Origin of the sequence: Streptomyces sp. NRRL S-1813 (genome assembly GCF_000719605.1) — a bacterium.
Lineage (GTDB): Bacteria > Actinomycetota > Actinomycetes > Streptomycetales > Streptomycetaceae > Streptomyces > Streptomyces decoyicus.
Genome location: NZ_JOHB01000027.1, coordinates 57,672 through 113,706, shown reverse-complemented (window position 1 = coordinate 113,706; position 56,035 = coordinate 57,672). Strand labels below are relative to the sequence as shown.

Annotated in this window: 53 protein-coding genes (2 of these 53 only partly in view); 29 read left to right on the top strand and 24 right to left on the bottom strand. The window is 71.3% G+C overall.

Annotated features, from left to right (window positions below; translation table 11 throughout):
* The 3 genes in view from IF67_RS0129610 to IF67_RS0129600 are tightly spaced (at most 38 nt apart) and all read left to right on the top strand, a layout consistent with a single transcriptional unit that may run on beyond the window.
* On the top strand, positions 1-364 hold the final stretch of the coding sequence (locus IF67_RS0129610; RefSeq protein WP_030990836.1) for a helix-turn-helix domain-containing protein. Its footprint begins 482 nt before the window's first position; the window shows 364 of its 846 coding nt (coding positions 483-846); its start codon lies off the left edge, out of view; the stop codon is at positions 362-364.
* Positions 343-546 (top strand): DUF397 domain-containing protein, encoded by a 204-nt coding sequence (locus IF67_RS0129605; RefSeq protein ID WP_030990835.1) that lies wholly within the window; start codon positions 343-345, stop codon positions 544-546. The genes IF67_RS0129610 and IF67_RS0129605 overlap by 22 nt, the downstream gene beginning before the upstream one ends.
* 38 nt (positions 547-584) lie before the next feature.
* On the top strand, positions 585-791 hold the full coding sequence (locus IF67_RS0129600) for a DUF397 domain-containing protein (protein ID WP_030990834.1): 207 nt from the start codon (positions 585-587) through the stop codon (positions 789-791).
* 44 nt (positions 792-835) lie between these two features.
* Here IF67_RS0129600 and IF67_RS0129595 read toward each other — a convergent pair whose 3' ends face one another.
* The 6 genes from IF67_RS0129595 to IF67_RS0129565 form a co-directional block, all read right to left on the bottom strand.
* Positions 836-1,921 carry a methyltransferase domain-containing protein gene (locus IF67_RS0129595; protein ID WP_030990833.1) on the bottom strand — a complete coding sequence of 362 codons (1,086 nt, stop codon included), beginning with the start codon at positions 1,919-1,921 and terminating at the stop codon, positions 836-838.
* A 280-nt stretch (positions 1,922-2,201) separates the two neighbouring features.
* The gene (locus IF67_RS0129585) at positions 2,202-5,369 is read right to left on the bottom strand and encodes an efflux RND transporter permease subunit (protein WP_030990832.1); all 3,168 of its coding nucleotides are present in this window, start codon (positions 5,367-5,369) and stop codon (positions 2,202-2,204) included.
* A gap of 151 nt (positions 5,370-5,520) precedes the next feature.
* Positions 5,521-6,207 carry a response regulator gene (locus IF67_RS0129580; RefSeq protein WP_030990831.1) on the bottom strand — a complete coding sequence of 229 codons (687 nt, stop codon included), beginning with the start codon at positions 6,205-6,207 and terminating at the stop codon, positions 5,521-5,523.
* Entirely contained in the window at positions 6,204-7,505 is a 1,302-nt protein-coding gene (locus IF67_RS0129575) for a sensor histidine kinase (RefSeq protein WP_030990829.1), read from the bottom strand. Before IF67_RS0129575 ends, IF67_RS0129580 begins: the two co-directional genes overlap by 4 nt.
* A gap of 87 nt (positions 7,506-7,592) precedes the next feature.
* Positions 7,593-7,871 (bottom strand): PspA-associated protein PspAA, encoded by a 279-nt coding sequence (pspAA, locus tag IF67_RS0129570; protein WP_030990826.1) that lies wholly within the window; start codon positions 7,869-7,871, stop codon positions 7,593-7,595.
* Between the two features lie 56 nt (positions 7,872-7,927).
* The gene (locus tag IF67_RS0129565; protein WP_078889702.1) at positions 7,928-8,725 is read right to left on the bottom strand and encodes a PspA/IM30 family protein; all 798 of its coding nucleotides are present in this window, start codon (positions 8,723-8,725) and stop codon (positions 7,928-7,930) included.
* Between the two features lie 315 nt (positions 8,726-9,040).
* Between IF67_RS0129565 and IF67_RS0129560 the strand changes: the two genes are divergently transcribed.
* Positions 9,041-9,637 (top strand): DUF3043 domain-containing protein, encoded by a 597-nt coding sequence (locus IF67_RS0129560; RefSeq protein WP_030990823.1) that lies wholly within the window; start codon positions 9,041-9,043, stop codon positions 9,635-9,637.
* Positions 9,638-9,796: 159 nt separating this feature from the next.
* Here the strand turns inward: IF67_RS0129560 and IF67_RS0129555 are convergent, their stop codons facing one another.
* Positions 9,797-10,012, bottom strand: a complete 216-nt coding sequence (locus tag IF67_RS0129555; protein ID WP_030990821.1) for a hypothetical protein — start codon at positions 10,010-10,012, stop codon at positions 9,797-9,799.
* Positions 10,013-10,173: 161 nt separating this feature from the next.
* Between IF67_RS0129555 and IF67_RS0129550 the strand changes: the two genes are divergently transcribed.
* From IF67_RS0129550 to IF67_RS43940, 5 genes are all read left to right on the top strand, one after another.
* A complete protein-coding gene (locus tag IF67_RS0129550) occupies positions 10,174-11,478 on the top strand; it encodes a bifunctional adenosylcobinamide kinase/adenosylcobinamide-phosphate guanylyltransferase (protein WP_030990819.1) in 1,305 nt (434 codons plus the stop codon).
* A gap of 105 nt (positions 11,479-11,583) precedes the next feature.
* Positions 11,584-12,330, top strand: coding sequence for a class I SAM-dependent methyltransferase (locus IF67_RS0129545; protein WP_030990817.1), 747 nt, complete (start codon positions 11,584-11,586; stop codon positions 12,328-12,330).
* Between the two features lie 16 nt (positions 12,331-12,346).
* Positions 12,347-13,393: a nicotinate-nucleotide--dimethylbenzimidazole phosphoribosyltransferase gene (cobT, locus tag IF67_RS0129540; protein ID WP_030990816.1), complete on the top strand. Its 1,047-nt coding sequence runs from the start codon at positions 12,347-12,349 to the stop codon at positions 13,391-13,393.
* A 139-nt stretch (positions 13,394-13,532) separates the two neighbouring features.
* Positions 13,533-15,299, top strand: coding sequence for a phosphatidylglycerol lysyltransferase domain-containing protein (locus tag IF67_RS0129535; protein ID WP_030990813.1), 1,767 nt, complete (start codon positions 13,533-13,535; stop codon positions 15,297-15,299).
* Complete coding sequence (locus IF67_RS43940; protein ID WP_030990811.1) at positions 15,296-16,063, top strand: hypothetical protein; 768 nt, start codon at positions 15,296-15,298, stop codon at positions 16,061-16,063. The genes IF67_RS0129535 and IF67_RS43940 overlap by 4 nt, the downstream gene beginning before the upstream one ends.
* On the opposite strand, the gene IF67_RS0129525 is transcribed toward IF67_RS43940, so the two are convergent.
* Complete coding sequence (locus tag IF67_RS0129525) at positions 16,038-16,775, bottom strand: hypothetical protein (protein WP_030990809.1); 738 nt, start codon at positions 16,773-16,775, stop codon at positions 16,038-16,040. The two genes, IF67_RS43940 and IF67_RS0129525, sit on opposite strands and share 26 nt — an antisense overlap.
* Positions 16,776-16,883: 108 nt before the next feature.
* Between IF67_RS0129525 and IF67_RS0129520 the strand changes: the two genes are divergently transcribed.
* The 7 genes from IF67_RS0129520 to IF67_RS0129490 all read left to right on the top strand — a co-directional run bounded on the left by IF67_RS0129520 (position 16,884) and on the right by IF67_RS0129490 (position 27,961).
* Entirely contained in the window at positions 16,884-17,678 is a 795-nt protein-coding gene (locus IF67_RS0129520) for an adenosylcobinamide-GDP ribazoletransferase (RefSeq protein ID WP_030990807.1), read from the top strand.
* 198 nt (positions 17,679-17,876) lie between these two features.
* Positions 17,877-19,421, top strand: coding sequence for a leucyl aminopeptidase (locus IF67_RS0129515; RefSeq protein WP_030990805.1), 1,545 nt, complete (start codon positions 17,877-17,879; stop codon positions 19,419-19,421).
* 324 nt (positions 19,422-19,745) lie between these two features.
* A complete protein-coding gene (lpdA, locus tag IF67_RS0129510; RefSeq protein ID WP_030990803.1) occupies positions 19,746-21,134 on the top strand; it encodes a dihydrolipoyl dehydrogenase in 1,389 nt (462 codons plus the stop codon).
* A gap of 90 nt (positions 21,135-21,224) precedes the next feature.
* On the top strand, positions 21,225-22,979 hold the full coding sequence (gene sucB / locus IF67_RS0129505; protein WP_030990801.1) for a 2-oxoglutarate dehydrogenase, E2 component, dihydrolipoamide succinyltransferase: 1,755 nt from the start codon (positions 21,225-21,227) through the stop codon (positions 22,977-22,979).
* A gap of 164 nt (positions 22,980-23,143) precedes the next feature.
* The gene (locus IF67_RS0129500) at positions 23,144-23,767 is read left to right on the top strand and encodes a GntR family transcriptional regulator (protein WP_030990799.1); all 624 of its coding nucleotides are present in this window, start codon (positions 23,144-23,146) and stop codon (positions 23,765-23,767) included.
* A gap of 288 nt (positions 23,768-24,055) precedes the next feature.
* A complete protein-coding gene (gene aceE / locus IF67_RS0129495) occupies positions 24,056-26,728 on the top strand; it encodes a pyruvate dehydrogenase (acetyl-transferring), homodimeric type (protein WP_030990798.1) in 2,673 nt (890 codons plus the stop codon).
* A 225-nt stretch (positions 26,729-26,953) separates the two neighbouring features.
* Entirely contained in the window at positions 26,954-27,961 is a 1,008-nt protein-coding gene (locus IF67_RS0129490) for a helix-turn-helix transcriptional regulator (protein ID WP_030990796.1), read from the top strand.
* A gap of 216 nt (positions 27,962-28,177) precedes the next feature.
* On the opposite strand, the gene IF67_RS0129485 is transcribed toward IF67_RS0129490, so the two are convergent.
* The gene (locus IF67_RS0129485; protein ID WP_078889701.1) at positions 28,178-29,131 is read right to left on the bottom strand and encodes an SDR family oxidoreductase; all 954 of its coding nucleotides are present in this window, start codon (positions 29,129-29,131) and stop codon (positions 28,178-28,180) included.
* Positions 29,132-29,257: 126 nt separating this feature from the next.
* Positions 29,258-31,168: a hypothetical protein gene (locus tag IF67_RS0129480; protein WP_030990793.1), complete on the bottom strand. Its 1,911-nt coding sequence runs from the start codon at positions 31,166-31,168 to the stop codon at positions 29,258-29,260.
* 237 nt (positions 31,169-31,405) lie between these two features.
* On the opposite strand from IF67_RS0129480, the gene IF67_RS0129475 reads away from it, so the two are divergent.
* The 3 genes from IF67_RS0129475 (at position 31,406) to IF67_RS0129465 (ending at position 34,523) form a co-directional block, all read left to right on the top strand.
* Entirely contained in the window at positions 31,406-31,924 is a 519-nt protein-coding gene (locus tag IF67_RS0129475) for a DUF4240 domain-containing protein (RefSeq protein ID WP_030990790.1), read from the top strand.
* A gap of 78 nt (positions 31,925-32,002) precedes the next feature.
* A complete protein-coding gene (locus IF67_RS0129470) occupies positions 32,003-32,887 on the top strand; it encodes a TIGR01777 family oxidoreductase (protein ID WP_030990789.1) in 885 nt (294 codons plus the stop codon).
* 247 nt (positions 32,888-33,134) lie between these two features.
* Positions 33,135-34,523, top strand: coding sequence for an FAD-dependent oxidoreductase (locus IF67_RS0129465; protein WP_030990786.1), 1,389 nt, complete (start codon positions 33,135-33,137; stop codon positions 34,521-34,523).
* A 21-nt stretch (positions 34,524-34,544) separates the two neighbouring features.
* Here the strand turns inward: IF67_RS0129465 and IF67_RS0129460 are convergent, their stop codons facing one another.
* Positions 34,545-35,999 (bottom strand): hypothetical protein, encoded by a 1,455-nt coding sequence (locus IF67_RS0129460; RefSeq protein WP_030990785.1) that lies wholly within the window; start codon positions 35,997-35,999, stop codon positions 34,545-34,547.
* A 274-nt stretch (positions 36,000-36,273) separates the two neighbouring features.
* On the opposite strand from IF67_RS0129460, the gene lipB reads away from it, so the two are divergent.
* From lipB to IF67_RS0129440, 4 genes are all read left to right on the top strand, one after another.
* Positions 36,274-37,098, top strand: coding sequence for a lipoyl(octanoyl) transferase LipB (gene lipB / locus IF67_RS0129455; RefSeq protein ID WP_051818707.1), 825 nt, complete (start codon positions 36,274-36,276; stop codon positions 37,096-37,098).
* 173 nt (positions 37,099-37,271) lie between these two features.
* Positions 37,272-38,222 carry a lipoyl synthase gene (gene lipA / locus IF67_RS0129450; protein WP_030990781.1) on the top strand — a complete coding sequence of 317 codons (951 nt, stop codon included), beginning with the start codon at positions 37,272-37,274 and terminating at the stop codon, positions 38,220-38,222.
* 211 nt (positions 38,223-38,433) lie between these two features.
* On the top strand, positions 38,434-38,652 hold the full coding sequence (locus tag IF67_RS0129445) for a hypothetical protein (protein WP_030990778.1): 219 nt from the start codon (positions 38,434-38,436) through the stop codon (positions 38,650-38,652).
* A 10-nt stretch (positions 38,653-38,662) separates the two neighbouring features.
* Complete coding sequence (locus IF67_RS0129440) at positions 38,663-39,373, top strand: DUF4191 domain-containing protein (RefSeq protein WP_030990776.1); 711 nt, start codon at positions 38,663-38,665, stop codon at positions 39,371-39,373.
* Positions 39,374-39,533: 160 nt separating this feature from the next.
* Here the strand turns inward: IF67_RS0129440 and IF67_RS0129435 are convergent, their stop codons facing one another.
* Positions 39,534-40,001, bottom strand: coding sequence for an RDD family protein (locus IF67_RS0129435; protein ID WP_234341411.1), 468 nt, complete (start codon positions 39,999-40,001; stop codon positions 39,534-39,536).
* Positions 40,002-40,340: 339 nt separating this feature from the next.
* Between IF67_RS0129435 and glnA the strand changes: the two genes are divergently transcribed.
* Entirely contained in the window at positions 40,341-41,750 is a 1,410-nt protein-coding gene (gene glnA, locus IF67_RS0129430) for a type I glutamate--ammonia ligase (RefSeq protein ID WP_030083669.1), read from the top strand.
* A 339-nt stretch (positions 41,751-42,089) separates the two neighbouring features.
* Here glnA and IF67_RS0129425 read toward each other — a convergent pair whose 3' ends face one another.
* The 3 genes from IF67_RS0129425 to IF67_RS0129415 are packed head-to-tail and all read right to left on the bottom strand — an operon-like array spanning position 42,090 to position 44,384.
* On the bottom strand, positions 42,090-42,524 hold the full coding sequence (locus IF67_RS0129425; protein WP_030990772.1) for an NUDIX hydrolase: 435 nt from the start codon (positions 42,522-42,524) through the stop codon (positions 42,090-42,092).
* The gene (locus IF67_RS0129420) at positions 42,521-43,585 is read right to left on the bottom strand and encodes a DegT/DnrJ/EryC1/StrS family aminotransferase (protein WP_199812799.1); all 1,065 of its coding nucleotides are present in this window, start codon (positions 43,583-43,585) and stop codon (positions 42,521-42,523) included. The genes IF67_RS0129425 and IF67_RS0129420 overlap by 4 nt, the downstream gene beginning before the upstream one ends.
* Positions 43,586-43,616: 31 nt before the next feature.
* Complete coding sequence (locus IF67_RS0129415; protein ID WP_051818705.1) at positions 43,617-44,384, bottom strand: Gfo/Idh/MocA family protein; 768 nt, start codon at positions 44,382-44,384, stop codon at positions 43,617-43,619.
* A gap of 155 nt (positions 44,385-44,539) precedes the next feature.
* Here IF67_RS0129415 and IF67_RS45275 point away from each other — a divergent pair, with 155 nt between their 5' ends.
* Both IF67_RS45275 and IF67_RS39595 read left to right on the top strand, forming a co-directional pair.
* On the top strand, positions 44,540-44,782 hold the full coding sequence (locus tag IF67_RS45275) for a helix-turn-helix transcriptional regulator (RefSeq protein WP_234341409.1): 243 nt from the start codon (positions 44,540-44,542) through the stop codon (positions 44,780-44,782).
* 87 nt (positions 44,783-44,869) lie between these two features.
* Positions 44,870-45,865, top strand: a complete 996-nt coding sequence (locus IF67_RS39595) for an XRE family transcriptional regulator (RefSeq protein WP_234341407.1) — start codon at positions 44,870-44,872, stop codon at positions 45,863-45,865.
* 391 nt (positions 45,866-46,256) lie between these two features.
* On the opposite strand, the gene IF67_RS42135 is transcribed toward IF67_RS39595, so the two are convergent.
* The 4 genes from IF67_RS42135 to IF67_RS0129400 all read right to left on the bottom strand — a co-directional run bounded on the left by IF67_RS42135 (position 46,257) and on the right by IF67_RS0129400 (position 49,338).
* Positions 46,257-46,466 carry a DUF3631 domain-containing protein gene (locus tag IF67_RS42135; RefSeq protein WP_078889707.1) on the bottom strand — a complete coding sequence of 70 codons (210 nt, stop codon included), beginning with the start codon at positions 46,464-46,466 and terminating at the stop codon, positions 46,257-46,259.
* Between the two features lie 259 nt (positions 46,467-46,725).
* Complete coding sequence (locus IF67_RS0129405; RefSeq protein WP_030990766.1) at positions 46,726-47,526, bottom strand: hypothetical protein; 801 nt, start codon at positions 47,524-47,526, stop codon at positions 46,726-46,728.
* A complete protein-coding gene (locus tag IF67_RS43935; protein WP_158713179.1) occupies positions 47,523-47,738 on the bottom strand; it encodes a hypothetical protein in 216 nt (71 codons plus the stop codon). Before IF67_RS43935 ends, IF67_RS0129405 begins: the two co-directional genes overlap by 4 nt.
* A gap of 760 nt (positions 47,739-48,498) precedes the next feature.
* Positions 48,499-49,338, bottom strand: a complete 840-nt coding sequence (locus tag IF67_RS0129400) for an SDR family oxidoreductase (protein WP_030990764.1) — start codon at positions 49,336-49,338, stop codon at positions 48,499-48,501.
* Positions 49,339-49,430: 92 nt separating this feature from the next.
* Here IF67_RS0129400 and IF67_RS0129395 point away from each other — a divergent pair, with 92 nt between their 5' ends.
* Both IF67_RS0129395 and IF67_RS0129390 read left to right on the top strand, forming a co-directional pair.
* Positions 49,431-49,802, top strand: a complete 372-nt coding sequence (locus IF67_RS0129395; protein ID WP_030990762.1) for a winged helix-turn-helix transcriptional regulator — start codon at positions 49,431-49,433, stop codon at positions 49,800-49,802.
* A gap of 163 nt (positions 49,803-49,965) precedes the next feature.
* Positions 49,966-50,346: a hypothetical protein gene (locus IF67_RS0129390; RefSeq protein ID WP_030990760.1), complete on the top strand. Its 381-nt coding sequence runs from the start codon at positions 49,966-49,968 to the stop codon at positions 50,344-50,346.
* A gap of 45 nt (positions 50,347-50,391) precedes the next feature.
* Here IF67_RS0129390 and IF67_RS0129385 read toward each other — a convergent pair whose 3' ends face one another.
* The 4 genes from IF67_RS0129385 to IF67_RS0129370 all read right to left on the bottom strand — a co-directional run bounded on the left by IF67_RS0129385 (position 50,392) and on the right by IF67_RS0129370 (position 53,166).
* Positions 50,392-50,844, bottom strand: coding sequence for a hypothetical protein (locus IF67_RS0129385; protein WP_030990758.1), 453 nt, complete (start codon positions 50,842-50,844; stop codon positions 50,392-50,394).
* Positions 50,845-50,936: 92 nt separating this feature from the next.
* Positions 50,937-51,398, bottom strand: a complete 462-nt coding sequence (locus tag IF67_RS0129380) for a peptide deformylase (RefSeq protein WP_078889699.1) — start codon at positions 51,396-51,398, stop codon at positions 50,937-50,939.
* 222 nt (positions 51,399-51,620) lie between these two features.
* Positions 51,621-52,244: a sigma-70 family RNA polymerase sigma factor gene (locus tag IF67_RS39590; RefSeq protein WP_030990753.1), complete on the bottom strand. Its 624-nt coding sequence runs from the start codon at positions 52,242-52,244 to the stop codon at positions 51,621-51,623.
* A gap of 250 nt (positions 52,245-52,494) precedes the next feature.
* Positions 52,495-53,166 (bottom strand): hypothetical protein, encoded by a 672-nt coding sequence (locus tag IF67_RS0129370; protein ID WP_051818704.1) that lies wholly within the window; start codon positions 53,164-53,166, stop codon positions 52,495-52,497.
* Positions 53,167-53,361: 195 nt separating this feature from the next.
* On the opposite strand from IF67_RS0129370, the gene IF67_RS0129365 reads away from it, so the two are divergent.
* Positions 53,362-54,231 (top strand): Fpg/Nei family DNA glycosylase, encoded by an 870-nt coding sequence (locus tag IF67_RS0129365; protein ID WP_030990749.1) that lies wholly within the window; start codon positions 53,362-53,364, stop codon positions 54,229-54,231.
* 73 nt (positions 54,232-54,304) lie between these two features.
* On the opposite strand, the gene IF67_RS0129360 is transcribed toward IF67_RS0129365, so the two are convergent.
* Positions 54,305-56,035 carry the 3' portion of a choline/carnitine O-acyltransferase gene (locus tag IF67_RS0129360; protein WP_030990748.1) on the bottom strand. The gene runs 84 nt beyond the window's last position, so only the last 1,731 of its 1,815 coding nucleotides appear in the window; its start codon lies beyond the right edge, outside the window — the gene reads right to left on this strand; its stop codon occupies positions 54,305-54,307.

Sequence of the window (56,035 nt, the reverse complement as noted above, 5' to 3'; positions counted from 1 at the left end):
GATCATCGACGAGGCTGTGCTCCGGCGGCATGCGGGCGGCAGGGACTGTATGCACAAACAACTGGCTCGGCTACTCGAACAGGTGGATACTCCCGACAGTAAGGTGCAGGTCATGCCGTTCAGCGCGGGTCCGTACCCGCTGATGGGCGGCGCCCTGAATCTGCTGACGCTGCCCGACGGCTCCACCGTGGCCTACGAAGAGGGCATCGAGACCGCGCATCTCCACGAAGGTCCGGAAGCCGTGAAGAAATGGCGGCGCCGGTACGAGGTGCTGCGTGCGAATGCCCTCTCACTGGCGGAGTCAGCGGACCTGATCCGGACGGCGATGGAGGACTACAAGCCATGCGACACACAACCGAGTTGAGCGCGGCTCGCTGGCGCAAGAGCAGCTATAGCAACACCAACGGCGGGAGCTGCGTCGAGGTCGCCGACGACTTCCCCGGCCTCGTCCCCGTACGTGACAGCAAGAACCCCCACGGCCCCGCGCTGCTCATCCCCGACGCGGCCTGGAGCACCTTCGTGGAATCCCTCAAGGGCCCGAGCTAGCAGCGGCGTTCGGCCAACACAAGGGAGGACCACCGGCCATGCGACACGCCCCGGTTGACCTGAGCACCGCCCGCTGGCGCAAGAGCAGCTACAGCAACTCCAATGGCGGCGAATGCGTGGAGGTCGCCGACGACTTCCCCGGCCTCGTCCCCGTACGTGACAGCAAGAACCCCCACGGCCCCGCGCTCCTCATCCCGGCGGCGGCTTGGACGGTGTTCGTCAGCTCACTCAAGGCCCGGAACTGATTGCGCAGTTCGGTCCGTCCCGGCCTGCCGCCGGGACGGGCCGGTCACAGTGACACGATCTGCCCGTCTTCGGTGACCGTGATCCGATAGCGGTCCCTGGCGGGGCTGCCTTCGGCGGTCCAGGCCCGGTAGGCGCACTCCACCTCGTCCCACAGGCGACGCGGGCCGTGCTGTTCGGTCTCGTACGCCGCGCGGCCGGGAACGTACTCGACGGTGGCCCAGGAGCTGCGGGCGTCGTCGAAGAGCCAGTACGTGGCTTCGTCGCTCCCGTCGTCGGCGGGGCACAGCAGCGGCCAGGCGTCCCGCACCCGCAGGCCCACGGCGAAGCGGGCGTGCAGGTCCTCCTCCAGCACCCGGGGGTCGAGCGTGGTCGTACCGGGCTCGCCCTCCTCGCCGTGGTACCAGTCCCTGATGCGGCCGTAGGAGCGGCGCTGCTGACGGGCCCACATGAAGGCCGGGCGGCCGGAGAAGCGGCCGGTGGCCCGCCCGTCGCGGACGGTCAGGGTGGCGAACGAGTAGGAGTGGAACGACGAGCCCCACGGGGTGAGGATCGTGCCGCCCGGGGCGGTCTGCTCCACCCAGGCGTACGGGATGTCGCGGACCGTGCACGTGGCGATGGTGCGGTCGAAGCGGGCCCGCCCGGGGACGCCCGCCAGGCCGTCGCCGCACTCCATGTGCGGATGCAGGCCCGCCCGCGCCAGGTTGTCCCTGGCGATGTCGTGGAGCGCCTTGTCGGTCTCGATCGTGGTCGTACGGTCCTCGCCGAGCCGGTGCGCGAGCCAGGCGGCGTGATAGCCGGTGCCGGTGCCGATCTCCAGTACGGCGTCGCCGTCCCGGACGACCGCGGCCATCGCCAGCATGAGGGAGGGCATGGACGTCGAGCAGGTGGGAACGGCGACCTCGCCCGCCGCGCGCCGGCCGTCGTTGTGCTGGGTGATGAGCGGCAGGTCGGCATAGACCATCCGGCGCCACTCCGCCTCGTCCGCGGAGCGGGAGACCGTGCGGTCGGCCACCTCGAAGGTGTCCGGGACGAAGTGCGCGCGGTCGACCGCGGCGACGGCCGGGGCCCATTCCGGCGCCAACGCACCCTTGTTGCGCAGGATTTCCACCAGCCGGCTCGGCGAGGACATGGCGGCCTCCCCTACTTCTTCGGCGGCTGGATCACCGGCTTGGTCCACCGGCCGTCGGACTCCTTCGGGCTCTGCTGCTTGTCGCCCGTCTCGCCGCCTTTGCCGTCACCGTGCTTTCCCATGGATATCCCCCTTCGTCGGTGGTGGGGCGGTCGCACCCCGCCACGGGCATGCCCAGCACGATGCCCCCGCAAGCACCGGCCTGCGGGGGCATCGTTTCTGCGCGCCCTCTTCGTTGCTGCGCTATCTCTTCGTTTTCTGCGCTGTTCCGTCGTCGGCGTCAGACGCCCGCCGGCTCCGGGGCGCGGTCGGTCTCCTCGGCCTGCGGACCGGCCTTCTTGGCGGCCTTCTTCTTCGCCCGGCGCTCCTTGCGGAGCTCGATCATCGCGTAGAGCGTCGGGACGAGGAGGAGGGTGAGCAGGGTGGAGGTGATCAGACCGCCGATCACGACCACGGCGAGCGGCTGGGAGATGAAGCCGCCGTCGCCCGTGATGGACAGTGCCATCGGGAGCAGCGCCATGATCGTGGCCAGGGCGGTCATGAGGATCGGGCGGAGGCGGTGGCGGCCGCCCTCGATGACCGCCTCCACGACGCCGTAGCCCTGCGCCCTGTACTGGTTGATCAGGTCGATCAGCACGATGGCGTTGGTGACCACGATGCCGATCAGCATCAGCATGCCGATCATCGCCGGGACGCCCAGCGGGGTACCGGTGGCGACCAGCAGGCCGATCGCACCGGTCGCCGCGAAGGGGATCGAGACGAGGAGGATCAGCGGCTGGATCAGCGAGCGGAAGGTGCCGACCAGGAGCATGAAGACGATGGCGATGGCCGCCAGCATCGCCAGGCCGAGCGAGGAGAACGCGTCGGTCTGGTCCTGGGAGACACCGCCGATCTCCGCGGTGGCACCGTCGGGCAGCTTCAGCTCGTTGATCTTGCTCTGGAGCGTGGCGCTGACCGCGCCGGTGTTGTCGCCGGTCGGCTTGGCGGTGATGGTCGCCGAACGGGCCCCGTCGATCCGGGTCATCTGGACCGGGCCGGGGACGGTCCGCACGGTGGCGAGCGTGCCGAGCTCGGCCGGTCCTGCCGGGGTCGGGATGGCCAGCTTCTTCAACTCGGCCACGGTGGTGGCCGGGTGGGCCGACTTGATCACGATGTCGCGCTCGGTGTCGTCCAGGACGGCCTTGCCGCTGGTGGTGCCGCGGACCGCCTGGGTGACCGCACCGCCGAGGGTGGTCTGGTTGTAACCGGCCGCGGCCGCCTTCTCGTTGGGCTTCACGGAGATCCGCGGCACGCTCTGGGCGAGGTCGCTCTGGACGTCGGTGACGTCGTCGAGACCGGCGACGGTCTTGCGGACCTGCTCACTGGCCTTCTTCAGGACGTCGCCGTCGGCGGCCTTGACGACCACGCTCAGGTCCTGGTTGCCGAAGCCGCCGCCCGCGGTGACGGTGGTGTCGCCGATGGACGGGCCGAGCTTGCCGAGAGCGGCCCGCAGGTCGTCGGTGACCTTGCCGGAGTCCGCGGCGTCCTTCAGCTTGAGCTGGTAGGAGGCCTGGTTGGCGCCGGTGCCGCCGCCGAAGGCCGCCATGAAGCCGGAGGAGCCGACGGTGACCTGGTAGTCGGCGATGTCGTCGTTGGCCGCGAGCAGCTTCTCGACCTTCTTGGCCTGCTTGTCGGCCGCGTCCAGGCTGGTGCCCGGCTCCAGCTCCTGCTTGACGGTGAGGGTGTCCTGGTCGCCCTGGTCGAAGACATTGGTCTTCAGGAGCGGGCCCATGCCGAAGGTGCCGATGAGGATGACGACGGCGATGACCAGGCTGGTGATCCGGCGGCGGGTCGCGAACCGCAGGACGGGGACGTAGAGGCGCTGTAGCGGGCTCTTGGCCTCCTTCTCCTCGGCCTCGCGGCGCAGGTCGTCCTGGGTCGTGCCCTCGGGGATCTCCGGGGCGCGCAGGAACCAGAACGAGAGGACCGGTACGACCGTCAGGGAGACGATCAGGGAGGAGAGCAGGGCGACGGTCACCGTCAGCGAGAAGGAGCCGAAGAGCGCACCGACCATGCCGCCGACCACGCCGATCGGCAGGAAGACCGCGACCGTGGTGAGGGTGGAGGAGGTGATCGCTCCGGAGACCTCCTTGACGGCGGAGAGGATGGCCTCGCGGCGCTCCTCGCCGTAGCCCAGGTGCCGCTTGATGTTCTCCAGGACGACGATCGAGTCGTCGACGACGCGGCCGATCGCGATGGTCAGCGCGCCGAGGGTGAGCATGTTCAGGGAGAGGTCCCCGGTCCACAGCACGATCAGCGTGATGACGACCGAGAGCGGGATGGAGACGGCGGTGACCAGCGTCGAGCGCAGGCTGAGCAGGAAGACGAGGATGACGATGACCGCCATGGCGAGGCCGAGCAGGCCCTCGGTGGTCAGCGACTCGATCGACTTGGAGACCGCCGGGCCCTGGTCGGAGGCGACCGTGACCTCGGTGCCCTTGCCCAGGTCCTGACGGATCTTGGTGAGCTTGTCCTTGACCGCGTCGGATATCGCGACCGCGCTGCCGTCCTGGTCCATCGTCACCATGACGGCGAGGCTGGGCCTGCCGTCGGTGCGGGTGATCGAGGTCGGGGTGGCCGACTGCTCCTTGACGGTGGCGACGTCGCCGAGGCGGACCGGCTCGGCCGGCCGGCCGGCGCCCGCGGCGGCGTCACCGGCTGCCGGGGACGGCGCGATCGTCAGGTCCCTGAGCTGCTTGACGGACGTGAAGCCCGCGCCGACCTGGACGGTCTTGCTCTGCCCGCCCTCGGCGAACGAACCGGCGGGCACGGACGTCCCGCCGGCCTCCAGCGCCTGGCCGAGCGCCTGGGAGTTCAGTCCGGCGGCGGCGAGCTTCTTCTCGTCGGGGGTGACCGCGACGATCCGGTCCTGGACGCCGTCCACCGTGACCTGGCTGACGCCGTCGATGTTCTTCAGGTCCGGGACGACGCTGCGCTTGAGCTGGTCGGCGAGCGTCTGCTGGTCCTTGTCCCGGGAGGAGACGGCGAGGACGACGGTGGGGATGTCGTCCGTCGAGCCGGCCACCACCTGCGGGTCGACGTCCTTGGGCAGCTTCGCGCGGGCGCGGTTCACGGCCTGCTGGACGTCGGCGACCAGGCGATCGGAGTCGTTGCCGTAGTCGAACTGCGCCATGATGACGCCCGAGCCCTCGCTCGACGTCGAGGTGACGCTCTTGATGCCGTCGACCGCCTGGACACCGTCCTCGAGCGGCTCGATCACCTGCTTCTCGACGACATCGGGCGAGGCGCCCTGGTACGGCGCCAGCACGGACACCATCGGGAGTTCAATGGACGGCAGGAGCTGCTGCTTGAGCTGTGGGATCGCGATGGCGCCGAAGGCGATCGCCACGATCGACATCAGCGCTATCAGGCCCCGTTGTACGAGGCTGAGTCGGGACAGCCAGGACATGGGTGGGGTCTCTCTTCTGTTCTGAAACGGACGGCGGGGCCTTTCACGGGCCCACTTACACCTTCCGCCATGCCCTGGCCGGTTTTCCTCGCTCGCAGGTCGGTTTCCGGCCGGTGCCCGTACCGCGTTGGGAGTACGGGAGGCTCCACCCTCACTGCACCCGTGGGCGTACGAGTCCCGACTCGTAGGCGATGACCACCAGCTGGGAGCGGTCCCGGGCGCCCAGCTTGGCCATCGCGCGGTTGACATGCGTCTTGACCGTGAGCGGGCTGACCGCGAGCTGCTCGCCGATCTCGTCGTTGGACAGCCCGCCGGCCACCAGGGTCAGCACCTCGCGCTCGCGGCCGGTCAGCGTCGCCAGCCGTTCGGCACCCCGGCCGCCGGGCCCGCCGTCCCCGGAACTGCCGCCCTGCGCGAGGAACTTCGCGATCAGGCCCTTGGTCGCGACCGGCGAGAGCAGCGCCTCCCCGGCCGCCGCGATCCGGATCGCGTTCAGCATCTCGTCCGGTTCGGCGCCCTTGCCGAGGAATCCGCTGGCACCGGCCCGCAGCGACTGCACCACGTAGTCGTCGACCTCGAAGGTGGTCAGGATGACCACCCGGACGTCGATGAGCTCCGGGTCCTCGCTGATCATGCGGGTGGCCGCCAGGCCGTCCACCCCGGGCATCCGGATGTCCATCAGGACGACGTCGGGGCGCTGGGCCCGGGTCAGCTCGTACGCCTGGGCGCCGTCGGAGGCCTCCCCCACCACCCGCATGTCCGGCTCGGAGTCGACCAGCACCCGGAACGCGCTGCGCAGCAGCGCCTGGTCATCGGCGAGCAGCACCTTGATCGTCATACCGACTCCCCCGTACGGACGGCCTGAAGCGGAAGGGTGACCCGGACCTGGAAGCCGCCGGCCGCCCGCGGTCCTGTCACGACCGTGCCGCGCAGGGCGAAGACCCGCTCGCGCATCCCGATCAGGCCGTGGCCGCCGCCGCTGTCCTCCGGCTCACCGGGCCCGCCGGGCACCACGGGCGGCCGGTCGCCGCCCTTCTGCCGCGGGACGCCGGCCCGGCCCGCGCCGTCGTCCAGGACGGTCACGGTCAGCGCGGTGTCGGCGTGGACGATCCGCACCGTGGCGCGGGCCCCCTCACCGGCGTGCTTGTGGACATTGGTCAGCGCCTCCTGGACCACGCGGTAGGCGGTGAGGTCGACGGAGGCGGGCAGCGGCCGGGGCGAGTGCGGGACCTCCAGATCGACCGGGATGCCGGCCCGGACGAACCCGTCGACGAGCTGGTCGAGGACGCCGAGACCCGGAGCCGGCTCGGTCGGCGCCCTGGGGTCGTCGGACTGCCGCAACAGGCCGACGGTGGCGCGGAGTTCCTCCAGCGCCGAGCGGGACGCCTCACGGACGTGCGCCAGCGCCTGCTTGGCCTGGTCGGGGCGGTTGTCCATGACGTGCGAGGCGACGCCCGCCTGGACGTTGACCAGGGCGATGTGATGGGCGACGACATCGTGCAGCTCACGGGCGATCCGCAGGCGCTCCTCGGCGACCCGGCGCCGGGCCTCCTCCTCACGGGTGCGCTCGGCACGTTCGGCGCGCTCCCGGATGGCGCTGACGAAGGCGCGGCGGCTGCGGACCGCGTCGCCGGCGGCCGCGGCCATGCCCGTCCAGGCGAAGATGGCGATGTTCTCCTGCGCGTACCAGGGGCGGGGCCCGTAGAGCATCGCCGCGGCGGTCAGGACGACCACGGTCAGGGCGCCGACCCGCCCGGTCGTGGGCCGGTCGGTGCGCGAGGCCAGGCTGTAGAGCGCTATCACGGCGGAGGCGGCCACGGGGGCGCGCGGATCGCTGGAGCGGGCGAGCAGCTCGACGATGGTGAGCGAGCCGGTGACAGCCAGGACCGTACGGGGCAGCCGGCGGCGCAGGACCAGGGCGGCGCAGGCCAGCGCGGCGAGCACCACGGTCGTGGCGGTCAGGTGGTGGCCGGCGAACCGCGGGCCGTGCGGACCGTGCGGGTCGGCCACCGCACCGCACAGGATGCACGCGAAGACGGCCACGGCCAGGGCGGCGTCGAAGGCGAGCGGATGCGTCCGGTGCCACCGGAAGCGGCCGGCACGGGGTGCGTCCGGGCGGGGGTCGAGGAGACTCACAAGAGCAAACGGTAGCGCCCCGGTCCACCGAGGGGCCGGGGCGCTGTGCGCTGGAGTGGAGCGGTCGGGCCGGGAGCGGCCCAGGACTCAGCCCGGGATGAGGCCGTCGTCGCTGAGCATCTCCCGGACCTCGTCGAGCGAGGCGTCCGGGGACGGCAGGATGAGTTCGGAGGGTTCGAGGGCGTCGTCGGGAAGCGGCGTGCCGAGCCGGCGCACCTCGTCCAGCAGGGCCCCGAGAGTGCGCTGGAAGCCTGCTTCGTCGTTGCTCTCCATCTCGGCGAGCAGCTCATCGTCCAGCTTGTTGAGCTCGGCGAAGTGGGCATCGTCCAGCTTCACCTGGCCCTCCCCCATGATCCGTACGATCACGACGGTCTCCCTTGGTCCGGTCCGACGATCCCTGCGAGGCTATCCGCCGCCGGCCGTCACTGCTTGTCGAAACGCGGCCGGTCCTGCTGCGGGGCGGACTGCCCCTCGCCGTTCCGACCGCCCTCGATGGCCTGCTGGCCGGACGAGCCTCCCGCGAGCTCGGCCTTCATCCGCTGTAGCTCCAGTTCGACATCGCTGCCGCCGGAGAGACGGTCCAGCTCGGCCGTGATGTCGTCCTTGGCCATGCCGGTCGGGTCGTCCAGCGCGCCGGAGGCCATCAGCTCGTCGAGCGCACCGGCCCTGGCCTGGAGCTGTGCGGTCTTGTCCTCCGCACGCTGAATGGCCATGCCGACGTCGCCCATCTCCTCGGAGATGCCGGAGAAGGCCTCGCCGATCCGGGTCTGCGCCTGGGCGGCCGTGTACGTGGCCTTGATCGTCTCCTTCTTCGTACGGAAGGCGTCGACCTTGGCCTGGAGCCGCTGCGCGGCCAGCGTCAGCTTCTCCTCCTCGCCCTGGAGCGTCTGATGCTGCGTCTCCAGGTCCGTGACCTGCTGTTGCAGCGCGCTGCGCCGGCTCAGCGCCTCGCGGGCCAGGTCCTCGCGGCCGAGCGCCAGCGCCTTGCGGCCCTGGTCCTCCAGCTTGGAAGACTGGCCCTGGAGCTGGTTGAGCTGAAGCTCCAGGCGCTTGCGGGAGGTCGCCACGTCGGCGACTCCGCGGCGCACCTTCTGAAGCAGCTCCAGCTGCTTCTGGTACGAGTAGTCGAGGGTTTCGCGCGGGTCTTCGGCCCGGTCCAGGGCCTTGTTGGCCTTCGCGCGGAAGATCATCCCCATCCGCTTCATGACACCATCGCTCATGGGCCTCGCGCGCCCCCTTCTGGCCGAGTCACCTCGGGCTTAGGCTCCAGCACATCTACAGACCCCACAGTACGGGCCCTGGTTCCATTACCGCACTGTTCGCGCCCGGATGCGCTCCTCCTCCAGGACGATCGGGAGCGCGTCGTCTCCCGCGCAAGGAGTAGGGAGAGTCCGGACAAAGCCGCACGATGTCTGCTCTGTCCCGGTAGGACAGGGGTTCCGGCCCGGTCGGGTGCGGGTGAAGCGGGTGCCGTTGCCGGATCGTGCCCCGTCGGACCATGGTTCAGCCGCGGCGAGCACGTACCCTTGGGCCTTGTGTTCCGAAGCCGTTCGAAGGATGAGCAGGCCGCGACCGCCAAGGTGACCGCGGACCAGCCCCAGCAGCCCCGCGATCCGCAGGCCCCCAAGGGCCGCCCGACGCCCAAACGCAGCGATTCCCAGTCGCAGCGCCGCTCCCGTGCGCATACGCCGACCAACCGCAAGGACGCGACGAAGGCCCAGCGTGAGGCCCGCCGCGCCGACATGGCCCGCCAGCGCGAGGCCATGGCCAGCGGTGACGAGCGGTATCTGCCGGTGCGCGACAAGGGACCGGTACGCCGGTTCGCGCGCGACTACGTCGACTCCCGCTGGGCCGTCGCCGAGTTCTTCCTGCCGATGGCCGTGGTGATCCTGGTGCTCACCATGATCCGGGTGCCGTCGATCCAGAGCATCGCGCTGCTGCTGTGGCTCGTGATCATCGTGCTGATCGTGATCGACTCGGCGCTGATCTGGGTCCGCCTGGGCAAGCTGCTCCAGGAGCGCTTCCCGAACGAGAACCTCAAGGGCGTGAAGCCGTACGCGGTCATGCGCACGTTGCAGATGCGGCGGCTGCGGCTGCCGAAGCCGCAGGTGAAGCGGGGCGAAAAGCCGTAGTCGTGCGTGGTGCCGGGGTCGTCCCCCGTGCCGCCGGACCCTCGCCGTCGTGGTTGCGCGCCGTCGCGGCGGGATGAAGTGCTTGACTGCTGGGCCGGGTCCGTACGGACCCGGCCCAGCAGTCGTCAGGGCTCGGCACCCGGGCCGGTCAGCCCCGGCTCAGGCCTCCGCGTCCGCGTGCAGGCTCATGGGGCCCGTGTAGATTTCGGTGCTGTCCTCGAAGAGCCTCACCTGGTCGACGCCGCCTTCGAGGAGGGCCTTCCACTCCTCGCCGATCCAGGACTCCGCGTCGCCCTGGGTGGTGAACTCCTCCGGTTGCACGGCCGGCGCCGTCTCCGAACCGTCGGCCTTCTCGAACCGCCACGTCCACGCCATGTGCGCCTCCTGGATCCCACCGAGTACGAATCTGTGCCACCGCGGAGCGCGTCCTGACGCACTCCGCCGTGCCGTGCTTCCGTGCTGATCGGCAGCCTAACGGCCGTGTCGAGTCCGCCCCCGCCGCGCCCGCCGGACGCGGACGCGAGAAACTCGGCGGTGTGGATGTGACTCTCCTCGGCACCGGCGCCCCTCAGGGGCTGCCGCGGCCCGGCTGCACGTGTGCCGCCTGCGCGACCGCCGTCGGCGACGAGGCGCGGGCGGCGACCGCGCTGCTCGTCGACGATGCGCTGATGATCGATCTGACGCCCGGACCGGCCTTCGCGGCCGCCCGCGCCGGGCAGTCGCTGACGGGCGTCCGCCAGGTGCTGCTCTCGCATCCGCACGACGGTCCTGTGATGGAGGTGCCGGCCGGGCTGCCGCAGCCGGGCCGGGTCGCGGACGGGCGGGAGCTGGCGCTGCTCGACGGACACCGGGTGCGGGCCGTCGCCGTGGACATCCCGGGTACCGGCTATGAGATCTCCGGCGCCGCGGGCGAGCGGCTGCTGTATCTGCCCCCGGGCGCCGCCCCGGCCGGACCGGTCAACGGGAACGGGCGGACGGCGGGCGGCGGGGGCACGGGCGGCACCGGCCCCTACGACCTGGTGCTGCTCGACGTGCTGGAACGGCCCGATGCGCTGGCCAAGCTGCGGGCGAGCGGGGCGGTCGACGCGGCGACGGATGTGGTCGCGGTGCACATCGGCCACGACGTGCCGCCGGGGCCCGAGCTGCACCGCCGGCTGGCGGCGGCGGGGGCCCGTGCGGTGCCCGACGGCAGCACGCTGGTGGTCGGCGAGTTCCACGCCGTACCGGATCTGCCGCGGCGGACCCTGGTGCTGGGCGGGGCGCGCAGCGGGAAGTCGGTGGAGGCGGAGCGGCGGCTCGCGGCCTTTCCCGACGTGGTGTACGTGGCCACCGGGGGGACCCGGGACGGCGACCAGGACTGGGCGCAGCGGGTCTCGCTGCACCGTGAGCGGCGCCCCGGCAGCTGGCGCACGGTCGAGACCTGCGGTCTGGTGCCGCTCCTGGAGGCCGGGAGGCCGGGTGCGGACGCCGAGGCGCCGGGCACGGAGGCCGAGGGGCCCGGCGCCGACCGGGCGGGCGAGACATCGCCGCTGCTCATCGACTGTCTGGCGCTGTGGCTGACGCATGTCATGGACGAGGTCGGGGCCTGGGACGACGCGACCTGGGAGGCCGGTGGCCGGCAGGCGCTGCGGGAGCGGACCGATGCGCTGGTGGCGGCGGTGCGGCAGACGCACCGGACCGTGGTGGCGGTGAGCAACGAGGTCGGATCCGGCGTCGTCCCCGCGACTGCAGCGGGCCGCCGGTTCCGGGACGAACTGGGGCGGCTGAACGCGGCGTTCGGCGCGGAGTGCGAGCAGCTGCTCCTGGTCGTCGCGGGCCAGGCGCTTGTGCTGCGTGGATGACGGAGGCCCTGCGGGGCCCGTGTCCGCTGCGCTGCGTGGATGACGGAGGCCCTGCAGGGCCCGTGTCCGCTTGCCCGGCGGCGCGGCACCGGGTGCTCTTGACCCGTGACCGAATCCGAGCGGACCGAATCCGAAGCGCCGGCCGGGTGGGAAGCCGGGCCCGCCCGGGAGCCGGGGGCGCGCGGGCGGCGTTTCGACGCGGCCGTACGCGCCTATCTGGAGCGGCGTCCGGAGGCGACGGTGGTCGCGCTCGGCGAGGGGCTCGGGACCGCCTTCTGGCGGCTGGACAACGGGCTGCTGAACTGGCTGACGGTGGTGCCGCCGGAGACCGCCGCGGTGCGCCGGATACTGCTGCCGGACAGCGCCCGGCGGCGTACCGTCGCCCGCGCGGTGACCGATCACGGCTGGCTGGACGCGGTACGGGAGCCGGAGCGCGGGGTCATCGTGACGGCGCCGGGGGTGCTGATGCGGCTGCCGCCGCCCGCGGTGCGCGCGCTGCTGGCGGCCTGTGCCGAGCGGTTTCCCGGTGGTGCGCTGGTCTTTGACGCACCACCACGGCGGGCGGCCGTGCGGGCCCGGTGGGCCGGTGGCCGGTGGCCGGCGCCGGTGCGCTGGGGGCTGGACCGTGCCCAACTGCCGCGGGTGGCCGGTGCGCACCCGGGCATCGTCGCGGTCCGCGAAGTCGGCCCGGCGCCGGCTTCGCCGCGGCGGACGGCGCCGGGCGGTCTGCCGGCCCGGCTCGTGTGGCCGGTGCGCCGCATCCCGGTGCTGGGCGCGCTGACGCCGCTGGTGTGCGAGGTGCGCTTCGCACCGGCCGGTTCCCCCCGGCGCGCCTCGTCAGCCGTGAGTTGACGGTAATCTGCGCCCAATGAGCGCCCTGAACCTCGATGACTTCGCCCACCTGATCGAGCGCCCCGACGGCGGTGTGCGCCGTGACGCCGAGGAGCGGCGGGCACGGCTGGCCGTGCCGCCGGGTGCGCTCGGCCGCCTCGACGAGCTGGGCGAGTGGCTGGCCGCCGCGCAGCAGCAGGTGCCGGTACGGCCCGTCGGGCGCCCGCGGGTGCTGCTGTTCGCGGGCGATCACGGGGTGGCGGAGCTGGGGGTGTCGGCCCGGCCGGTCGGCGGCACCAAGGACCTCGTACGGGCCGTGCTGGACGGGGCGAGCCCGGCCGCGGTGCTGGCCCGTGGCGCCGGGGCGCAGCTGCGGGTGGTGGATCTGTCCGTGGACTGCGACCCGGAGGAGCTGCCGGAGGACGTCACCCGGCACCGGGTGCGGCGCGGTTCGGGACGGATCGACATCGAGGACGCGCTGACGGCCGAGGAGGCCGAGGCGGCGTTCCGGGCCGGGATGGCCGTCGCGGACGAGGAGGCGGACGCCGGGACCGACCTGGTGGTGCTGGGCGATCTGAGCGTCGGCGGGACGACGGCGGCGAGCACGTTGATCGCCGCGCTGTGCGGGACGGATGCCTCGGTGGTCACCGGGCGGGGCGGGGCCCCCATCGACGATCTGGCCTGGATGCGCAAGTGCGCGGCGATCCGCGACGCGCTGCGGCGGGCCCGTCCGGTGCTCGGCGACCAGCTGGAGCTGCTGGCCACGATCGGTGGCGCGGATCTGACCGCCATGACCGGCTTTCTGCTCCAGAGTGCGGTGCGCCGTACGCCGGTGATCCTGGACGGGGTGGTCTCGGCGGCCTGTGCGCTGGTGGCGCAGCGGGTGGCGTTCCGCGCGCCGGACTGGTGGGTGGCCGGGCAGGCGAGCGGGGAGCCGGCGCAGGCCAAGGCGCTGGACCGGATCGCACTCAACCCTCTGCTCGACCACGGCGTCACTGCTGGAGAGGGGACGGGGGCGCTGCTGGCCCTGCCATTGGTGCAGGCGGCCGCGGCCCTGGCGGCAGAACTGCCCGTACGCGACTGACCCGGCGCCGGCCCGGCCGGCCGTCGTACGCAGCTACCGGACGAGCGCCCGGCCCGGGCGCTCATCACTTCACGCCCGCACCGGACCACCGGCGGCGCCCCATAAGATCACGCTTTACACGTTTTATGGGAGACATCGCTTGAGTCCGGACGAAGACCGCCCTCGCGGCACGTGGTCGGAGCGTGGTGCCGCTTTCGGCATCTGGTATCTGCGCACGGTCACCTTCATCAATTTGCTGAGCGCGGTATGGGTGTCGTTCGGCAATGACATCCGCAGGCACAACATCGCGGAATTCTTCACTCCGTATCTGCTGACGGCGGGGTTCGCCTCCGGCGCTTTCTCGCTCTTCCTGTCGGTGACCCTGCGGCGGCGCAAGCGGGCATCCTGGATTTTGAATCTGGTGCTGTCCGGGCTGCTGGCGCTGCTCTTCGGATTCGGGATGGTGGCGGCCCCGGAGTTCCGCGGGCATGTGCAGAACTGGGTGTCGCTGGTATTGACCGTGCTGTTCGCCGCCGCGCTGGTGGCCGGGCGCCGCGAGTTCTCGGCGAAGGGCGACCGCGCGAACCCGAAGCTGGCGGCGACGGTCGCGGCGGGCGGTCTGCTGATCGCCTCGCTGCTGGCGGCGCTGCTGGTGACCGTCACCAACACCGCCGGGGACGGCGCCTCGACGTTCGTGCAGCGCTGGCGCTACGGCCTGATGCGGCTGGTGTCGCTGGCCGCCGACGACCGCGCGTTCCCGGAGATCGCCACCCCGAACTGGGTCAATGTGGCGATCAACGTGCTCAGCACGCTGCTGCTGGTCGCGGTCCTGTGGGCGGCGTTCCGGTCCGTGCGCAGCACCGACCCGATCACCGAGGACGACGAGGAGCGGCTGCGTGCCCTGCTCGCGCGGCACGGCGACCGCGATTCGCTGGGCTACTTCGCGCTGCGCCGCGACAAGAGCGTGCTCTTCTCCCCCAGCGGCAAGGCGGCGGTCACCTATCGCGTGGTGGGCGGGGTGTCGCTGGCCTCCGGCGATCCGCTGGGCGACCCCGAGGCCTGGCCCGGGGCGATCGAGGTGTGGCTGGCCGAGGCACAGGAGCACGGCTGGGCCCCTGCGGTGATGGGCGCCGGCGAGGAGGGCGGCACGATCTACGCCCGGCACGGCCTGGACGCCCTGGAGCTCGGCGACGAAGCGATCGTGGACACCGCGGAGTTCACCCTCGACGGCCGGGCGATGCGCACCGTGCGGCAGGCCTACAACCGCATCAAGCGGGCCGGCTACACGGTCACCATCCGGCGCCACGAGGACATCCCCGCACCGGAGATGGCGCACCTGTTGCGGCTGGCCGATGACTGGCGCGACGGGGAGACCGAGCGCGGCTTCTCGATGGCGCTGGGCCGGCTCGGCGACCCGGGTGACGGGCGCTGCGTGATGCTCGAATGCCGGGACGGCGGCACGGACGGGGCGGAGGGCGAGCTGCGGGCGCTGCTCAGCTTCGTTCCCTGGGGCGAGAAGGGCCTTTCGCTGGATCTGATGCGGCGGGACCGGAACTCCGAGAACGGCCTGATGGAGTTCATGGTGCTGGAGCTGATCCAGCGGGCGAAAGAGGTGGAGATCACTCAGCTCTCGCTCAACTTCGCGATGTTCCGTTCCGTCTTCGAACGTGGATCGCGGCTCGGCGCGGGCCCGGTGCTGCGCCTGTGGCGCTCGCTGCTCAGCTTCTTCTCCAGGTGGTGGCAGATCGAATCGCTCTATCGCGCCAATGCGAAATACCGGCCGATCTGGGAACCGCGGTACATGCTCTTCGAAAAGAGCACCGATTTGCTGCGGATCGGAATCGCCGCCGGCCGTGCGGAAGGCTTTCTGGAAGCGCCGGGTCTGCCCAAGTGGCTGAACCGCAAGCACCTGGAGAACGTGAGATGAGCTCTGCTGGGGCGGGGCGGCGGGAGGGCCCTGCGCCGGGGCGGCGGGAGGTATCCGCGCCGGGGCGGCGGGAGGCACCCGCCCTGCGTCGCTTCGCGCGTGCCGAGTGGGGCCCGCTCCTGCGGACGGTGCGCTCCTCGCTGGTCACGGACAAGCTGCGGGCGATTCCGCTGACGCTCACCGCGGTGTGTCTGACCCTGGCGTTCCAGTTCGTGCAGAACCAGGCCTGGGGCTATCGGACGGTCCAGAACATCGGCTCCGTACAGGCCTATGAGCATCTGTGGGTGGCGCTGCTGCGCACCCCGCTGTCGCTGTTCGTACCGGCGCTGGACCTTCCGGTGTGGGGGGCGCTGGCGCAGATCCTGGTGGTCTTCGGGATCGCGGAGATCTGTGTGGGCTGGCGGCAGACGCTGGTGGTCGCCTACGTCGCCACGCTCGCCGGGACGATGTACGCCCGGATCGGCATCTGGATCGGCCCGGTGAGCCCCGTCGGGCTGCCCGACTCGGACAAGTACGTCATCGACACCGGGCCGTCGGCGGCCGTCGTGGGGCTGGCGGTGTTCGTGTGCTGGCGTTATCGCGCGCGGTTCACCTGTGCCCTCGTCGTCGTGGCGATGGTCGTCGAGGTGGTGTCCATCAAGAACAACCTGGCGGGCAAGGAGCATGTCGCGGCGGTGCTGGCGGTGCTGGCGGTGTGTGCGCTGGGGGAGGTGTGGCGGCCGCGCGACGGCCGGCACGTCAGCGGCTGGGGGCACCCCCGATGACATGCTCGACCTTGCGGCGCAGCGCCGACCAGCGGCGGTCGTGACGGTAGGCGCGGACCCGGGCACGGGCCCGCGCCTTCGCGCGTGTGCGGTAGAAGCGCCTGGCCCAGGGCGAGTTCGGCCGGGCCAGCCGGATCGCGCCGAAGAGCGCGACGAACGGCACGAAGACCCCGATGACCGCGATCCGGCCCTTGCCCTTGGTGAGCGCGACGAGCGCGAAGAGGAAGTTGACGGCCACGGTCCGCACGACCGTGAAGCGGTCGGTCGCCTCCCCCGGGCCGATCTCATTGACGCCGAAGGGCAGGAAGCCGCACAGGATCAGGGCGACCAGGGCGAAGGTGAGGATGACGATCTCGACGCTCTTGGTCCCCTCCTCGGTCCAGTACACGTCGTCGAGGTGGAGGATCAGCGCGAACTCGTCCAGGACGAGGCCGACGCCCATGCCGAAGAGCACCGCCGCGACACCCGCGCCGAAGCCGCGCCGGCCGCCCGCAAGGGCGATGAAGCCCCCGACGACCATCAGGATCACTCCGGGCACGACGTGGTGGACGTGGACGCCGCCGGGAGTGATGTTGCGGAAGGGACCCTTGCCCGCGCGGATGAGCCGGGTGATGGCCCGGGTCACGAGGAACGTCAGCACGAACGAGACGAGGGCCAGCAGCAGCGGCAGCTTCCCCGGCTCGACGATATTGCGGTACCACCAGTGGCCCATCCCGCACGCTCCCATGTGTCGCGTATGGACACCTCACCACCATTAGGCCCTGTTTCGGCGGCCAGGACCGGCAGCCAAACGCGTCGGACGCCCGGATAGCCTGCCGCGGTGACCGACTCCCCCGCTCCCCCGGCCCCCTCCGACGCCCTGCGCTTCGCCTTCGGGACGCTGACCGTGCTGCCGGTACGCGTCACCCGCTGGGACCGGGAGGCGGCGCGCGGCGGAATGCTCTGCGCGCCGCTGGCCGGTCTGGTCGTCGGGCTGTGTGCGGCCGCGCTCGGCGCGGCGCTGCTGCTGCTCGGCGGCGGTCCGCTGCTCGCCGCGGTCGCCACCGCCGTGGTGCCCGCCGTACTCACCCGCGGACTGCATCTGGACGGGCTCGCCGACACCGCCGACGGTCTGGGCAGCGCCAAGCCCGCCGAGGAGGCGCTGCGCATCATGAAGCAGTCCGACATCGGCCCGTTCGGGGTCATCACGCTGCTCTTCGTCCTGCTGGCGCAGGTGGCCGCGCTGGACCAGCTGTACGCGGACGGCTGGGCACCCGGCGCCGTCGCGGCGGTCGTTGCGGCGGTCACCGCCCGCTGCGCCCTGACCCTCGCCTCCCGCGCGGGGGTGCCGGCCGCCCGCCCGGAGGGACTTGGCGCGGCGGTCGCGGGCACCGTCCCGGTGCGGGCGGCGCTGCTGTGCACGGCGCTGGTGGCCGCCGGATGCGCGGCCGCCGGCGCCGCCTTCGGCCCGTACGGCGCGCTGCACGCCGGGCTCGCGGCGCTGCTCGGCCTCGGGCTGGGCGAACTGCTGCTGCGGCACTGCCGGCGGCGGCTCGGCGGGGTGACCGGTGATGTGTTCGGCGCGCTCGCGGAGAGCGCCGGGCTCACGGCGCTGGTCGCGATGACTCTCGGATAACGCCCGAGCGCGCCCCTGCGTCCGCCCAACTCACCTGGAAGGAAAGCGAGTTGACCTGGAACGCCGACAACTGCCGAGGCCCCGTTATGTGCCGGTGTGGTATTGGACGGGCCTTGCGGCGCCGCCGAGCGTAGGCTCGGCCGCAGCAGCGCCCTGGGCGCAGACGGATTCCCCGGACGGAACAGGACCTTTATCACCGTGACTGCACTGACCCTCAGTACTTCTTCCGCCGCAACGGTGCGTGCGGATGCCGTCGTCGTCGGCGTGGCCAAGGGCGCCAAGGGCGTCGTTGTCGCCCCCGGCGCGGAGGCCGTGGACAAGGCCTTCGGCGGCAAGCTGGCTGCCGTGCTGGAGACCCTCGGCGCGAGTGGTGCCGAGGGCGAGGTGACCAAGCTGCCCGCCGCGGACGGCCTCAAGGCGCCGGTCGTGCTGGCGGTCGGCCTCGGCGAGGCGCCGGGCAAGGACGACGGCTACGACAACGAGGCGCTGCGGCGCGCCGCGGGCAGCGCCGCCCGCGCACTGACCGGCAGCAAGAAGGCCGGCTTCGCGCTGCCCGTCGAGGACGCCGAGGCGGCCGCCGCGGTGAGCGAGGGCGCGCTGCTCGGCGCGTACTCCTTCACCGCCTACCGCAGCAACGGCAACGGGCAGAACGCCAAGGGCACCAAGAAGAACGACGCCAAGTCGGCGCCGCTCGCGGAGGTCGCGCTCCTCGGCACCAAGCCGCGCGACAAGGACTTCAAGGCCGCCGCTGAGCGCTCCCAGGCGCTGGCCGCGGAGATCAACCGCGCCCGCGACCTGATCAACATGCCCCCCAACGACCTCGACCCGAAGGCCTTCGCGGCCGAGGCGCAGGCGGCGGCCAAGGAGTTCGGCCTCAAGGTCGAGGTGCTGGACGAGAAGGCGCTCAAGAAGGGCGGCTACGGCGGCCTGCTGGGCGTCGGCCAGGGCGCGGAGACCCCGCCGCGGCTGGTGCGGATCGCGCACACCCACGCCAAGGCCACCAAGACCCTGGCGCTGGTCGGCAAGGGCATCACCTACGACTCGGGCGGCATCTCGCTCAAGCCGGCCGGCCACAACGAGACCATGAAGTGCGACATGAGCGGCGCGGCCGCGGTCTTCGCCGCCGTCGTGGCCGCCGCCAGGCTGGGCCTGGAGGTGAACGTCACCGGCTGGCTGGCGCTCGCCGAGAACATGCCGTCCGGCTCCGCCACCCGCCCCGGCGACGTGCTGACCATGTACAGCGGCAAGACCGTCGAGGTGCTCAACACCGACGCCGAGGGCCGTCTGGTGCTGGCCGACGCGCTGACCCGCGCCTCGGAGGAGACCCCGGACGCGATCGTGGACGTCGCCACCCTCACCGGTGCGATGGTGCTGGCGCTGGGCAACCGCACCTTCGGGATCATGGCCAACGACGACGCGTTCCGTACCTCGGTCCACGAGATCGCGGAGGAGGTCGGCGAGCAGTCCTGGCCGATGCCGATGCCGTCCGAGCTGCGCAAGGGCATGGACTCCCCGGTTGCCGACATCGCCAACATGGGTGAGCGGATGGGCGGCGGTCTGGTCGCCGGACTCTTCCTCAAGGAGTTCGTCGGCGAGGGCATCACCTGGGCCCACCTCGACATCGCCGGCCCGGCCTTCCACGAGGGCGCTCCCTGGGGCTACACCCCCAAGGGCGGCACGGGATCCGCGGTGCGCACCCTGGTGCGCCTGGCCGAGCGCACCGCCGCGGGCGACCTGGGCTGACGGTCAACCTGGGGAGATTCCTCCCCCTTGCCCGTTATATCCCTACGGCCCCGGGCATACCGCCCGGGGCCGTAGGTGCGTCTGTGCCGGTGTTCGCCCTCAACGAAATCCGTACGCCAGTACGCGCCAGTAACCCCTACGGGGCGGTTGATCGTCCGCCCCGGGCCCGGCCCGCCGTCCCGGCTTCGTGGAACAAGTGCGAAGATGGGTTCTCGGCAGGACAGGGCCCCCCTTACCCAGGGCCGAAGTAAAAGCGGCCGAACCACAGCCGCCGTCCGGTCATTGGAGACCGGCTCCGGCGTACCCATGCATGGAGGACGTGACGTGGCGAACGACGCCAGCACCGTTTTCGACCTAGTGATCCTCGGAGGCGGTAGCGGTGGTTACGCCGCTGCCCTGCGCGGGGCGCAGCTGGGCCTGGACGTCGCCCTGATCGAGAAGGGCAAGGTCGGCGGCACCTGCCTGCACAACGGCTGCATCCCCACCAAGGCTCTGCTGCACGCCGGTGAGATCGCCGACCAGGCTCGCGAGAGCGAGCAGTTCGGCGTCAAGGCCACCTTCGAGGGCATCGACATCGAGGCGGTCCACAAGTACAAGGACGAGGTCATCTCGGGCCTGTACAAGGGCCTCCAGGGCCTGATCGCCTCCCGCAAGGTGACCTACATCGAGGGCGAGGGCCGGCTCTCCTCCCCGACCTCCGTCGATGTGAACGGCCAGCGTGTCCAGGGCCGCCACGTCCTGCTGGCGACCGGCTCCGTGCCGAAGTCGCTGCCGGGCCTGGAGATCGACGGCAACCGCATCATCTCCTCGGACCACGCGCTGACGCTGGACCGCGTGCCGAAGTCCGCGATCGTGCTGGGCGGCGGCGTCATCGGCGTCGAGTTCGCCTCCGCGTGGAAGTCCTTCGGCACCGACGTGACCATCATCGAGGGCCTCAAGCACCTCGTCCCGGTCGAGGACGAGAACAGCTCCAAGCTGCTGGAGCGGGCCTTCCGCAAGCGTGGCATCAAGTTCAACCTCGGCACCTTCTTCGACAAGGCCGAGTACACCGCCGACGGCGTGAAGGTCACCCTCGCCGACGGCAAGACCTTCGAGGCCGAGGTGCTGCTGGTCGCGATCGGCCGCGGGCCGGTCTCGGCGGGCCTGGGCTACGAGGAGCAGGGCGTCGCGATGGACCGCGGCTACGTCCTGGTCGACGAGTACATGCAGACCAACGTGCCGACCATCTCGGCCGTCGGTGACCTCGTTCCCACCCTCCAGCTCGCCCACGTCGGCTTCGCCGAGGGCATGCTGGTGGCGGAGCGGCTGGCCGGTGAGAAGACCGTGCCGATCGACTACGACGGCGTGCCGCGCGTCACGTACTGCCACCCCGAGGTCGCTTCGGTGGGTATCACCGAGGCCAAGGCCAAGGAGCTGTACGGCGCCGACAAGGTCGTCGCTCTCAAGTACAACCTCGCGGGCAACGGCAAGAGCAAGATCCTCAAGACCACGGGCGAGATCAAGCTCGTCCAGGTCAAGGACGGTGCCGTGGTCGGCGTCCACATGGTCGGTGACCGTATGGGCGAGCAGGTCGGTGAGGCCCAGCTGGTCTACAACTGGGAGGCCCTGCCGGCCGAGGTTGCGCAGCTCGTACACGCGCACCCGACGCAGAACGAGGCCCTCGGCGAGGCCCACCTGGCCCTGGCCGGCAAGCCTCTCCACTCCCACGACTGACCCCAGTCCCGGGCGCGACCACATCCGCACTTCCCCAGGATCTCGACCTCGCTCGAGCTGGGAGACCCACCGTAAGGAGCAACTGAAACCATGGCGGTTTCCGTAACCCTGCCGGCGCTCGGCGAGAGCGTCACCGAGGGCACCGTCACTCGCTGGCTCAAGGCCGAGGGTGAGCGCGTCGAGGCCGACGAGCCGCTGCTCGAGGTGTCGACCGACAAGGTCGACACCGAGATCCCGGCCCCGGCCGCGGGCATCCTGTCCGCCATCAAGGTGGCCGAGGACGAGACCGTGGAGGTCGGCGCCGAGCTGGCCCTCATCGACGACGGCAGCGGTGCGCCCGCGGCCGAGGCGGCCCCGGCCGCCGCCGAGGCACCCGCGGCCGAGCCGCAGCCCGAGCCCACCCCGGCTCCGCCCGCCGAGGCCCCCGCCCCCGCCGCCGCCCCCACAGGCGGCGCCGAGGGCACGGACGTCGTCCTCCCCGCGCTCGGCGAGAGCGTCACCGAGGGCACCGTCACCCGCTGGCTGAAGGAGGTCGGCGAGGAGGTCCAGGCCGACGAGCCGCTGCTGGAGGTCTCCACCGACAAGGTCGACACCGAGATCCCGGCGCCGGCTTCCGGCACCCTGCTGGAGATCGTCGTCGGTGAGGACGAGACCGCCGAGGTCGGCGCCAAGCTCGCCGTCATCGGTGCGGCCGGTGCCGCTCCGGCCGCCGCGCCCGCCCCGGCCGCTCCGGAGCCCGCCCCGGCCCCGGCCCCGGCCCCGGCTCCGGCCCCGGCTCCGGCCCCGGCCGCTGCCGCCCCGGCGCCCGCCGCTCCGGCTCCGGCCGCTCCGGCTCCGACGCCCGCTCCGGCTCCGGCCCCCAAGCCGGCCCCGGCCGCCCCCGCCCCGGCCGCCCCCGCTCCGGCCGTCGGTGACGGCGACGGCGCCTACGTCACCCCGCTGGTGCGCAAGCTCGCCGCGGAGAACGGCGTCGACCTGTCCGCGGTCAAGGGCACCGGTGTCGGTGGCCGTATCCGCAAGCAGGACGTCATCGCCGCCGCCGAGGCCGCCAAGGCCGCTGCGCCGGCTCCGGCCGCCGCCCCGGCCGCCGCCTCCAAGGCCCCGGTCATCGCGGTGTCGCCACTGCGCGGCCAGACCGTGAAGATGCCGCGGATGCGCAAGGTCATCGGCGACAACATGATGAAGGCCCTGCACGGCCAGGCGCAGCTGACCTCCGTGGTCGAGGTGGACATCACCAAGATCATGCGGATGCGCAACAAGGCCAAGGACGGCTTCGCGCAGCGTGAGGGCGTCAAGCTCTCGCCGATGCCGTTCTTCGTCAAGGCCGCTGTCCAGGCGCTGAAGGCCCACCCGGTCGTCAACGCCCGGATCAACGAGGACGAGGGCACCATCACCTACTTCGACACCGAGAACGTCGGTATCGCGGTGGACGCGGAGAAGGGCCTGATGACCCCGGTCATCAAGGACGCCGGTGACCTCAACATCGCCGGTATCGCCCGCAAGACGGCGGACCTGGCGGGCAAGGTCCGCGCGAACAAGATCACGCCGGACGAGCTGTCCGGTGCGACCTTCACCATCAGCAACACCGGTTCGCGCGGTGCCCTGTTCGACACCGTCATCGTGCCCCCGAACCAGGTCGGCATCCTGGGTATCGGTGCGACCGTCAAGCGCCCGGTGGTCATCAACCACCCGGAGCTCGGCGAGACCATCGCGGTGCGCGACATGACCTACCTCGCGCTCTCCTACGACCACCGTCTGGTGGACGGCGCGGACGCCGCCCGCTACCTGACCACGGTCAAGCAGATCCTGGAGGCCGCCGAGTTCGAGACCGAGATCGGTCTCTGAGTCCGGCAGTCACGCCGTAGGTGTGCAGCAGGGGTCGGCCCCGGTTCGTCGTACGAGCCGGGGCCGGCCCCTTTGCGCGTCCCTGATCCCCGTTGCCGCCCGGGGGCTTCCGTCCGTCCCGGATAATGGCCCCCTCGTCACCACCCGCTCTGAAGGAGCACCTCATGACCCCGCCCGTCGTCCATTCGCTGCGCGAGCAGATCCGCGAGCACATCCTCGAGGGGATCGTCAGCGGCCGCTGGCAGCCGGGCGAGCGGATCGTGGAGCGGCGGATCGCGGTGGAGCTGGAGGTCAGCCAGACGCCCGTACGGGAGGCGCTGCGCGAGCTGGAGTCGCTTCAGCTGATCGAGTCGGCACCGAACAAGGGCGTACGGGTACGGAATCTGACCGCGGACGACCTCAAGGAGAGCTATCCGGTGCGGGCCGGGCTGGAGCAGGTGGCCGCCGAACTGGCCGCCGGGCGGCTGTCCGAGGACACCGTGGCGCTGGAGCGCGAGGTGGCGGCGCTGCGCGAGGCGGATCTGGCCGGTGACGGGGAGGCGCAGGTACGGCACACGGTGGCCTTCCACCGGGAGATCGTGCGGGCCGCCGGGAACGCCGTACTGCTGCACACCTGGGAGTCGCTGGGCATCGAGGTGTGGACGACGCTGTCGATCCGCTGGTTCAGCCCGGAGCCGCGCTCGCACGCCCAGGACCACCAGGAGATCGTGGACGCCTTCCGGCGGCGCGACCCCAAGATCGGTGCCCTGCTCAAGTCACATGTGCTGAGCTGCGCACCCCGGGTCTGAGAGGCGTCCGAAAAGGGGGCCGACGGCCCCTCCCGGACGGGGCCGACGGCCCCCTTTTCGGCTGGCACGCGGTGCCCAAAAATGCGGCACCCCGTGCCGACCTGCGGTTATTCGCCCGCGAAGCGTTGATCGATCATCGATCAGAGGCGTATCGTCTTGCGTCGGGGCGCGACAACCCTGCCTGCCGAACTCGTAGGGGGTGTCGTCGAGGCCGCCGTCCAACCCTGTGGACGCGGCCCGTTCACGACGGCACCCCCGAGCTACCTCCCGTCCGGAAAGGGGCCACCCATGCCCGATCCCGTGCGCCTGCCGTACAGCCAGCTCGACCAGCTCCCGGACCGCGACCCCGAGGAGACCGCCGAGTGGCGCGAGTCGCTCGACGCCGTCACCGAGGCGGCGGGCCCCCAGCGCGCCGCCTACCTGATGCGCCGTGCCCTGGAGCACACCGCGCGCACCGAAGGCACCGCCCTGCCGTCCCTCCTGGAGACGGAGTACGTCAACACCATCCCGACCTCCGCCGAGCCCGCGTTCCCGGGCGACGAGGCGCTGGAGGCCAGGATCACCGCCTGGAACCGCTGGAACGCCGCCGCGATGGTCACCCGCGGCTCCAAGCTGGGCCTCGGGGGCCACATCGCCACCTTCGCCTCGGCCGCCTGGCTCTACGAGACCGGCTTCCAGCACTTCTTCCGCGGCAAGGAGGGCGACGGCAGCGGCGACCAGCTCTACATCCAGGGCCACGCCTCCCCCGGCGTCTACGCCCGCGCCTTCCTCGAAGGCCGCCTCACCGAGGACCACCTCGACCACTTCCGCCAGGAGGCCGGCGGCGAGGGCCTGCCCTCCTACCCGCACCCGCGGCGGCTGCCCTGGCTGTGGGAGTTCCCCACCGTCTCCATGGGCCTGGGCCCGCTCTCCGCGATCTACCAGGCGCGCTTCAACCGCTACCTGGAGCACCGCAGCATCAAGGACACCGCCAACTCCCACGTCTGGGCCTTCCTGGGCGACGGCGAGATGGACGAGCCCGAGTCGACCGCCGCACTGGCGCTGGCCGGCCGTGAGGGCCTGGACAACCTCACCTTCGTCGTCAACTGCAACCTCCAGCGCCTGGACGGGCCGGTCCGCCCCAACTTCAAGATCGTGCAGGAGCTGGAGGCCCAGTTCCGCGCGGCCGGCTGGAACGTCGTCAAGTCGCTGTGGGGCCAGGCCTGGGACGAGATCTTCGCCCTGGACACCGACGGCGCGCTGATCCGCCGCCTCGGCGAGACCCCCGACGCGCAGTTCCAGACCTACGCCACCCGCGACGCCGCTTATCTGCGCGAGCACTTCTTCGGCGCGAACGAGTCGCTCCGGGCCCTCGCCCGTACCCTGACCGACGCCAAGCTGCTGGAGCTGTTCCAGACCTCCCGGGCCGGCCACGAGCCGCGCAAGGTGTACGCCGCCTACCAGGCCGCCGTCACCCACAAGGGCGCGCCGACCGTCATCCTGGCGCAGACCGTCAAGGGCTACACCCTCGGCGCGGGCTTCGAGTCCCGTAACGCCAACCACCAGATGAAGAAGCTCACCATGGACGAGTTCCGCGCCATGCGTGACGTCCTCGAACTCCCCATCCCGGACAGCGCCCTGGAGGGCGACACGGTGCCGTACTGGCGCCCCGCCGAGGACTCCCCCGAGATGGTCTACCTGCGCGAGCGGCGCGCCGCCCTCGACGGCCCGGCCCCGGCCCGCAAGGTCGTCGCCAAGCCGCTGCCGATGCCCGCCGACAAGGCCTTCGACTCCCTGAAGAAGGGCTCCGGCAGCCAGGAGATCGCCACCACCATGGCGTTCGTCCGGCTGATCAAGGACCTGATGCGGGACAAGGAGACCGGCAAACGCTGGGTCCCGATCGTCCCCGACGAGGCCCGTACCTTCGGCATGGAGTCGCTCTTCCCGACGGCCGGCCTCTACTCCCCCAAGGGCGCGACGTACGACCCGGTCGACCGTGACCAGCTCCTTTGGTACAAGGAGGCCAAGGACGGCCAGATCCTCAACGAGGGCATCACCGAGGCCGGTTCGCTCGCCGACTTCACCGCCGCCGCGACGTCCTACGCGACGCACGGCGAGCCGATGATCCCCTTCTACATCTTCTACTCGATGTTCGGCTGGCAGCGCACCGCCGACCAGTTCTGGGCGCTGGCCGACCAGCTGGGCCGCGGTTTCGTCATCGGCGCGACGGCCGGCCGGACGACGATGACCGGTGAGGGCCTCCAGCACGCGGACGGCCACTCGCACCTGATCGCCTCCACCAACCCGGCGGCGCTCTCCTACGACCCCGCCTTCGCCTACGAGGTCGCGGTCATCGTCAAGGAGGGTCTGCGCCGCATGTACGGCCCGGACGCCGAGGACGTCTTCTACTACCTCACGGTCTACAACGAGACCAAGGTCCAGCCGGCCATGCCGGAGGGCGTCGAAGAGGGCATCCTCAAGGGCCTGTACCGCTTCAACGAGGGCACCAAGCCCCAGGCCGACAGCCCGCAGCTCCAGCTGCTGGCCTCCGGCACCGCCATCCACTGGGCCCTGGAGGCGCAGCAGCTGCTGGCCGCCGACTGGGGTGTGGCGGCGGACGTGTGGTCCGCACCGTCCTGGACGGAGCTGCGCCGGGACGCCCTGGAGTGCGACGCCGCCCGGCTGGAGGGCGAGGACCGGATCCCGTACGTCACCCGTGCGCTGGCCGGTGCCCCCGGCCCGGTCGTCGCGGTCAGCGACTGGATGCGGGCGGTTCCCGACCAGATCGCGCCGTGGGTCGAGCAGGACTGGACCTCCATCGGCACCGACGGCTTCGGCCTGTCCGACACCCGCGAGGCGGCCCGCCGGCACTTCGGCGTCGACCCGCAGTCGGTGGTCGTCCAGGCGCTGGCGGCCCTCGCCCGCCGCGGCCAGGTCAAGCCGGAGACCGTCAAGGAAGCCCGGGAGCGCTACGGGCTGTGACCCCTGGGCGGACCCGTCACCGGGTCCGCCCGCCCTCCGGGGCACCCCGACTCCCGTGCGGAGGCCACCTTCCCGCGCCCGGGGCCTCCGCACGGGAACCCACCACCGGTCCGGCCGACCACGCCCTGGCTACGGCCGGGCCGGGCTGTCTCTTCCGCCGCCGGCCCGACGACGGCAACGCCCACTGCCCCGGGCGATGTCAGTGGCCCCCGGCATGATGGACCCATGCGTGCTGCCCGGCTGATCAGGATGGTGTTGCTGCTCCAGGCGCGGCCGTCGATGACGGGCTCCGAGCTGGCGCGGGAGCTGGAGGTCTCCGAGCGTACGGTCGCCCGGGATGTCCTCTCCCTCTCCGAGGCCGGGGTGCCCGTGTACGCGGACCGGGGCCGGGCCGGCGGCTACCGCCTCATAGGCGGCTACCGCACCCGGCTCACGGGCCTGGGCCGCAGCGAGGCGGAAGCGCTCTTCCTGTCCGGAGTGCCCTCGGCCCTGCGCGAGATGGGCCTGGCGGACGCCGCGTCCGCCGCCCGGCTGAAGGTCTCCGCCGCCCTGCTGCCCGAGCTGCGCGATGCCGCGACGGGCGCCGCCCAGCGCTTTCATCTCGACGCACCCGCCTGGTATCAGGAGCCCGAGACCCCCGCCCTGCTGCCCGAGATCGCCGACGCGGTGTGGGACGACCGCCGGATCACCGCCCGCTACCTCCGCAAGGACACCGAGGTGGAGCGGGAATTGGAGCCGTACGGCCTCGTGCTGAAGGCCGGGGTCTGGTATCTCGCGGCACGCGCGCAGGGGGACCACCGCGTCTACCGGGTCGACCGGTTCACCGCCGTGGCGCGCGCCGGGAGCGGCAGCCCCTCCGGCACCGACACCGCCGGGGAGCGGTTCACCCGTGACGACTCCTTCGACCTCCCGGCGTTCTGGGCGGAGCGGGCGGCCCAGTTCGCCCGGTCGGTCCTGCGCGAGGAGGTGGTACTGCGGCTCTCCCCACGCGGCGTCCTCCAGCTGCCGTACGCCACCGAACGCGCCGCGGCCCGCGAGGCGATCACCCGGGCGCAGGCCGAGGGCGGCCCCGACGAACACGGCCGGCTGACGGTGACGCTCGCCGTGGAGTCCGTGGAGGTCGCCTGTGCGCAGCTGCTGGCGCTCGGCCCGGAGGGCGAGGTACTCGCGCCCGCCGAGCTGCGGGAGCGCTTGGCGTCGGCCGCCCAACGGATGGCCGAGTTGTACGCGTAGGCGGGGGCCTTGAACGGCCCGCGGCGGGGCGCGGGCCGGTGGGGCATGGGCGGGTGAGGCACGGGCGGGTGAGGCGCGGGCGGGTGAGGCGCGGGCGGGTGAGGCGCGGGCGGGTGAGGCGCGGGCGGGAGCAGGTCCGATCCGGCCTGCCCCGCCCGGCGCCCCCTACCGGCACCGGTGCCGGTGCCGGTACCGCTCAGCGATACCGGCCGCCCCTCAGCGGTAGTCGTCCGCGCCCGCGTCCTTCCCGCCGAAGACGACCTCCTCGAAGTAGCCGAAGGCGTCGGGCCGCGAGCCGTCCGTGTCGGTGACGTCGTACTCCTTCGCCAGCTGCCCGCTGGAGAGCGACTGCCCGCTCCAGCGCTCCTTGTCCGGGTCGGCGGCCAGCGCGCGGACGCCGCGGCCGATCAGGGCCGGCGATTCGGCGATGGCGAAGTGCGGTTCCTCGGCGACCGCGTCGCGCCAGGTCTCCTCCGTCACCCCGAAGTGGTCGAGCATCTCCTCGGACCGCAGAAAGCCGGGGGTGAGCGAGACCGCCGTGCCGCCGTACTCCTTCAGCTCGGCGGCGAGGCCGAAGGCCATGCGGTGCGGGGCGTTCTTGGTGAGGTCGAAGCAGAGGTTCTCGCGGTAGGTGCGGTTGAAGGTGTCGGTGCCGTCGGTGACTTCGACGAGCAGGCCGCCGGGCCGCCTGATCAGCAGCGGCAGTGCGTAATGGCTGGTGATGACGTGGGTGTCGATGCCGAGACGGAACATCCGCAGCCCGTTCTCCAGATCGAGGTCCCACAGCTTGGTGTGGAACTCCAGCAGCCGGTCACCGCCCCAGACGCTGTTGACCAGCACATCCAGCCGTCCCTGCTCCCGGTCGATGCGCTCGGTCAGCGCCTTGACCTGTGCCGGGTCCAGGTGGTCGGTCGGTACGGCGATGCCGATGCCGCCCGCGGCGGTCACCAGCTCCGCGGTCTGCTCGATCGTCTCCGTGGGCCGGCCGACCTCGCTGACCCGCTCCCGTGTCGTCCGCCCCGTCACATACACCAGGGCCCCGGCCCGCCCCAGCTCCACCGCCATCGCCCGGCCGGCGCCCCGGGTCGCCCCGGCGACCAGCGCCACCTGTCCCGTCAGCTCCTGCTGTTCCGTCACGTACGCCACTCCTCGCTGTCCGGTGTCCCGCATCCCTGCACAGCGACCCTGGCAGCGAAACCCGACATCTCCTGTCCGGATTCATCGGGCGCCGTACAGCGATCCGCCCGCCTCCACGGACGGAGGGCCTGCATGCTCACGGACGGAGGGCGTACCCGCCTACGGACGGAGTGCGTGCACGCTCCCCCCGTCGGCCAGTCGTCCGGCGACCTCCGCCGGGGCATCCCGCCCGGCCGGTGCGGCAAGCGTGTTCCCGTCGCCGGTGGCCCGTACGGCGCCGGTGACGTCGAGGCCGCCGACCCCCTGGCTGCCCGCCGCGAGCAGGTACCACTTGCCGGACTTCGCCTGCCAGTGGACGCCGCCCACCACAGGCGATCCGAAGCGGCTACAGGCGGCGGTGTTCGCGGCCCGTCCGGCGAGCTGCCCGGGGTCGGCCGGGCGCGCGGCGGGCGGCAGGAACCGCAGCGTCACGCTGCCGGGCCCGCGCCAGGTGTCGGCACGGGTGCACACCCAGGCCGCGCTGCCGCCGTCCTCCGGGAGGCGCTGCCCGGCGAAGGCCCAGTTGTTGACGGACCGTACGCCCGCGCCCCGCAGCGGCCCGAGCGAGCAGGCCGTACGGGCCCAGCTCGCCAGCGCCGGAGCGCCGGTCGCCTCGCCCGGCCCGGCGGCCGGTGCGCCGCCGGACGGCGAGGGCAGATAGGTGAGGTGGACGGGGACGAGGTCGTCGAGGTCGGCCACCAGGAAGGGAGGGATCTGGCCGCTCGCCCCGATGCGCGTCGAGGTCCGGAACTGGGCCACCGGCCAGCGCCCGCAGCCGGCACCCCCCTCGGGCGGTGTCGGGATCCGGTCGGTGACCCCGTCCGGGGCGACATGCAGCCCGTGTACCGGGGCGGCCGGTGCCAGCAGGTCGCGGGTGGCGATGTCGGAGATCCACGGCGCGAGCAGATAACGCATCCAGCCGTTGCCGCGCCCGATCACCAGCGCGGCGGCGGTCGTCAGGTCCGCACCGTCGACCCGTGCGAAGTGCAGTGTGGGCGTGGCGTCTTCGGGCTCGGCGTAGCGCACCAACCGCTCACCGTCGTGGAGGACCACGACCAGCACATTGTCGATCAGGCCCGCGTACAGCAGCTGCGGCGGGTGGTCCGGCGGCCGGGTGGAGGCGCCGGCGGCCGCCGTGATCCGGGCATCGGCGGGCGGCGCCGCCCAGACCCGCAGCGCCCGCGCCAGCAGCTCCCGGTCGCCGGCCTGCCGGCCACGGGCGGGCCAGGCGGTGAAGTCCACCCGGGAGGTGTCGGTCCACTGCTCGTTGGGGGTGCGCAGCAGCCGGCCCGGGTCCAGGGCCTGCTCCGCGGTGGTCTCCGGAGGCCGCACCCGCTCCCCGTCGCCGCGCAACACCCCGGCCGCCACCGCGCCGGCCACCAGTACGGCCGCCAGCGCGGCCACCGCGCGCACCCGCTGCCGGCGGCGCAGCAGGTCCGTCGGCCGGGTCTGCACCGTGCACGGGTCGAACTCCACCGAGTTCAGCAGCGTCGCGGCCCCGGCCCCGGTCTCCCGGTCCAGCTGCGCCGCCGCCCGCTGCGCCGCGTCCGGGTCCTCGACCCCGGCCCGCGACAGCACGCTGCGCCCGGCGTCCTCGTCCAGGCCTTCCAGGTGCCACAGCCCCAGGGCGGCCCTTACCGGCGCCGGCACGACGGACAGCGCCTGGTCCAGGGCGAGTTCATCGGCGCCACCGGCCCGCGGGAAGAGCCGCAGCCCCCAGACCAGCGGCATGACCGCCACTCCCCGGCCCGGCCCTCCCTCATGCGCCAGCGCGGGCCGCAGGGCCCGCAGCCGCACCTCGTCGTAGCCCGATTCGGCCGCCGGGCCGCGCTGCGCCGGCAGTCCGCCGTCCGGCCGGCGCAGCCGGGTCCGCGGCAGCGCCCGCTGGACCAGGCGGTGCGCGGTCAGGACCCGGCGGTGGCGGCCCATCGACGGGGGCAGGACGAGGTAGGTGAGGCGGACGAGCCGTGGATAGTGCTCGACGATGGCCGCCTCGGCCCGTTCGACCTCGGCCCGGGTGCGTTCGTCCATGGGCATGGCCTGGAACAGCCCTTCGCGAAGTGGTGGATATGCCGTCGTTCGGTCGTTGCACGGCTTCCAACGAGTGATTCTTGGGACGGTCACAGAAGCACCGTCCGGGGTGAGCGAGCCCGACCCGAACATCGCGTCACCGTGTTGCACCGCACGTCACCGATCCGGATAACGACCCGTCGCATCCGGGGGAGTCCGCATGCGACGGACGCCGGCAGGGCAGATGCTGGAGCGGTGATGGACGAGACGGAGTTCTGGGAACTGATCGACGGTTCCCGCGAGGCGGCCGAGGGCGACCCCGAGGAGCAGGCCGACGCGCTGGTCGAGCGGCTCCTCGGGCTCGACCCGGATGCCGTCGTGGATTTCGCCCGCCACTTCGAGGCCCGCTACAACCGGGCGTACTCCTGGGAGCTGTGGGCCGCGGCCTCCGTGATGCTGGGCGGCGCCAGCGACGACGCCTTCGACTACTTCCGCTGCTGGCTGATCGGCCAGGGCCGGGAGGTCTTCGAGGGCGCACTGCACGACCCTGACCAGCTCGCGGAGCTGCTGGACGACTTCGACGAGGCGGTGGACGGCGACGCCGAGGAGCTGGGCTACGCGGCCGACGAGGCGTACGAGCAGCTGACCGGCGGGGTGATGCCGGACCTGGGACTGCCCCCGGCGCCGCGCGAACCGCTCGGCACGTACCTCGACTTCGACGACTCCCAGGCCCTGACGGAGCGCTTCCCCACCCTCTGGGACCGCTTCAAGCCGTAAGGCATGTCGTACGGATCACGGCGGGCTCGCGGGGCCCGGATGCCTCCGTCGGCCCGTCACTGCGGGCAGTATGGCCCCATGCGGATCGCGATCACCGGCTCGACCGGACTCATCGGCACAGCGCTCGTACGGTCCCTGCGCGCGGACGGCCACGACGTCGTCCGGCTCGTCCGGCGCGAGCCCACGGCCGCCGACGAGGTGCGCTGGGACCCCAAGCGCCAGGAGGTCGACACGGCCGGGCTGGCCGGCTGCGAGGCGGTCGTCCATCTGGCCGGCGCCGGGGTCGGCGACCACCGCTGGACGGCCGCCTACAAGCAGGAGCTCTACGACAGCCGGGTCCTGGGCACCCGGACGCTCGCCTCGACCCTCGCCGCCATGGACGCCCCGCCGAAAGTCTTCGTGTGCGGCAGCGCGATCGGCTACTACGGCGACACCGGCGACCGGCGCACGGACGAGAACGCGCCGGCCGGCCGCGGGTTCCTGCCGGAGCTCTGTGTGGCCTGGGAGGACGCCGCGCAGCCGGCCCGGGACGCGGGCATCCGTACCGTCTTCGCCCGCACCGGCCTGGTGGTGGCGCGCTCGGGCGGCGCCTGGGGCCGGCTCTTCCCCCTCTTCCGGCTCGGCCTGGGCGGCCGGCTCGGCGACGGCAGCCAGTACTGGAGCTTCATCTCCCTGGAGGACCACATCAGGGCGCTCCGCCACCTCATCGACACCGAGGCCCTGACCGGGCCGGTCAACCTCACGGCTCCCGAACCGGTCACCAACCGCGAGGTCACCGCCGTGATGGGCCGGGTCCTCAACCGCCCGACACTGTTCACCGTTCCGGCGCCGGTCCTGCGGATCGCCCTGGGCGAGTTCGCCGGTGATGTGCTGGGCAGCCAGCGGGTCGTTCCGCGGCGGCTGCTGGACTCCGGGTTCACGTTCCACCGTCCCCGCATCATCGAGGCGGTCCGGGCCGCGTAGCCGGCCGGGCCGCTGGGTCGTCCGGGCCGCGGAGTCGTCCGCGTCACACCGCGCTCCGGACGGCATAGCCGCGGGGCCACACGGGAAGCTTTGGCCAAGGGGCGTTTGGATGCGCCCCCTGGACGCCCCCTGTCGAACGGTCCGCCGTCTTCTCACCGTCTTCCCCGCACACCCTCTCGGTAGCCCTCACGGCGGCACCGGCACGACTCGGGTGCGCCGCCGTTGGGACCGACCTCGGGAGGGTCATGTGCTGCGCACCGCATCGGCCGTGGACGTCGTCATCGTGGGGGCCGGTCCGGCCGGGCTCGCCGCCGCGCGCCATCTGACCGGCGCCGGAGTGTCGGTCACCGTCCTGGAGGCCGCCCCACGGATCGGCGGCCGGTCCGTCACCGACCGTCTCGACGGCTTCCGGCTGGACCGCTGCGGCCGGCCGCTGGCCGTTTCCGCCGCCGAACTGCACCGCACCCCGGGTCTCGGCGACCTGACGCTCCGTCCGTTCGCCCCCGGTCTGAGCGTCCACAACGGCCAACGGACACAGCGCGTCAGCGCGCCCCGGAGCACGAAGGGCGCGCTCGCCGCCGCACGAGCCCTCTCGCGCACCGACCGTCGCACGGACCGTCAGACCGTCCGCCTCACCGACCGGCGGACCGACCAGCCCGCGGACCGCCGCACGGTCCGCCGTATCGACCGCCGTACGGACCGTCGCGCCGAACCCGCCGCTCCCCCGTCCGCCGCCACCCACGCCCCGCCCGCCGACCGGCCGATCCGCGACGCCCTGGCGAGCCGCCCCGCCTTCCCGCCGCGCGGCCATGACGCGTTCCTGCGGCCCCTGCTGGCCGCGCTGCTGTGCGATCCGCAGCTGCGCGGCTCCAGCCGGGGCGCGACGGCGGCCCTCCGCGCCTACGCCCAGGGGCGGTTGTGGCTCCCGGCCGGCGGCTCCGCGGCCGTGCCCGAGCTGCTCGCCGCCTCCCTCCCGCCCGGCACGGTCCGGACGTCCGTGCAGGTCACCGCTGTCTCCACCACCGGCGTCAGCACCGCGGAGCACGGCCAGATCCCCTGTCGGGCGGTGCTGGTGGCCACCGGGGCGCGCGATGCGGCCGAGCTGCTGCCGGGCCTGCGGGTGCCCGCCTTCCACCCGGTCGCCGTCCTGCACCACACCGCGGCGACGGCCTCCGCGGGCCGCGGCGCACCGTCGCGCGACACGACCCTGATCCTGCCGGCGGACGGCCCCGTCGCCTGCACCTACGCCGCCGGTGCCATCGACCCGTCCCGTACGCCGCCGGGCCGGTCCCTGTTCACCACGACCGTGCTCGGCACCGCGGCGATGCTGCCGCTGTCCGTGCTCGACAAGACCGTCCGTCCGCAGCTCGACCGGATCTACGGTGCGCACACCGACGACTGGCAGCTGCTGACCGCCCATCACGACCCGTACGCGGTACCCGCGATGCCGGCCCCGCACGATCCGGAGCGGACGGTGCGGGTGCTGTCCGGTCTCTATGTGTGCGGGGATCACCGCGACACCAGCACCCTCCAGGGCGCGCTGAACTCGGGCCGCCGCGCCGCCCGCGCGCTCCTCCAGGACTTCGGGCTGCCGGCCTTCACGACGGAACCGGACACCCTGCCCACGGCGGCCTGAGCCCGGCGGCCCGGCCCGGCCTCACCCCAGCGCCGCCACCCGTTCCCGGTACCCCCGCACCGCCGCCGCGTCCCGGTACGGCTCCAGGCGGCGCTCGAACTCCCTGACGTACTCATGGGCCCGTACGGAGCGCATCTCGGAGGCCTGGAGCGCCGCCTCGGCGCCCAGTGTGCAGGCCTGCTCCAGCTCGCCCAGGCCCAGCCGTGCGGTCGCCAGCACCACCCGGCAGAAGAGCCGGCTGCGGGCGAACCCGGCCGCGCGCAGCTGGAGGGAGCGTTCGGCGTGCTGGGAGGCCGCGCGGTACTGCTGGAGATCGCGGTGGCAGTGCGCCAGTTCGTCGGCGAGCTGCGCCTCGTCGAAGAAGCGTGCCCAGTACGGGGTGTCGTCGCCGGGGCGGACGCTCTCCAGCGCCCGTTCGGCGCGGGCCAGCGCCGCCGTGCAGGCCCGGACCTCGCCCAGGACGCCGTGGCCGCGCGCCTCCGCGGAGTGCAGCAACGCCTGCACGGCGGGCGGCGCGCTGCTGCCGATGCCCTGCTGGGCGACCCGCGCCAGCTGCACGGCCTCCCTGCCGTGCCCCAGGTAGACGGCCTGCCGGCTCATCGTCACCAGGACGTAGGACCCGTACGCCCGGTCCCCGGCGGCCTGGGCCAGCCGCAGGGCCTGGACGAAGTACCGCTGGGCCAGGCCGTGGGCCGCGATGTCGTACGAGGTCCAGCCCGCCAGCCGGGTCAGATCGGCGGCGGCCGCGAACAGCCGGCGGCCGGTGGCCTCCCCGTAGCTGCCGCGCAGCATCGGCTCGGCCTCGTGCTCCAGATAGCGCACCAGGGCCTGGCGGGCATGGCCGCCCCCGTAGGCATGGTCCAGCGCCCGGAACAGCTCGCCGACCGAGCGCAGCGCCGCGATGTCGCCGGAGGTGACCCGGGAGCCCTGGGTGCGGTCGACCCGGTCGTTGCGGCGCTGCCGGGGCACCGTGACCCGGCCCTGTGCGGGCACCCGGCCGGCCCCGTCGTCGTGGGTCTCGCCGCGGGCGACACGTTCGTCCGCGCGCCCGATCAGCCAGTCCCGGCTGGGCACGACGAGTCCGGCCGGGGTGAAGGCGATCTTGCGCAGTTCGGCGTGGCTGCCGGAGTCCTTGCGCCACAGCCCGCTGACGATGTCCACCGCCTCGCTGGGGCTCGCGGCGAACTCCAGCCCGGCGTACACCGGCGCACAGGCGTCCAGGCCGAGGTCCTGGGCGGACAGCCGGCGTCCCAGCCGGCGGGTGAACACCTCCGCGATCAGGGCGGGGGTGGTGCCCCTGGGCTGCTGGCCGCGCAGCCAGCGGGTCACCGATGTCTTGTCGTATCGGAGGTCGAGGCCGTGCTCGATGCCGAGCTGATCAACTCGTCTGGCCAGGCCGGCATTGGAGAATCCCGCCTCGGCGATGAGCGCGGCGAGCTGGCGGTTGGGCGTGTGGTGCGGGGGTCGTTCCGTCATCAGCTTTACCGGTCTCCTGCCTTCCGGGCCGCTGCCGGGTTCGGCGGACCCTGTCCGGCATGCTCATCGCCCTTGTGGAACGGCGTGAATGTAACGGCCTTCGGCCCTCCATTCGCCGCCTGTCCCTCGCGTTCATCCGATCGTGTGAGCAGGGACGGGAGGCCGGGACACCGGCCGCCTGCGGGGCCCGGGCGAGGCGGCCGTACAGTGGCATGGGCGCGAAGTGGCATCAACGTTGCAGCAAAGTGCAACAGAGGTTCGAAGAGGAGCTGCCGTGACTGCGATCTCTCGGGGGGAGACCCCCGCACCCGAGGGGCTGCGCTTTGTGCATCTTGGATTCGGCGCCGACGCCGTGGACTACGAATCGGCATGGCAGGAGCAGCGCCGGGTGCACGCCGCCCGGTTCGCCGACGAGCTGCCCGACACCTGCCTGCTGCTGGAGCACCAGGCCGTCTACACCGCGGGCCGACGTACGTCCGAGGACGAGCGCCCGCTGGACGGGACCCCGGTCGTCGACGTGGACCGCGGCGGGAAGATCACCTGGCACGGGCCCGGCCAGCTGGTGGGCTACCCCATCCAGAAGCTGCCGCGCCCGGTTGACGTCGTGGCCCATGTCCGCCGTCTCGAAGAAGCCCTGATCCGGGTCTGCGCCGAGTTCGGCGTGGAGGGCACCCGGGTCGAGGGCCGCAGCGGTGTGTGGATCCTGGGAGACACCGTCAGCACAGCCGAGCAGCGGGCGGCCCTGGGAGGGCTGAACCTCGACTTCGACCCGCGGACGACGGACGAGCTGTTCGACCCCCGTCTGAACGGCCCCGAGTACGCGCCGTCCAACGCCGGCCAGCGCCGCGAGGACCGCAAGCTCGCCGCGATCGGCATCCGCGTCGCCAAGGGCGTCACGATGCACGGCTTCGCGCTGAACGTGAACCCGGACAACACCTCGTTCGACAAGATCGTGCCGTGCGGCATCCGGGACGCCGGCGTCGCCTCGCTGGCGGGCGAGCTGGGCCGCGAGATCACCATCGCCGAGGTGCTGCCCGTCGCCGAGAAACATCTGCGGGACGTCCTGGAGGGCGCCGAACTGCTCCCCCGCGCGGTCTGACCGGACGGTCGGCCGGCCCCGGCATCCCGGGCCGGCCGGCCGCCGGCCCGGTCCTCCCGGAGACCGCCGGGAATGCAACCCCGCCATACGGGGTTGCCCCGCACGTAAAGACGTGCGAATCAACGGGCGTACCCTGGTGTACGCCGAAGAAACGAAGTCGTAGGGAGCCGGTCGTGTCCGCAGTCGCACCCGACGGACGCAAGATGTTGCGCCTGGAGGTCCGGAACAGCCAGACCCCCATCGAGCGCAAGCCCGAGTGGATCAAGACCCGGGCGAAAATGGGTCCCGAGTACAACCACCTCCAGGGCCTGGTCAAGAGCGAGGGTCTGCACACGGTCTGCCAGGAGGCGGGCTGTCCCAACATCTTCGAATGCTGGGAGGACCGCGAGGCGACCTTCCTCATCGGCGGTGACCAGTGCACCCGCCGCTGCGACTTCTGCCAGATCGACACCGGCAAGCCGCAGGAGCTGGACCGCGACGAGCCGCGCCGGGTCGCCGAGTCCGTGCAGACCATGGGCTTGAAGTACGCCACGATCACCGGTGTCGCACGCGACGACCTGGAGGACGGCGGCGCCTGGCTCTACGCCGAGACCGTCCGGCAGATCCACGCCTCGATGCCCGACACCGGCGTCGAGCTGCTGATCCCCGACTTCAACGCGGTCCCCGAGCAGCTCGCCGAGGTCTTCTCCTCCCGCCCCGAGGTGCTGGCCCACAACGTCGAGACCGTCCCGCGGATCTTCAAGCGCATCCGCCCCGGCTTCCGCTACGAGCGCTCGCTGGAGGTCATCTCCCAGTCCCGCGAGGCCGGTCTGGTCACCAAGTCCAACCTCATCCTGGGCATGGGCGAGGAGCGCGAGGAGATCAGTCAGGCGCTCCAGGACCTGCACGACGCGGGCTGCGAGCTCATCACGATCACGCAGTACCTGCGCCCCTCCGTGCGCCACCACCCCATCGAGCGGTGGGTCAAGCCCGACGAGTTCGTGGAGCTGAAGGAAGAAGCCGAGGAGATCGGCTACGCCGGTGTCATGTCCGGTCCGCTGGTCCGCTCCTCCTACCGCGCCGGCCGCCTTTACCAGCAGGCCGTCGAGCGGCGCGAGGTCGAGGCGTCCAGTCAGGCGGTTTGATTTCCCCGGCGCGCCATCTTGTGAAACGTGGCACATGCTGAGGACGCGGCCCGCACTCCCCCTGACGGGGGGCGTGGGGGCCGCGTCAACGTTTCATCGGTGTTTGACCGGCAGGTCATCCGTTGGTAACACCTATCAGTGACGATGGATGCACGCACCGCTCCCGCACCTACCCCTGCTTCTCCGAACAGATCAGAGGGAGTCACCCACCATGCAGGCCGCGCCGCTCCGCGCCAATCCCGCCCTCCCCATCCCGTCGGTCACCGGTGCACTGCGTGCCGTCGAGGCCGTTCTGATGCGCGGCGGGCAGCGCACCGCCCGCCGTAACGCCTGGACATCGGTCCTGGAGGACCGCCGCCGCGCCAAGGACCGCCACGAGGCCGAGTACGTACTGGAGGCCGCGGCGACCCATCGCCCGCACGCCACGTAAACTTCGCCGTATGGCGAGGAAGGCAAACTCAGACGGCGCTGCCGGCGCTGAGAACTCCGGGCGGCTGAAGCAGATCGCCCAGACCTACAAGATGACCCGTCGGGTCGACTCCAAGGTCGGTCTAGTCGTCGCTGGTGTAGGCATCGTCGTATTCGGCGTTCTCCTTGCCATCGGCTTCGTGATCGGCCACCCCATCTACGCGGGAATCCTGGGCTTCGTCCTGGCCTTCCTCGCGATGGCGATCGTCTTCGGACGGCGCGCCGAGCGAGCTGCCTTCGGGCAGATGGAAGGCCAGCCCGGAGCGGCGGCCGCCGTGCTGGACAACGTCGGCCGCGGCTGGACGGTCACCCCCGCGGTGGCCATGAACCGCAGCCAGGACGTGGTCCACCGCGCCGTCGGCAAGGCCGGCATCGTGCTGGTCGGCGAGGGCAACCCGAACCGTCTCCGCGGCCTGCTGGCCGCCGAGAAGAAGCGGATGGCGCGCACCGTCGCCGACGCCCCCGTCCACGACATCATCGTGGGCGACGGCGAGGGCCAGGTGCCGCTGAAGAAGCTCCGTACGACGCTGCTGAAGCTGCCGCGGGTGCTGCCCGGCACGCAGGTGACGGCCGTCAACGACCGGCTCAAGGCGCTGGGCGACCTGATGAGCAACATGCCGGTCCCGAAGGGCCCCATGCCCAAGGGCATGCGGATGCCCAAGGGCGGCGGCAAGACCCGCTGAGTGTGCGGGCCGGCCGCGCCTGCACCGGCCGGCGGACCCGACACCTGACCGAATGACGACGACGCCCCGGTGCCGATGGCTCCGGGGCGTTTCGTATGCGGCCCACGAGGGGGCGTTTCGTGAGCGGCCTAGGCACGAGGCCGCATGCTCGGGTATGGCCTCAGATGCGGACCTGTACGGCGCGCGAGAGGCGATCGTGCAGCCCCCGCCCGTCCCGGTCCCACACCACGGCCGGAATGACCACGACAAGCAGCACCGTGCGGAGCGCGACCCGCGGCAGCGAAATCCGGCCACCGCCCTCGGCGACCACCCGCAGGCCCAGCAGCCGCTTGCCCGGCGTGAAACCGACCGTGCCCACCGTCAGCACGCTGAGCACCGCGAAAACCACCAGCGCCCAGTTGCTCGCCGACTGTGCCTTACCGCCGCTGAGCAGCCCGAAGGCAATGAGCATGCACAGCGCCCAGTCGAGGAAGAGCGCGGCGAAGCGCCGCCCGGGGCGTGCGATCGAGCCCGGCCCCGTCTCCGGCAGCCCGAGCTGCTGCCCGCGGTACCCGAACTCGATACCCATGTCCTCGGCTGCCGCGCGGGGCCCGGAGATCCACGATCCGATTGCTTGCCTGTTGTCCACCCGACCACGGTACTGCGACCGCATACATTCGCTGCGCCGAGGTCCGGTGCGGGACGGCGCCGGCCCCCATTCCCGGCCGTGCCCGGGGGTGGTCGGAAAGGGGGCGGAACGACTCGGCGCGACGTCGGAGCGGGCGGTCGCCACCCGGGTCAAAATGGTCTTTGGTGGTTCACACTGGGAGATAAAGGCGGCCGCGCGCCGGTTAACCTCGGCGAAACAAATGGGTCATGCTTGGGAAATCCCGCCTGCCTATGGTCGGGCAACGCGCCACCGCACATGGTCGCGTTCCGAGTAGCAATCCCGCGTCCGCCGACCGGTGACCGGGCTAGGAGGAGTTGGATGTTCCAGAACGCTGACGAGGCCAAGAAGTTCATCGCGGACGAGGACGTGAAGTTCGTCGACGTCAGGTTCTGTGACCTGCCCGGCGTGATGCAGCACTTCACGATCCCGGCGAAGGCGTTCGACCCGACCGAGGAGCTCGCTTTCGACGGCTCCTCGATCCGCGGCTTCCAGGCCATCCACGAGTCCGACATGGCGCTGCGCGCGGACCTGTCGACGGCTCGTGTGGACCCGTTCCGCCGCGACAAGACCGTCAACATCAACTTCTTCATCCACGACCCGATCACCGGCGAGCAGTACAGCCGTGACCCGCGCAACATCGCCAAGAAGGCCGAGGCCTACCTCGCCTCCACCGGCATCGCGGACACCGCGTTCTTCGGCCCCGAGGCCGAGTTCTACGTCTTCGACAGCGTGCGCTTCGAGACCGGTGCGAACCAGTCCTTCTACCACATCGACTCCGAGGCCGGCGCCTGGAACACCGGGTCGGAGGAGAACAACCGCGGCTACAAGGTCCGCTACAAGGGCGGCTACTTCCCGGCCCCGCCGGTCGACCACTTCGCCGACCTGCGCGCCGAGATCTCCCTGGAGCTGGACGCGGCCGGCCTCCAGGTCGAGCGCCAGCACCACGAGGTCGGCACGGCCGGCCAGGCGGAGATCAACTACAAGTTCAACACGCTGCTCGCCGCCGCCGACGACCTGATGCTCTTCAAGTACATCGTGAAGAACGTCGCCTGGCGCAACGGCAAGACCGCGACCTTCATGCCCAAGCCGATCTTCGGTGACAACGGCTCCGGCATGCACGTCCACCAGTCGCTGTGGCAGGGCGGCAGCCCCCTCTTCTACGACGAGCAGGGCTACGCGGGCCTCTCGGACACCGCCCGCTACTACATCGGCGGCATCCTCAAGCACGCCCCGTCGCTGCTGGCCTTCACCAACCCGACGGTGAACTCCTACCACCGCCTGGTACCCGGCTTCGAGGCCCCGGTCAACCTGGTCTACTCGCAGCGCAACCGCTCCGCGGCCATGCGTATCCCGATCACGGGCTCGAACCCCAAGGCCAAGCGCGTCGAGTTCCGCGCCCCGGACCCGTCCTCGAACCCGTACCTCGCCTTCTCCGCCCTCCTCCTCGCGGGCCTGGACGGCGTGAAGAACAAGATCGAGCCGGCCGAGCCGATCGACAAGGACCTCTACGAGCTCGCCCCCGAGGAGCACGCGGGCGTCCCCCAGGTCCCGACCTCCCTCCCGGCCGTCCTCGACGCCCTCGAGGCCGACAACGAGTACCTCCAGCAGGGCGGTGTCTTCACCTCCGACCTGATCGAGACCTGGATCGACTACAAGCGCACCAACGAGATCGCCCCGATCCAGCTGCGCCCGCACCCGCACGAGTTCGAGCTGTACTTCGACATCTAAAAGCTGGCGCCCGGCGACCTGGGCGTAAGCCTGGAAAACCAGCTGTGACCTGCGGAAACTCTTCTCGTGAGTTCTCGTAGGTCACAGCCGTTTTCCGCCCTCTTGTGCACCGCGTGTGCACCGCCCGGCCAGCTCTCTGACTTGATGTCAGAAGTGACACGAGGGCCGCTACCCCATATCCGGGATAGCGGCCCTCGCTGGCTTGGCCGGCCTTCTGTGGCCAGCTGTGGGCGACGTGGGTGCCGCCGCAGAGCTCACGGAAGAAGTCGCCGATGCCGACGCGATATCGCCGGACTACCCACCGCCTGGCCCTGGTTCGGGCGACACCCATCGGTGGTCCTACGCGCAGGCCAGAACCTCCCGTACGCCGTCGGTGACGCCCGGCAGGTCGCCGGGGGCGGCCCACTGGTACAGGTCGTGTTCGGTCAGGACGACCGGCCCGGTCTCGGAGACGGTGACGGCGAAGTTGAACTGGCGGGTGGTGGTGCCGCGGCTGTTCTCGTAGTCGAAGTGCCCGAGGTAGCGGTCCACGGAGGCGACGGTCAGACCGGTCTCCTCCAGCGTCTCGCGGCGGGCCGCGTCCAGGATGCTCTCCCCGGCGTCCACATGACCCGAGGGGATCTCCCACAGGCCGCCCATGAAGTCGTCCGGCTTGCGGCGGACCAGGAGGATGAGGTTGGCGTCGGTGACGACGGCCGCAGCCACGAAGGTGGTGATGCCTTCGGCTTCGGCCTCCTCTGCCAGGGTTCGGGCGAGGTCGGAGGTCACGGTCACAGGAGCTCCTCGTGGTGTTCGCTGGCCTTCCTGGCCGCGCTGACGTACTGCTCGGCCAGTTTCAGATCCTGTTCACGGTGCCAGACCGGCAGCTTGATCGTGTACGCGTGCGCCTTCTCAGCGACGGGGAAGTCACCCTCCCGGTATCGGCTGCGGGTGTTCGGGTAGCCAGGGAAGAGATGTGACGGGTGCTGGTAGAGCGGGAGTTGGTTCAGGGGGCGGGTGGAGCCGGGCCGGTCGAACTCGGTCGCGCTCTCCGCGACGAGGGCCGCGTGGAAGCGGTCGACGGGCAGGCCGCCGAGCTGGTCGGGCCGGTAGGTGGCCGTCAACGCGTACCAGGACGACTTCACCCCCTCGGGCACCGGGCTCACCTCCAGCCCGGGTATCTGCCCGAGCTCTCGGATCAGGTAGGCGGCGACCTCCTCGCGGCCGGCGAGGTAGGCATCCAGGCGGGAGAGCTGGTCGTGGGCGAGGGCGGCGGCCAGGGGGTGGATGCGGAGCTTGAGTCCGGCCCCGGTGACCGCGTACCGCGCGAGCGGATGGCCTTCCGGGATCTCGTTCCTGGCCCGCTTGGTGTAGTGCGCGAACGTGAGAACGCGGTAGTAGGTGTCGTCGTCATCGGTGAGGACAAAGCCGCCCTCACCCCCGGACAGGGGCTTGGGACCGTTGAGGGAGAAGGCACCGGCCAGGCCGAACGTGCCGACCTTCTGGCCACTGTGACTGGCCCCGTGAGCGTGTGAGCCGTCCTCCAGCAGGTCCAGGTCGCGGTCCCTGGCCAGCGTGGTGAGGTCGGTCATCTCTGCGGGCTTGCCCCACAGGTGCGTAACCATGATCGCGCGGGTGCGAGGGGTGATCAGCTCGGCCACCCGGCCGGGGTCGATATTGCCGTCCGGGCACGTCTCGCAGAGGACCGGGACCGCGCCGAGCTGGAACAGGGGTGAGGCGGTGGCTTGGAAGGTCCAGGCGGGGACGATCACCTCGTTGCCGGGCCGGATGCGGGCGGCCCAGTAGGCGGCGTGCAGGGCGGCGGTGCCGGAGCTGGTGGTGATCGCGTGCCGCACGTCGAAGTAGTCCTGGAGGGCGTCTTCCAGGTCAGCGACGATCCCGGACCGGCCGGGGAGGGAGACGGCCGACCCGCATGAACTCCGTCTTCGGCGCCATCCACCGCGACAGGACCAGCGATCCGTACAAGCCGGAGTCGTAGCCGAGCTGGACGACGGCGGTGTCCTCCGCGTCATAGCCGCCTTCGGGCAGGGCCGTGGTGGAGAACTCCGCGATGACCCTGCTGGGCAGGCCGAAGTACCACAGGAGCAGGTCGATCAGGTGGTAGCCCATGTCGAGGATGCAGCCGCCACCGGCCTGCTTGAGGTCCCCGCGCCAGCCGGCGCCGGGGTCGGGCGTGTGGAACGAGCAGTGTCCACCGACGAGAAACGGGGTGCCGATCTGGTCCAGCATCCCGGCCACGCTGCTGTAGATCGGGTTGAACCGGCGCTGGAGCGTCACCATCAGTTCCACACGGCCCTTGTGGCAGATCCCGGCCAGCTCGCGGGCCTCCTCGACAGAGGTGGCGAACGGCTTCTCCTTGAGGACGTGGACGCCCCTGGCGGCGCACTCCTCGGTCACCGCGCGCCCGGCGTGGTGCGGGACGGCGACGATCACGAAGTCCGGGACGGTCTCGTCCAGTAGGTCACCGGCCTGGGTGAACCCGGGCACTCCGAGGGTGTCCGCTCGCTGGTGCAAGATGTCCGGGTTGTTGTCGCACACCGCGACGAGTTCGGCCCGGCTGGAGCCGAGCAGGCCGGGCAGGTGATCCTCGGCGGCCTGGTGGCCAAGGCCGATGATCGCAGCACGTCGTTTCATGCGCGTTCTCCTTCCACTTCACGGGGGAACGTGTCGGGGATGACGAGTACAGCGCCAACTCCAGCTCTGGCCCTAGGCGTTGGCTGTAGTCCCGGGGTTGTCCCGCCTGTACGCGCGGTAGCCTGGCCGTCACCGTCGATGATGGGATTGCTCCCGTGGACGACCCGATCAGGCATCCCCTCGCCTACGCCCGCCTCTTACGCGGCTGGTCCCAGAGCGACCTCGTCGCGCGCCTGCACCGCGCTGCCGCGATGCGGCCCGAGGGGCTCCGCTCCGGCACCGACAAGGCGGCCGTCAGTAGGTGGGAGAACGGCCGCAAAACGCCGAACATCGAATCCCAGCTCCTGATCGCGGATGCCTTCGACGTGCCGATCTCCGACCTGGAGCGGTACCCCTGACCCCACTGGCTCCCGGGCCGGGACGACCCGGCCCCGCTCGGGGCGGCGTACACCGTCCAAGCACTTCGAGATGCACAGAGAGCCGCGATGAACCGCGAACGCCGTACCTTCCTGACCTACAGCGCACTTGCCCTGGCCGGGCTGGCCTCCCAGCGGGCCGCGCTGGAACCCGACCGCCTGACAACCGTGCTCGGCGGGCGCCGCGTCGATGACGAACTGGTGGACTGGCTGGAGGACACCAGCACCAAACTGACGGCCCTGCCGACCGAGCAACGCCAGCACACCATCAAGCTGATGGACGCCCACCTCACGACTGTGACCGACCTTCTCGAAGGAGCCCGGTACACCGAGGCCACCGGCCGCCGCCTGCACCACCTGGCTGCCTCCCTCTCCAGCACCTGCGGCTGGTACCGCTTCGACCAGGGTCAGCACTACGCGGCCGGCAAGCTGTGGAACGCCGCTCTCACCAACGCACACACTGCCCGCGACCGGGATCTCGGGGCCGGTGTCCTGTCCGACTTCGCCTACCAGTCGATCTGGCTCGGTCATCCCGGATCCGCCGTGGAACCCTTGAGCCAGGCCCTGGTCCACACGTCCCACCCCACCGCCCGCTCGCTGCTGTACCTGCGCAGGGCCCGAGCCCAAGCCGCCCTGGGGGCCACTGCCGACTGCCACCGTGACCTCGCCGCCGCTGAGACCGCCCTGCTGACCGACGCGGCCGACCCCGCCCCCGGCTGGTGCCGATGGATGAGCACAGCGGATCTGGCCGTGGACTCCGGCCAGTGTCTCCTCGACCTCGGCCGCACCGACGAGGCCCGCGCCCGCATCGACGAGGGCCTGACCCTGCTGCCACGGGCCCGGGACAAGACGCGCGGGGTCTTCCGCACCTACGAGGCCCGAAGCCTCCTCCAGGCCCGCGAGGTCGAACAAGCCCTCGCCGTAAGCACCGAGTCACTCGACCTCGCCACCCGCATCGGCGCCGACCGCTGCGTCACCCTGGTCCGCGAACTAGCCCCCGCTTTCAGGCCCTACCAGCAGGTGGACGGCGTACCCGAGTTCCTGGAACGGCTCCGGACCGCCTGAGAAGTGCCTGTTCTCTCCCCCCGCTGCGATCCGCCCCGGTCGCTGCATCCCACGTGCGGCGCCCCCTGGTGCCGGGCTTCCCCAGCCCTCCCTGGCGGGGCATGCGCTTCCGAAACTCCTCCGCGGCCAAGGGCTGCGGAGGAGTTTCGGAAGCTACAGCTTGCTGCGCAGGTATGGGCGTAGCGGTCAGGTCGGTTCCGGGCCGGGCGGCCTTGCACTCGTCCCACCCGTTGCACGCCTGGTCAGGGCGCGGAGGGTCGCACCCGGTGATACGGGTCGACTCGTATCGGCGCACGGTCGGTCTGATACCCGGGACGGGTGGACTCGTCCCACGCAGAGAGTCGTCCCCGCGCTGACCTGCGCGGGGACGGGTGGGACGAGTGAGGCAGGGTTACGGGGCAGTGCGCGCGGGAGGCGGGCAGTAGCGCACCCAAGCGTCAGTGAACTGACTGCGCGAGAAGCCCTTGCGCTGACCAACGTCTCCGAAGCGGTGGTTGGCGGACCTTATCTGGTAGTCGGCCAGCAGGAGTTGCAAGCCTCGTGCGCTCAGCCCGCCGTTGCCGTACTCGGCCCACCGCTTGCCCGGTGTCACCACCGGCATGTGCACCGGATGTGCACCCACCTGCCCAACCGAAGCCCGTCTGCGCAGGTCAGAAGCGTTTCCCACCTCTACTTCGGCATCTAGAAAGTAAAGCTCGAACTCGGCAGCAAACGTAAAAGAGGCTCAGAGCGGTTGCTTCCACCCCGGGTGGAAGCAACCGCTCGTCGTCTGTCGCGGCCCCTCTGCCCCCGGGGCGTTCCCGGGCAATCTTCCGCAAGCCGCACGCCGCAGTGCTCTGGACCATCACGCGACACGGACGCTATCCCACGTCGCGAGCCGGCTCGGCCTCGAACGCCATGAGCGTCAGTGCTGTGACGTGGATGACGGCGTCCCACTCGTCCTGGGTCAAGTCCGGGAATTCCTCCAGAACACAGCTGGGGACAGGACAGCCACCAGCGCTCAGCACTACCTTCGCGAAGGCCACCCCCGAGCGGCTGAGGCACAAGCGCGGCCCTTGCTGGGGCTCCCCGGTGTGCAGCACCGCGATGCGCTGAGCGGCGTCCTTGTTGTCGGGTGTCTCCGACGCGAAGTTCAGGAGCGCGGTCCGCAACTGCGCAGTGAGTTCGTCCTGGTGCAGGTCAGCGCGTTCCGAGATGGCAGCCAGCGCCTGGCAGAACCGCTCTCTCGCTACAGACCGGGGCGGTCTCGGGGTGACCTGCGGCTGTTGGCCGGCATCGCCGCGCACAGGCTCGGGCTCCGACTGAAGACCCATGAAGATGAGCTTGGAGACCAGCAGTACGGCCTCCCACTCCTCCTGGCTCAGGGTCGGGCAACTCTCCTGCACCTGGGGCGGAAGGCCGCTCTGGTCTGCGTACAAGAGCACGTCCGGCAGCTCTACGTCATAGTCCGCAAGCCGAAGACCGAGGCTTCGTCCCCAGGGGTGGTGCTCAGCACCAACGGTGACCAGTTCGACGCGCGAGCGATCGCCCAGCGCCTCCGAAGCCAGTTCGTGCAGCGCGATGGTGACTGCCGCACCGAGGTCGACCTCGTTTACGTCACTCCTTCCGCCGACACACAGCAGGGCATCGCGGAGGCGTCCGCGCGGCGATGACGGATTCATCGTCTCCTCCTACGGCCGCCGCCTGAGTCGAGCGGCTGAACGTTCGTCTTCTCCACGTACTTGTTGAGCTCATCGATCTTGTCCGCCGGCACCGCATAGCGACCTGGCTCATTGGTCGGCTTGATCTCGCATTGTTTCAGCCCAGCCAACACCTCTGGCTTGCAGTGGAACTCCATTTTGCGGGTGTAATCGTCGACCTGTTCCTCAGCCACTGCCCAGTGTCAGCACCGGGATATCGGTCGAAACACCGCATCGGACGCGCACCCGGCACTCCGCCGCGCCCACGATGTGCACCGGACGTGCACCCATCCAGCCTTCAGACGCTATCTGTGCAGGTCAGATCACTTCTCGTGCTGTACTTCGACATCTAGAGGGCGGGGTCCGGCGACTGGACAGAGGCCCTGGAAACAGGCTGTGACCTGCGAAAACTCTCCTCAGTAGTTCTCGCTGTTCTGGCTTCCCACCCCCTTGTGCACCGAGTGTGCACCGCCCGGCCAATTCTCTGACTTGGCGTCAGAAGCGATAGTGAGGGCCGCTACCCCAGAGCCGGGGTAGCGGCCCTCACTGGTTGATCCAAACTCTGTGTGCGACCGTAATCTTCTTGGTCTCCTAGTGACCTGAGTCGTTGATGCCTCGGCAGTCGCCGGCAAGGCATCAACGACTCAGGTCAGCTCAGGGCACAGTCAGTCGAGTCCGGATGCGGTTCGTGAGCCCACCGCAGGTGATGGATCGCGGTCACGGCTGCGTTCAGCAGGAACGGCTCGGCCACGATGCCTCATACCGGTGGACCGAAGTGGTTGGCAGGCGCAGCCGTGCGAGCTTCAGACGTGGTCTCGGTTCGGTCGACGGTGTAAGGCACTGCGTGGCTGGCCCCGCGGCACTGTAGAGCCTGGCCTGAGGGCCTGCGCCGCCCGGCACCTCGTGCGACCGCAGCCGCACGAGGCTGCCCGGGCGCTTCAGTTGAGTTGTGCCTCAGCGGAAAGCGGCGATGTTGCGGGCGACCCAGCCGTTGAAGGGGCGCGGGGCACGGCCGAGGACTCGTTCCACGTCCGGGCTGATCCGCAGTTCGGCCGGGTTCGGGGCGGCGATGATGTCCAGGGTGTCGTCGGCGAGTTCCGCCGGCACGAACTGGGTCATCGCGGCCTTGGCCTCGTCGCGGGTGAGTTCGTGGAACCGCACCGGCGAGCCGAGTGCGGCGGCGATGGCCTCTGCCTGCTGACGCGGCGTGATCACCGCTGGCCCGGTCAGCTCGTACACCCCGCCGGTGTGCCGGTCGTCCAGCAGGCAGGCCGCCGCGACCTCGGCGATGTCCGCAGGGTCGACGACCGGCACCCCGACGTCGCCGAAGGGTGCCGCGACCGCCCCTTGCGTGCGGACGGACTCCGCCCAGGCCAAGGCGTTGGAGGCAAAGCCGCCCGGCCGCAGGACGGCCCAGTCCAGGCCGGACTCCCGCAACGCGTCCTCCAGCGCGCGCATCGCGACCCGCGACGGGCCGAGCGGCCTGGTCGCCACGCCCTGCGAAGACAGCAGGACGATCCGGCGGACCCCACTGGCCTGGGCCAGGCCGATGATGTCGGCCGGCCTGGCTCCTGGGGCGTGCAGGTCGCCGGACAGCAGGAGGAACAACGCCTTCGCCCCGTCCAACGCGGGCGTGAGGCCCGCCGGCTCGGCCAAGTCGGCCGCCACGTGCCGGACGCCGTCCGGCACCGCCGCCGCGTGCCGCGACACCGCTGTCACCTGCTCGCCCGCCTCGGTCAGGGCCCGCGTCAAAGGCCGGCCCACGTTGCCGGTAGCCCCGGTTACCACGATCATGTTCAGCTCCTAGTCCGTTGTGCACTACAGCAGTTGACGTTAGGAGGAGGGCTTACTTTTCGTAAGAACATACTCAGAGGTAAGCTCCGGACATGAAGGAAGGCGCGCAGCTGACGCAGGTCGAGGCGGGCCATCGGTATGAGGTGTTTCACACCGACTGCCCCGCGCGGGACGTGGTCGACCACGTGACCAGCAGGTGGGGCATCTGGGTGCTGATCTCCTTGCGGAGCAACGACTTTCGGTTCTACGAGCTGCGCGACAGCATCCAGGGCATCAGCGAGAAGATGCTCGCTCAGACCCTGCGCGCGCTGGTCAAGGACGGCCTGGTCTGGCGGGAGGTCGAGCCGACGACGCCGCCCCAAGTCACCTACGGGCTGACTGAGTTCGGTCAGGAGGTCGGCGAGCCGCTGACGGACTTGTTCAACCTGATCACACAGCGGCTACCGCCGCGCAGCCCGGGATAGTGCGGTAGTGGTCGGCCCCGAAGGCGAATCCAGCGTGGCCTAAAGGGCTGTCCCGTAAATGATCTTAAGACATGCTGCTTGACCAGCCTGTTTCCGTCACCGGCGAGGGTGAGGTGGTGCAGGCGGGCGATGCCGAGCTCAGCACGCAGGGCAGGGAGGGCGCATGGGGCTGGTTCTTTTCCCGGGCGATGGAGACACGAGCAGCCCTGATGTCTCCTGGTCCTACAGCGGCTTTGCTGCGTTCCGGCGGTGCCTGGCTCAGGCCGAGGGTTTCACTCTCTCCGAGATGTGGGGCTTCGGCGGCGAACGGCCGTGGAGCGAGGTGTCCACTGCGCTGGAGCCACTCCTCGATCATCCGGACGACGGCGGTGACGACCTCTCGCCCGCCGACTGCGCGGCGATTTTGCCCCGCCTGGAGACCATCACCGATCAGTGGGCACAGGATGGCGACGCCATGCTTCACCAACACATCGAGGACGGTCGCAAGCTGGCGACCGTCCTGCGGCTCTGCATCGAGAAGCACGTACCGCTGGGCTTCGCCTGAACGAACCCCGCTTACGGGACGGCCCTTACCCTTAGGCCATCCGAATCACTGGACCGGCGGGCAATATCCGGTGTTCTCGCCGATGGTGTTGATCTCGGCGTTGGACCGGGTGTCGCCCGCGTAGTTGATCTGGTCGGTGCACTTCGTCCCGGGCTTTTGGGGGGTGCCCTTCGGCTTGTCGCTCTTCTCCGGCGTCGGGCAGTGCCCGGTGTTCTCGCCGATGGAGTTGATCTCGGCGTTGGACCGGGTGTCGCCCGCGTAGTTGATCTGGTCGGTGCACTTCGTCCCGGACTTCGCGGGGGTGCCCTTTGGCGCGTCGTCGGCCGAGTTCCGGGCGGTCTTGGCCTCGGGGGAGGGGGACTGGGTGGCCTGAGTGGAAGCGGTGGATGAGGAGGCGTCGGTGCCTCCGCCCTGGCAGGCGGTGAGCCCGAATGCGGCGACAGTGATCACCGTGGCGGCGGCGGCCTTGCGGGCGAGGCGGAGGGTGGTGTGCGACATGGTCTTCCCGTTCTCTCCAAGTAGCGTTTCGGCTTCGGAAACAAGACTGTCGTCCGCCGCTGATGATCTATCGCCGTCCGGCTAACGTCCCGCTAACGTCCGAGGCGACCGTCGCAGCCCCGAGGGTCCCGGCTCCTCCACGGGATCATGTCGCCAGTCAGGGCCGCGGTCTCGACGGTGGTCTTCAAGGGGCGGGGGACGAGACCGCGAACGTCGAAGAAGCTCAGGCAGCCCTCGTACTGCTCGTCCGTCTCGTCGGAGCGGTCTGTGATCCTCGGGTTGAGTAGGACGATGGCGGACGCATCACCGGGCGGCTGGACGACCGCCACCTCGCGCCCGATGCCGATCTGCGGGGCCGCGATGCCCATGCCCTTGGCGAAGGGGTGGACCTGGCTGATCCGTTCCATGGCGGCGAAGAGCTCGTCTGTGATGCGCTCTGCCTCGTCGCGTTCGGCGGGCAGATCGAAGGCGCGGGCCGGTTCGGCGAGGATGCCGGCACCGTGTTGGACGACGCCGAGGTCTCGCATCTGCTGGCTGGGCCGCACGTCAATCACCTGAACTCCCCTTGATCTGAGTCGCGTTCGCTCTGTGCCCGAAACCGCCACTCCAGACGGCACCGAGCGTGCAGGGCGGGTGTAGTCGTGATCCACGTGAATCGCCGTAGTTCACCGTCGTCGCTGCGGACGGGGCCCGGGAGCTGAAAGGCCGGCGGGGCACAGCACGCGGCACGGCGTGCGTTGCTGTGCCCCGTGGCCTCGCTCCCTGGCGGTGACGGGTCATGCCATGGAACCGGACACCACGGGACCGGGTACGAGCTCCCGCGCCGCGGCCTCCCGGCGCGCCGGGTCTTCTTCGGCGGCGTCGAGCAGGGCGATCAGCGTCTCCCGGGCGCGGGCCACCCTGGAACGGACCGTCCCCACCGGGCAGCCGACGACAGCGGCCGCCTCCGTATACGGAAGGCCGGTCAGCTGGGTGAGGACGAACGCCTCGCGCCGTGCCGGCGGGAGGGCGGAGAGGAGGTCGGTGAGGGCAACCCCCTCGTCGAACCCCGGGCCGGTCCCGTACCGGGTCTGCTCGGCCACGGTCTCCCAGTCGGTGAGCCCGGCGACGCGGGGCCTGGTCCGGTGGGCGCGGATGCGGTCGGCGACGGTGCGCCGGGCGATGGTCAGCAGCCAGGTGCGGGCCGAGGACCGGCCTTCGAACCCGGGCAGGCTGCGCAGGGCCCGCAGATAGGTGTCCTGCACCAGGTCGTCTGCGGCCTGGGCATCGCGGCTCAAATGCGTGACGTAGCGGAGCACATGACGCCGGGTGCCCCGCACGAACAGCTCCACCGCCTCTTCGTCTCCCGTGCGGGCCGCCAAGGCCCACTGGGTCACCAGAGCATCGTCGATCTCACACATGTGATTCCTCCCCTCGCCGCTCATCACGGAGCCCGGAGAGGGGGTCATGGCTCCTGCGCGTGGCGGAACCGGTGGCCGGAACGAGATCGGCCGTGGGCACCTGGGATGCCAACGTCCGGACAGGCGTCATCATCTGGAGTCCTTCGCGTGATCCGGTCGCCGTTGCGTACGGGCGGACCGGAGGGCCGGATGCGGGCACGGCCGCCGCAACTCCCGCCGCACGACGTCCGCAACCCGAGGTCAGCTGCTGTCAGCAGACAGCCGGCTCCTCCGGGGGACCACGCAGCGACACCACATGCGCCAGCAGCAGTTCACGCAGGGCCCGTCGTGGCCTCTGCCGCGGTACCCGGGGGTCCTCCGGAACTGCCAACGGCACGGGCCGCAGCGCGAAGAAGATCCACCGGACCAGGAACAGGAGCAGGGACAGGAAGCGGAACAGGGGCACGGTCCGCGCCATGCGGAAGGCGGCCTGCTCTCCGCCCCACATCCACCAGGCGCTCAGCGCCGCCACCACCAGGTGCGCCACGAGCATCGAGTGGCCACCGGTCTGCATTCCCTCGTGCAGCGACCGCGGCATGCCGGGCATCGCGTCAGGCACCGGTCCGTCGCCGAACGGGGCGGACGGGAGCGGTGCCGCTCCCTCGCACGCCATGGCCTTCCACCACAGCCGGCCCAGGGACCACGGGCCGTCCATCCGCTCCGGGGCCGTCTGGCTCAGGGCGAACGCCGTGTGGAGCACCGCCTGGGTACCGGCGGTCAGCAGGCCCACCACCACCGGTCCGCGCTCACGCCGGGCGAAGCACCACACGCCGGCGGAGGACCCCACGACAGAGGCGATCACGACGTACCAGGGCAGTGGCGAACCGGACGACAGTACGTGCCCAAGAGCCGTGAGCAGCACACAGACCGTGGCGAACACCACAGCCCGCAAGCCCCTGAGAACGCGTCCGGCTTCCATATCGAGCCCAGCTTGCACCCCGCCCGGCGATTCCGGCCCCGGAGTCGGAAAAGGTGCTCAATCCTGGAGCGATTTCCGCCGGCCGCGCCGCCCGCACCGCACGGTAGGGCCGACGCCCGCCGGCCCGCCGGTGGCCGAGGACTGGGGCAAACTGGCGGTATGCCTGAAATGCCGGAGGTCGAGTCCCTCACCAGGTTTGTGCACGAGCATGTCGTCGGCCGGACCGTCGAGCGCGTGTACCCGGTCGCGGTCCACGCGCTCAAGACGTACGACCCGCCCGTCACCGCGCTGGAGGGCCGGACGTTCGACGAGGTGACCCGGCACGGCAAGTTTCTCGATCTCCGGGCCGGGGAGCTGCATCTGGTCCTGCACCTGGCCAGGGCGGGGTGGGTGCGGTGGAGCGAGAAGCTGGCGGTGGCGCCGCCGCGGCCCGGCAAGGGACCGCTGGCACTCCGGGTCCGGCTCGGGGAGCCCGACGACGGTGCGGGGTTCGATGTGACCGAGGCCGGGAGTCAGAAGCACCTCGCGGTGTATGTCGTACGGGAGGTGCGGGAGGTGCCGGGGATCGCGCGGCTCGGGCCCGACCCGTTGTCCGAGGGGTTCACCCGCGAGGCGTTCGCGGGACTGCTGGCGGGGGAAAGCCGGCAGATCAAGGGGGTGCTGCGGGACCAGAGCGTGATCGCCGGGATCGGGAACGCCTACTCGGACGAGATTCTGCACGCGGCCCGGATGTCGCCGTTCAAGCTCGCCGCCAGGCTGTCGGAGGACGAGGTGACCCGGATCTACGAGGCGATCGGTACGACGCTGGGCGAGGCGGTCGAACGGGCCCGTGGGATCAACCTCCGGAACCTCAAGGCGGAGAAGAAGAGCGGGCTGCGGGTGCACGGGCGGAAGGGGGAGGGCTGTCCGGTGTGCGGGGACACGGTCCGGGAGGTGTCCTTCAGCGATTCGTCGATGCAGTACTGCCCCACCTGCCAGACCGGCGGCAAGGTCCTCGCCGACCGGCGGATGTCCAGGCTGCTGAAGTAGCCGGCGCGGAAGTGCCGCCACCCGGTGCGGGTGGCGGCACTTCGGCTCGGCGCCGGCGGGAAGAGCGTGGCGGTCAGGCCGCGGGCTGTCCCGGTGCCAGCAGCTCCCGCAGTTCGGCCACCGCCTCCCGGAGCCGGTCGGCGAAGGTGTGCATCTGGTCGGCCACCGCCAGCGGTGTGCTCAGGTAGAGGTGAAAGCGGTCGGGCAGCAGGACGTAGGCGACGCCGATACAGCGGCTGCTGGTGGAGCCGAAGCCGAAGTACTGGATGTTCGCGGACGGCGCCGAGCTGGTGCTCAGATAGTCGTCGCGCATCGTCAGCCAGCCCGGTGTCCGGTAGAGGGCGGGCTGCTCGGTCACGCCGAGTTCCGCCCCGCGGCGGCGCTGGATCAGCTCCAGCTCCCACAGGTGCTGCTCGGGCGCGGCACCGGCCTGGCACTCCTTGGCGCGGGCGACGTGCTTCGCGGCGGCTGCCCGGAAGGCGGCCCGGCGGGTGTCCGCGTCGGCCGCCGGGTTCTCCATCGCGGCGACGAACTCCTGGATCTCCGGGGTGACCACACGCATGGCCTCGGTCCGGCCGTGCCGCCACTGGCGGGTGGCGATCGACTCGTACGTCGCACCCAGGCGGCCCTTGGCGCGCTGGTGGGCCAGCTGGTAGGCGAGCTGGACGAAGGCGTCCGGCGAGGAGCCCAGCGCCTTGGCGGTGGTGCTGCCGAAGTCGTCGAAGGAGACGGTCCGGGTCGCGGTGCTCTCCCCGTACGCCGCGAACGCCTCGGCGGCGGAGCGCACCTCGGACCGGAGGGCGTCGTCCAGCTCGAAGACGACCGGCTCCACGGACGGGAGCCCCTGGGAGCGGGCTCCCGAACGGCGGGAGTGTTCCTCCGCGGAGGTGCTGAGCAGGGCGTCGGTGAAGCTGAGGATGGTGGTGCCGTCCAGCTCGCAGTGCTCGACGTTGATGCCCGCCCGGCCGTCCGCGAAGACGATCAGGGAGACGGCCTTGTCGAACCAGCGGTTGCCGCGGTCGCCGTGGAGCAGCTCGTCGCAGGCCTGCTGGATGTCCGCGGGGGCGAAGTCCTCCAGGCAGACGCAGAACAGGGCGCTCTCGATGTCCTCCAGGGCGTCCGCGTTGCGGGGGTGGCAGGCGAGCAGGGACTCGCGGGCCGCGGCCCACTCGGCGCGGGCCTTGGTGGTGAGGTGACCCACCGAGGTGTCCGCGGGGGCCGGTTCGGCGCCGGCCTTCTGTACGGCGCGCAGCCCCGCTTCGAGGTCGTCCAGGCTGTGCGGGACACCGTCGGCGCCGAGCACGTCCATCCGGAACATGCTGCCGCGGACGAACACCACGATGTGCCGTGCGCGGGACGGGCCCGGCCAGGCGTCGGTGTAGGGGCTGCGGACGGTGTCCTGTTCCGCCCCGGGGATCCGGGTGGCGGAGAAGAGGAACTTGTTCTGGATCATCGACTGGGGCGCGCCGCGCTGCACGACCGGCGGGATGAGCTCCTGATCGAGCTGCCGCTTGTAGTCGACGGCCCCGGCGATGAGGCCGGCCGCCCGCTCGACCTGCGACTGCGGTTGCGCCGGGCCGGTGTCCTGGAAGAGGAAGAAGAAGTTGGCGTTGAGCGCGATCCGGTCCCGGCGGCCCAGGTAGCGGTACGGCCAGAAGGTGTCGAGCCAGCTGTGGACGCCCTGGGCGGCGTCGTACTGCTCCAGCGCCGCGTGCAGCGCCCGGCCGGGGGCGCCGGGCCGGAGGAAGGCGGCCACCTCCGCCTCGGTCGCCGCCAGCTCGTCGGCGGTCAGCAGCGGCGCGCA

What these genes read in the sequence shown, in the direction of transcription:
- IF67_RS0129605 (WP_030990835.1), top strand. Translation starts at nt 343, where the DNA reads ATGCGACACACAACCGAGTTGAGCGCGGCTCGCTGGCGCAAGAGCAGC.
- IF67_RS0129600 (WP_030990834.1), top strand. Translation starts at nt 585, where the DNA reads ATGCGACACGCCCCGGTTGACCTGAGCACCGCCCGCTGGCGCAAGAGC.
- IF67_RS0129595 (WP_030990833.1), bottom strand. Translation starts at nt 1,921, where the DNA reads ATGTCCTCGCCGAGCCGGCTGGTGGAAATCCTGCGCAACAAGGGTGCG.
- IF67_RS0129585 (WP_030990832.1), bottom strand. Translation starts at nt 5,369, where the DNA reads ATGTCCTGGCTGTCCCGACTCAGCCTCGTACAACGGGGCCTGATAGCG.
- IF67_RS0129580 (WP_030990831.1), bottom strand. Translation starts at nt 6,207, where the DNA reads ATGACGATCAAGGTGCTGCTCGCCGATGACCAGGCGCTGCTGCGCAGC.
- IF67_RS0129565 (WP_078889702.1), bottom strand. Translation starts at nt 8,725, where the DNA reads ATGAGCGATGGTGTCATGAAGCGGATGGGGATGATCTTCCGCGCGAAG.
- IF67_RS0129555 (WP_030990821.1), bottom strand. Translation starts at nt 10,012, where the DNA reads ATGGCGTGGACGTGGCGGTTCGAGAAGGCCGACGGTTCGGAGACGGCG.
- cobT (WP_030990816.1), top strand. Translation starts at nt 12,347, where the DNA reads ATGAGCGCCCTGAACCTCGATGACTTCGCCCACCTGATCGAGCGCCCC.
- IF67_RS43940 (WP_030990811.1), top strand. Translation starts at nt 15,296, where the DNA reads ATGAGCTCTGCTGGGGCGGGGCGGCGGGAGGGCCCTGCGCCGGGGCGG.
- IF67_RS0129525 (WP_030990809.1), bottom strand. Translation starts at nt 16,775, where the DNA reads ATGGGCCACTGGTGGTACCGCAATATCGTCGAGCCGGGGAAGCTGCCG.
- sucB (WP_030990801.1), top strand. Translation starts at nt 21,225, where the DNA reads ATGGCGGTTTCCGTAACCCTGCCGGCGCTCGGCGAGAGCGTCACCGAG.
- IF67_RS0129500 (WP_030990799.1), top strand. Translation starts at nt 23,144, where the DNA reads ATGACCCCGCCCGTCGTCCATTCGCTGCGCGAGCAGATCCGCGAGCAC.
- aceE (WP_030990798.1), top strand. Translation starts at nt 24,056, where the DNA reads ATGCCCGATCCCGTGCGCCTGCCGTACAGCCAGCTCGACCAGCTCCCG.
- IF67_RS0129490 (WP_030990796.1), top strand. Translation starts at nt 26,954, where the DNA reads ATGCGTGCTGCCCGGCTGATCAGGATGGTGTTGCTGCTCCAGGCGCGG.
- IF67_RS0129485 (WP_078889701.1), bottom strand. Translation starts at nt 29,131, where the DNA reads ATGCGGGACACCGGACAGCGAGGAGTGGCGTACGTGACGGAACAGCAG.
- IF67_RS0129480 (WP_030990793.1), bottom strand. Translation starts at nt 31,168, where the DNA reads ATGGACGAACGCACCCGGGCCGAGGTCGAACGGGCCGAGGCGGCCATC.
- IF67_RS0129475 (WP_030990790.1), top strand. Translation starts at nt 31,406, where the DNA reads ATGGACGAGACGGAGTTCTGGGAACTGATCGACGGTTCCCGCGAGGCG.
- IF67_RS0129470 (WP_030990789.1), top strand. Translation starts at nt 32,003, where the DNA reads ATGCGGATCGCGATCACCGGCTCGACCGGACTCATCGGCACAGCGCTC.
- IF67_RS0129460 (WP_030990785.1), bottom strand. Translation starts at nt 35,999, where the DNA reads ATGACGGAACGACCCCCGCACCACACGCCCAACCGCCAGCTCGCCGCG.
- IF67_RS0129445 (WP_030990778.1), top strand. Translation starts at nt 38,434, where the DNA reads ATGCAGGCCGCGCCGCTCCGCGCCAATCCCGCCCTCCCCATCCCGTCG.
- IF67_RS0129440 (WP_030990776.1), top strand. Translation starts at nt 38,663, where the DNA reads ATGGCGAGGAAGGCAAACTCAGACGGCGCTGCCGGCGCTGAGAACTCC.
- glnA (WP_030083669.1), top strand. Translation starts at nt 40,341, where the DNA reads ATGTTCCAGAACGCTGACGAGGCCAAGAAGTTCATCGCGGACGAGGAC.
- IF67_RS0129415 (WP_051818705.1), bottom strand. Translation starts at nt 44,384, where the DNA reads ATGAAACGACGTGCTGCGATCATCGGCCTTGGCCACCAGGCCGCCGAG.
- IF67_RS39595 (WP_234341407.1), top strand. Translation starts at nt 44,870, where the DNA reads ATGAACCGCGAACGCCGTACCTTCCTGACCTACAGCGCACTTGCCCTG.
- IF67_RS42135 (WP_078889707.1), bottom strand. Translation starts at nt 46,466, where the DNA reads ATGCCGGTGGTGACACCGGGCAAGCGGTGGGCCGAGTACGGCAACGGC.
- IF67_RS0129405 (WP_030990766.1), bottom strand. Translation starts at nt 47,526, where the DNA reads ATGAATCCGTCATCGCCGCGCGGACGCCTCCGCGATGCCCTGCTGTGT.
- IF67_RS0129400 (WP_030990764.1), bottom strand. Translation starts at nt 49,338, where the DNA reads ATGATCGTGGTAACCGGGGCTACCGGCAACGTGGGCCGGCCTTTGACG.
- IF67_RS0129395 (WP_030990762.1), top strand. Translation starts at nt 49,431, where the DNA reads ATGAAGGAAGGCGCGCAGCTGACGCAGGTCGAGGCGGGCCATCGGTAT.
- IF67_RS0129390 (WP_030990760.1), top strand. Translation starts at nt 49,966, where the DNA reads ATGGGGCTGGTTCTTTTCCCGGGCGATGGAGACACGAGCAGCCCTGAT.
- IF67_RS0129385 (WP_030990758.1), bottom strand. Translation starts at nt 50,844, where the DNA reads ATGTCGCACACCACCCTCCGCCTCGCCCGCAAGGCCGCCGCCGCCACG.
- IF67_RS39590 (WP_030990753.1), bottom strand. Translation starts at nt 52,244, where the DNA reads ATGTGTGAGATCGACGATGCTCTGGTGACCCAGTGGGCCTTGGCGGCC.
- IF67_RS0129365 (WP_030990749.1), top strand. Translation starts at nt 53,362, where the DNA reads ATGCCTGAAATGCCGGAGGTCGAGTCCCTCACCAGGTTTGTGCACGAG.